This is a genomic window from Sphingomonas sp., from assembly GCF_039595165.1.
Classification (GTDB): Bacteria; Pseudomonadota; Alphaproteobacteria; order Sphingomonadales; family Sphingomonadaceae; genus Sphingomonas.
Map to the genome: position 1 here is coordinate 1 of NZ_JBCNMA010000005.1, position 57,671 is coordinate 57,671.

The following is a 57,671-nucleotide window of genomic DNA, read 5'->3' on the forward strand; positions in this document are numbered from 1 at the left end:
CTTCTTCATATCGCTCTGCAGGATCTTGACGCGGCCCACGATCTCGGGGCGCGGGACGACGACCTGGCGGTCGAAGCGGCCCGGGCGCAGCAGCGCGGGATCGAGCACGTCGGGACGGTTGGTCGCGGCGATGATGATGATGCCTTCGTTCGCCTCGAACCCGTCCATCTCGACCAGCAGCTGGTTGAGCGTCTGCTCGCGCTCGTCGTTTCCGTTGCCGAGGCCGGCGCCGCGATGGCGGCCGACCGCGTCGATCTCGTCGATGAAGACGATGCACGGCGCCGACTTCTTAGCCTGCTCGAACATGTCGCGGACGCGGCTCGCACCGACGCCGACGAACATCTCGACGAAGTCCGAGCCGGAGATGGTGAAGAACGGCACGCCGGCCTCGCCCGCGATCGCGCGGGCGAGCAGGGTCTTGCCGGTGCCGGGCGAGCCGACGAGCAGTGCGCCCTTGGGAATCTTGCCGCCGAGCCGGGCGAATTTGGTCGGGTCCTTCAGGAACTCGACGATCTCCTGCAGCTCCTCGCGCGCCTCGTCGATGCCGGCGACGTCGTCGAAGGTGACCTTGCCTTCCTTCTGCGTCAGCAGCCGTGCGCGCGACTTGCCGAAGCCCATCGCGCCCGAGCCCGAGCCCTTCTGCATCTGGCGCAGCACGAAGAAGGCGATGCCGAGGAAGAGCAGGAACGGCAGCGACTGGTAGAGCAGGTACAGCCACACTGAAGGCTGCTCCTCGGGCCGCGCGCTGATCGTCACGCCCTTGGCGCGCAGCGTCGGGATCAGCTGCGGGTCGGGCACGGCATTGGTGCGGAACTTGCCTTCGTTGGTGAAGTTGCCGGTGATCACGTTGCCGGCGACGTTGACGTCCTTCACGGTGCCCTGCTCGACCTTGTCGAGGAACTCCGAATAGGCGATCGTGTTGCCGGCCGACTGGCTCGAGCGCGTGTCGAAGAACTGCACGAACAGCGCGAGCGCGGCCAGGATGCCCACCCAGATGAGCAGGCTCTTCATCCAGGGATTGCCGTTGTTCTCGGGGCCCTGCTGCTTGTCGTTGTCGTTCATTCCGCTTCCGGTGGCTTGATTCCCCGCCAAGATAGGGTGTGGGAGGTTAATGGCAATGGAACAGCGTCGGTCAGTGCGCGCGGCGCGGCGGGGCCGGGGCGAAGCGCCAGCGGCGGTCGTGCTCGGGCGTGACCAGCACACCGGCCTGAGTGGCCGGCCGTTCCGCTGCCAGCGCATCGAGCAGCGGCTCGATATTGGCCGCGTCGGAGAAGGCGGGGGCGGCGATGCCGTGCGCCGCGCGCGTCTCCGCCACCGCCCGGCGCACCAGCCGCCGCTGCATCTCGCGCGGCAGATCGGCAGCGCGCAGCAGGCCCTTGCCCGGCGCCCAGCGTTCCGCCGCCAGCGTCTCGGCCAGCGCATCCAGCGCCGCCTCGGCCTCGCCCAGATGCGCCGCGGACTGCGCCAGCGCGGCGGGGTCGAGAAGCTGTTGCTGTGCCAGGAAATCGCGGACGCGCGTCCGGTCGTGGCGCGGATCGGCGTTGGTCGGATCGTCGATGTACGGCACTCCTGCGGCCGCGACCACCTCGTGCAGCGCCGCACGGCGCCAGCCGAGCAGTGGCCGCAGCACCAGGCAATCGCCGGCGAAGCGCCGCGGCCGGATCCCGCTCAGGCCGGCGACGCCCGACGCACGGTTGAGCCGCATCAGCAGCGTCTCGGCCTGGTCGTCGGCATGATGCGCAGTGAGCAGCGCCGCTGCGCCGATCCCTTCGGCCCAGGTTGCCAACGCCGCATAACGCGCCTCGCGGGCGCGCATCTGTATGCTGCTCCCGGCGATCGGCGCGGCGGGTGCGAGCGTCGCGTGCGGCACGCCGAGCCCGGTACAGACGGCGGCGACCATCGCCGCCTCATCCACCGCTTCGGCGCGCAGGCCGTGGTCGACCGTGGCGGCCGCCACGCGCCCGGGAAACGCCGCGGCGGCGAGCAACAGCATCGCCATGCTGTCGGCACCACCGGACACGGCGAGCGCGACCGGCGCGCCGTCAGCCGGAACCGCGCCGGCGCGTTCGTACAGCGCGGTGAAATCCTGCCGAAACCGCTCGACCCATTCGGCGCCGGGCGGCTTCAGCTCACTTGCACTTGCTGGCGGTGCGGCCGGTGGCGACATCCATTTTCATCGCATCGGAGAGGCGGTCGCCATAAACCTGGCTGAGCTCGTCATAGACCTTGCACACCTCGCCCGCCGGCTTCTTCATCTTCACCAGCGCCTGGGCGAGATAATAGAGCGAATCCGGCGCGCGCTCGCCGTTCGGCATCTTCTGGTAGCTCTCGAAAAAGGCGGTGGCGGCGAGCGCCGGCTTGCCCTGGTCGAGCAAAGCGCGGCCGAGCAGGTTCTGCGCATAGCTGGCGCGGCGGTGCTTGGGATATTTCTGGACGACCGCGCGCAGCTCGGGAATCGCCTTGTCGTACTGCTTCGCCTGCCACAGGCGATAGCCGTAGATATAGCCGTCCTCGGCGGGATCGTCGCTCTTCGGCCGGTCGACGCTCGCAGTGGGCGTCGCCGGGCCACCGACCGCGGGGCGTGCGGGGCCGGTCACCGGCTCCTCGACTTCGGCCGGCGCGGCGCCCGCTTCGAGCACCTTGAGGCGCGCATCGGTCGCGCGCTTGTAGGCGTTGAACGCTTCTTCGAGCTGGCGCACGCGATACTGGGTCTGCTCGATCTGCCCGGTCATCGACGACAATTGCGATTCCACCGCGCTGACGCGGGCGTTGAGGTCGGCAACCACGCTCGTCGCGGGCAGGCCGGGCGCGCCCTGGGGCTGCTGCGGCGCGGTGATCTGCGGCTCGATCGTCTGGCCGGCGCCGCCCGGGAAGACCTTGCGCTGCACCGCGCGCATCTCGCGCTCGAGCCGGTCGACCCGGCCCTCGATCCCGTCCCCGCGGCTGGTCTGCGCCGCCGCCGGCATCACCGCCGCGAGCGCGGCCACCGCCGCCAATGTTCCAATCAAACGCATCGAAGTCCCCGCAGGCGTAAACATCCTCAACGCCTTATACATGATATGCCGAATCTGTCGCCACGCTTAAGGCGTGGTGGCGTTTCCGGCGGACGGTTCGGGTTCGAAGGCGGGCTGGAAGGCGGGGTCGGTACCCCGCGCGGGCCCCGAGGGGGCAGCCGCGGCCGGAGCCGCCGGCTGTGGCGCAGCGCCGGCGGCACTCCGCGCGCGCAGCGCCTCGGCGCTGATCGGCACGTCCTTGATCGCGCGGCCGGGCTGGCCGAGCGGCGCGACGTCGGACCCGTTGATCGTCACGCGGATCGCCTCGGGCCGGCCGAGATTGATCATCGGGCCATTGGCGGTGGCGGGCACGTCGTAGCGTTCGCCCACTGCCATCTCCTTCTCGAACAGCCGCTGGCCGCCCGCGTCGTAGATGCGCAGCCAGACCGGCTGGGTCGCGGTCAGCGTCACCTGCCCGCCATTCGCCGGCGCCGGCGCGGGCGAGGGCTCGGCCGCCGGTCCGGCGACGGCGGGCGCCTCGGTCGGCGCCGGCTCGGGCTCGCCGCCGCTGCGGAATAGATCGGTGCCGTACCAGATCACCACCGCGATCACGACCAGCGCGGCGATCACCGCACCGCCCCAGGCCAGGCTGCTCGGCGGTTCGCGCACCGGATCCTGGGGATCGTAGCTCTCATAGACCTCGCGCGCGGCGAACAGGCTCTCGGTCTCGCTGCGCAATTCTCGCGCCAGCGCGACCTCGTCGGCGCCGACGGCGCGGGCATAGGCCTTGACGAAGCCCACCGCATAGGTCGGCGAGGGCAGGCCCGAATAGTCCGAATTCTCGATCGCCTGGAGGTGGCGCAGCGGCACGCGGGTGCGTCCGGCGATGTCGGACAGTTCGAGTCCCTGCGCCAGCCGCGCATCGCGCAGCTTCTCCCCGACCTTCTCGGGGAAGAGCGTCGGGTTCTCGCCGGGTTCGCCGTCCATTCAATCCACTCCGGTCGCGAGGCCTGGGGAGGGGAGGCAGGCCCGCGCGTGCGGTGTCCAACACCGCACCCCCCGCTGTCAACGTTGGCGGAGGGAAAAAGGGTCTGTTTCAGCGAAGCTGAAACGTCGCGGCACCGGCCCGCTCCCCCAACCCGGCCACCCATATGATGCTGCCGCTGGGTGGCCGGGTGGGGGGCGGGCAGCGATCGTTCGATAGCCAGGACGCTAGGCCGTCGGCCTGGCGCCCTACTTGCCGCCATTCGGACGGCCGCCGGAAAATCTCGAAAGCCGTCGTTTGTTCAATCATGGTTCCGGCGATAGCTATTGGGAGGTAGCTGTCGGATGACCGCTCCCCGCGAAACAGATTGGCAACCGACATTCGCACAGCCGGACGTTGTTAAGATCTGGTCACGGGCAGTTCGGATAGAATCCGAGCCATCTGTGCTCGCATCGTGCCGGTCGGCAGATTAAGCATCTCGCGCAGATATGGGCCGATCACCGCGTCGCCAAACGCGCCGATCGTCAGTAAATACACAAGCTGCGCGCTGGGACGATCAGCGCCGGTTCGACCGACCTCGCCATCAAGCGCGGCAGCGAGTGCGCGAACGGCTTCACGAAGCGGTTCAAGCTGAGCACCATCACCGGCAAGAACGGTCCATGCGGCAGCTTGGCCGGCGGCGGCCTCATCGAAAAGGTCGAAAATGTGAGCTGGCAGCGAACTCTGCGCCTCCGCGTCGCTGCGGACGCCTGAGGCTGTCCGGCCAAACCCCATTGCAAGCTCGGTAATGATCGTCCGCGTCAGCGTCGATTGCAGCGTGGCTGCGGATCCGAAATGATAAAGCAGCGCGGTGCGCGAAGCGTCAATGCGCTCCGCCACATTGGCGATCGTGACGGCCCCCGGGCCGCCTTGCACAAGAAGCCATCGAGCGGCATCGAGCGCTTCCCGGCGAAGCTGCGCGCCAGGCCGTCGTCTGCGCCGCTCCAGCCGAACCGTGCGGTCTGCCCAATGCGACATGCCTCGTGCGCTCCTGGACTGCGGTACGGTCTCTCTCGAACATTCGGGATCGACCTGAAGGCGGAAAATTGGAGGGTGACGAGACGTCACCCTCCGGAGGCGCTTCCCCAGAGCGGAGACGGGAGGTCAGAATCCCTTGCGAACCGAGAAGCCGATGATGCGTGGATCGAGCGTGAAGATATTGGTGGTCATGCCGGTCGAGTCCGAGTTGAGAAACGCATCGGTGATCGGCGTGTTGTCGAAGATATTCTTCGCGTAAACCTGAACCGCCAGGTCGTGCTTCGGCACCTCGAGCGTCAGTGACAGGTTCGCATTCTCCCAGCCGCGCAGCCGGTCCGACTCCAGATTATAGACACGCGCGAAGCTGTCCGATTGGCGGTAGTAATCGCCGCGCAGGGTAATCTCCATGTCGCCGAGCGGCAGTGTGTACTGCGCGCCGATGTTGAAGGTCAGGTGCGGCGCGTTGGGCAGCTCGTTGCCCGACAGATCGTCGTAGAAGCCCGCGCCGTTGTTGATTTCGGGAAAGTCGGCCGGATTGAAGCCGTAGAGCGGAGCCTGAATGCCATTGGGGTCGCCGGAATAGATCGTACAAGCCTGCACGATCGGCGAGAAGGCTTCGAAACCGGGTATCGGGAACAGGCCGTCGTCGAGGTACCGGGCGACAAGCCAGGTCGGCACGATGCAGTTGGACGTCTGCTGGATCCACGGCGTCACGACCATCCAGTCGGGGTTGCCGAGGTTGCGGTTGAAGATGTCGATCGACTTCTCGCCGTCACCGATACGGGTGTCCAGATAGCCGATATTGGCGTTGAGACGCAGGCGTGGCGTGACGTTCCATACCGCCTCCGCTTCCAGGCTCCAGATCTCGGCGTTGAAATTCTCGTTGACGATCGTTCGATCGACCACCTTGGAGACCTGATAGTCCTTATACTTGTAATAGGTGGCGGTGGCATTCAGCGAGAGCTTTCCGTCGAGCAGTATATTCTTCGTGCCGATCTCATAGGCATCGACATATTCAGGGTCGAACAGCGGGGGGACTTCGCTGCTGATATAGCGTTCGTCGTTATATTGCGCGCGGGGCGGGTTGGCGCCGCCGCCCTTGTAGCCGTGCGAATAGAAAGCGTAGATCATCGTGTCGTCGGTGAACCCGAGCTCCGGTTTCCAGTCGATCCCGAACCGGCCGGTGAACTCCTTCCACGACTGGTCGATCGGGGCTTCCGGCCCATATTCGTATCCGGGCCCCTCGGCCTCCTGATCAAAGGGAGACGTCCGGCCGGCCACCAGCAACTGGCTGGGAAATGGCACGAAGCGCTTGCGATCGTGGGTGAAGCGCAAGCCGCCGGTAACCTTCAGCTTCGGGGTCACGTTCCAATAAATCTCGCCGAACGCGGCGGTGGACTCCAACTCATAGGGGTTCTGGTTGCGAAAATAATTGTGCCCGTCGCCGGTCAGGCTGCCGATCGGATTCGTATCGATATGCATGCAATTCTGTGCACCCGCACCGCCAGTGCAAATTGCCTGGTCGTTCGACCGATTGTAGAAGCCTTGGGCGATGAGGGTGACGACATTGTAGAATAGATAATAATCGTTCAGCCCCTCGAACCAGAGATAATTGCCACCCAGGCTGAAGTTCACCGGACCGTCGAAGCTCGACTGCAGCCGGATCTCCTGCGAGAACTGCTTGCTCTTGCTCGAAGAAATCTCGAACCCGGCGATGGTGTCGCTGCAACCGATCTGCGGGTCACAGAATATCCCGCCCGGCGTAATGGCGGCAAGGTCGCTCGGTAACAGGCGATCTGCCGGGTTGTTGAAAATATCTCCGGTAAAACCGTTGTAAACCTCGCCGGCGGAGTCGTTGAAGATCGGACGAGTGGCGAAACGATTATAATCCTGGAGCGAGTAGACCTCGTCCTTGTTGTACAGGGTCTGCCAGCTGAAGCTCAGATCGTCGGTGAGATTCACGTCGAAATCGAGCGTGAAGATGTCGGCCTTGGCGCGATATTCGCCGTCGCGGATCGATTCGATCTCACGCAAATTCCGTGACTGCTCGACGCCGAATGGATCGAGTCCTCGCTTCAGGAAGCTGACGCGAGGCGTGAAGAACCCGAGATCAGGATCGTACGGCTGAGCATAGCCCAGAAAACCCAGATACTGGCCCGCGACCACGAAGGGGATACTGTTGCCGTTGGGCGCGCCGAACGCCGCATCGTCGTAGAGCGATCCCTGCTTGCATCCCTGGCTGAGCCGCTGAAGGAGCAATGGATCGACATTGGTGGTCGTGCCCGGTACCGAGCTAGGGCCCGGATCGCGGTGGCAAAGCTGCTTGCCGGTGCGCAAGCGGCGGTCGTCCTCCTCGAAATGCTCCCAGGTGAGGCGCAGGTTGAAGCGGTCATCGGGCCTGAAGCCTAGCGTCACGCGCGTCGACCAGAGATCGCGGTCGTCGACATCGTTGCCGGTGGTCAGGTTGACGCCATAGCCGCTGCGCTTGGTCATCGCGCCGGCCGCGCGGAGCGCCAGCGTATCGCCGATCGGCAGGTTGACGAAGCCCGATAGGCGGCGGGTGTCGTAGCTGCCGATCTCGCCCTTGATCTCGGCGTCGAAGGCGTCGAACCGGGGGCGCGCGGTGATCAGGTTGATGACGCCGGCAGTGGCGTTGCGGCCGTAGAGCGTACCTTGCGGCCCGCGCAGCACCTCGACTCGTTCGATATCGAAATATTCCTGCTCGAACAGACGGTTGCGGATGAGCGCGACATTGTTGAAGCTGACCGCCACGCCCGGGTCGCTGGTCGCCGAGACCGCCTTCGTGCCGATGCCGCGGATTGAGAAGTTATAGCCCGAATAGTTGGACTTGGAGAAAGTGACGTTGGGGATCGCCTTCATCAGGTCGAAGCCGCCCTCGACCTTCTGCTCGTCAAGCGTCTTGCGCGAGAAGGCGCTGATCGCGATCGGCACGTCCTGAATCGATTCCTCGCGCTTCTGCGCAGTGACGATGATCTCCTCGGTCTGGTAGTCGTCATTCTGACCGGTCTCCGAGATCCGGGGCGGCGCAGGGGCCTGGTTCGTCTGGACTGCTGCCGGCGCGGCAATGATCGTCACGATGCCGCCGGCTGCAGAGCCTTGTGCCGTGAGCCCAGTGCCTGCGAGGAGCAGGCGCAGGGCGTTGCCGACCGAGTGTTGCCCGCGTACGGCGTTGGTGCGCTTGCCGCGTACGGTCACCCCGCTGGCGATGATCTGCACGCCGGCCTGCTTGGCGAATGCGGGAATGCCGACTTCGGCGGCCTGGGCGGGCAGGTTGAACTGCCGCGTCTGCGCCGCGGCGTCCACCGGACAGACGATCGCCGCCGTCGCGAATGCCGCAGCGCCCGACAGCATGCGGGCACGAGTAATCGATCGGCGAAATGTCCGCATCCCCCAGTCCTCTCCTGCTTTTCGAGGCATTCTTCATGTCCTCGTTAAGAAGATAGGATGCTCAGCCGATCGATTTCCGATGACTGATCAACAAAAAAATCGAGTCTCATTTTTCAGCTGACAGAAGGCGTATCTCATCACCTTGCGATTCAACTCGGCCGCCAACGATTCCGGCGACCGCACGAGCGAATTCAGCTGGTTCGCCGGTACGGAAATATCCGACGATCGGGGTGCGTCCGATCGCGGGATCGATCACCACGATCCTGCGGCGATTGTAGCGGTTCAACTCTTCCACGGCATAAGACAGTGGCTCGCCGTTGAGCGCCAGTTCGCCGTTACGCCAAGCAAGCGCTCGCTCGATCTCGGGCTCGGCGGCGACTGCGATGAGGGGAGACGCCTCGGCCGAGACGAAGCTGCGCTGGCCGCTGCGGATGCGGATGCGCGCTTGCGGATCGCTCGCGCGCCAAGCCTCGACGGCGCCCTCGGTAACCAGCACGTCGATTCCGTTGGCATGGCGGCGGACGGAGAAGGCGGTGCCGACCGCGCGAACGAGGACATCGCCCGCTTCGACCAGGAATGGCCGCCTGGTGTCGTGCGCAACCTCGAACCAGACTTCGCCTTCCTGGACTCGAATCTCGCGGCGTTCGGGCCTCATCGCCACCGCGATACGGCTCGCGGTGTTCACCGTGGCGGTCGAGCCGTCGGCGAGCGGTACTCGCCGGACTTCGCCGACCGCTGTCGAATATCCCTCGCGCGGCGAGGCGAGAATGACCCCGAGCAATCCGGCGGCGGCCGCGGCGATGCCGACGCCGCCGGCGGCGATTATCGTGCGCCGGCTCACATGTGCGGGTTCAGCCTGTGCGTCGGTCTCCGGCTCCTCCGGCGCGCGCAGCGCCCGGCCACGATCCAGATAGACGAGCACGGCCTCCGCACGAAGCAAGGCGCCCTTGCGTCGTTCGTCGCCAGCAAGCCACGCGTCGAACGCGGCCTGGTCCTCGGGCGTCAGCGGACGAGCGTCGCGGCGGATTGCCCAGCGCGCTGCCTCGCCCTCATCGCTTTCGTCGTGCACCATTCGATCGTCCATTCGTCCTGGCCGGGACATCCTCGCCGTCCTCCTCGGCGATCGCCCGCATGATCAGCTTCAGCCCCCGCACCGCTTGCTGTTCTATGGTATGCTCCGGGAGGTTCATCCGCTTCGCGATCTCACGCTGCGGTACGCCCTGCACGCGGCGCAGCTCGAAAATCTCACGGCACCGGTCGGGAAGGCCGTCTATCAGCCGCCGCACGCGTTCGAGCTCGCGCCGCCCGCCGACATTGCGCTCGGGCCCGGGCGCGTCGTCCTCCTGGGTCAGCAAATGCAGATCGGTCAAGCTGTCGATCCGCACCAGCTTGTCGCGCCGGATGCGCTGCAGCAGCACCGATCGCGCAGCGGTGAAGAGATAGGCTCGGCCATCGCGGATATGCGTCACGCTATCGAGGCGCGCGAGACATAGATAAGTATCCTGCACGATGTCGTCGATCTGGTCGCTCGAAGCGACCATTCGCCGCAAATGGGTGCGCAGCGCTGCCTCGTGCGGAAGCACGTTGCTTGCGATCCAGACCAATATCTCTTCGCGGCTCTGCGCCAACTCGGCCAAGCCCCCCTTTTCCGATATAGTCAGATCTTTAGATGCGCGGCCAAGGCGTTTCCGACGATTAGCGAGATCATCGGGGCAGCACGACGCTTGATATCGATCACAGCACAGCACGGATCGCCGTCTCGCTCATTCGCGGCGCGGTCGAAGTCCGCCACTGGCGTCCGGCGATCCGGCGCGTTCAAAGCGCGATCCCGACCCGCTCGCCGCGATGATCGCGGCGACGAACAATTGCGACTAATTCCGAGTTCATTGGTTGGAAGCGCCGGAGGTCCCGATGCCGGAGGATCGCATCGTCGCAATAGGCTTTCTCACCAGCACAGATCTCAAGTTGCTGGGAGAAAGATTCAGTCGATATTTCCCGGTCGAACATGATGATGTGTTCGACGACCTCCTGCGCCAGCTCGACAATGTCGAGGCAGCGCCCCTGGGCAAGGGTGTGAGCCTCCAGGTCAAGCGAGAGGACTAGGCCCTATTCGCAATGGAGGTCGACAAGTCGACCAAGCTGCCATTCGCGATCCGCTCATACTGTTCGGCGATCATGAGGTGACAACGCCTGGCTGCCGGATCCTTGGCTAGATCGGCCATTGCGCGTTCCTGCTGTGCCCGCCGCGCGTAATATTGCGTTCGATCGAGGGGCATTTCTCCCTCCGTCTGCCCGTCTCGCTCGCGAGCATACTCGCCCGACTCGGGCCCGTTCAAGCGAGGCGGTGGCACCGCCAAGCTATTGCAGATGGAGCGTGGCAAGGCCGCCCAATGTTACTGCCAGCCCCGCCCATTGCCGCATCGCCAGCCGTTCGCGATGAAAGACGCATGCCAGGCAAATCGTGACGATCGTCTGCAGCGAGGCCAGAACGCTCACCAATGCCAGCTCTCCGGTAGCCAGGCCGGCGGAGAGAGCCAGGAAGCCGCACACCGCGACGCCGCCTGTCGAGGCGACGATCGCCAGGCCCGAGACCGGCAGCGCCATCGGTCGCCGACGCACGGCCGCGGCGACCGCCAGTATCGATGCGCTCGAAAGATAGTAGATCCACACCGGCCAGATGCTGCCGAGCTCGGGCACTGCAAACTTCCCCTGAATCCAGAACTGGACGCCGTAAGCGACGGCGCTGAACACGCCCCATGGCGCACCGCTGGAGCTCGACTTTGTCACAGGGTCGCCAGCTTTGAAGCTGACGAGCATGACTCCGGTGATCACTGAGGCGATGCCAAGCAGCGTTTGAAGCGGCACATGCTCGCCGCCGAGCAAGGAGAGCGCGGCGGTAACGGCTCCGAAGCTCGCCGCGATCGGCGCGACGACCGAAACCTGCCCGATCTTGAGGCCCTGATAGAGTGCGAGCGTGGCCACCACGCCGATCGGCGCGGCTATGACAGCCGCCGCCCAGCTTGAGAGGGCCGCAGCTTCAGGGAAGGAAGCACCGCCAAGCCCGATCCAGCCACCGACCAATAGGACGCCAACGCCCTGCGCGTAGAGCATAGCGCGGTGGACGCCGAAGGACCGGCCCGAGACGCTGATCAGAAAGTCGCTGATCCCCCAGAGAAATGCGGCAAGTAGACCAAGGACAAGTGCCATTCTGCCTCGCAATCAGTTTACGACCTCGGCAGGACGAGCCCTCCGGGACCACGTCGCAAGGTCAAGCATGGCTAAGAGCCCCGACCGATAGGGCATGTGATGGCGCCGAGCTGTGCCGCTAGGCCTCGCGCGGACAATCGATCCCGAGCTGACGCAAGGCATCCTGAATCTGACCGCTCGAATAGGGGCGGGACAGGATCTGTGTGCAGCGATCCCCGGCGAACTCGCGAGCAAGATCCTCCGCGCGTGATTGCGAGACGATCACAAGCGCGAGTTGCGCGTGCAGCGCGCGCAGCTCGCGCGCGAGCGCGTCTGCGGCATAGTCACTAAGGGCATCGTCAAGCACGATCGCATCATAGCGGCCCTGCGCAGCGCGAACCTTGTTCAATGCTTCGCCGCCGGTGCCCGCTTCCTCCACCCGGAAGCCGATGCCGCCCAACGCTTCCGCCGCCAGCGTGCGGACCGTGGGCTCGGCCTCGACGATCAGCACGCATTCGGTTCGCGCCGTATCGAGCATATCGCGCACCTTTTGCGCGAGCGCCTCGAAGGTGAATGGCTTGTTGATGATCTCTACCCCGGGGTCGAGCCGCCCGGCATGAACGATGGCGTTGCGGGTGTACCCCGAGGTGTACAGCACGCGCAGATCGCCCTGGATCGCGCGCGCCGCTTCAGCGAGCTCGCGGCCCGTCATGCCCGGCATCACCACATCGGTGAACAACAGGTCGACCGGTGCCTCCTGCCGTTCAAGCAGCCGCAGCGCCGAGGTTCCGTCATGCGCCTCGAGGACGCGATAACCGAGCTCGCGCAAGCATTCGACGGTATAGGCCCGGACATCATCGTCATCTTCGACAACGAGGATCGTCTCTTCGCGTTGACTGAACTCGAACCCGGACTTGACCTCGACTGCCTCTTCCAGCGCATCGGCCTCGCGCAGGAGCCGAGGCAGATAGAGCTTGATCGTCGTGCCATCGCCTTCTTCCGAATAGATCTTCACGTGACCGCCGGACTGTTTGACGAAGCCGTAGATCATCGACAGGCCAAGCCCGCTTCCCTTGCCCACCTCCTTGGTCGTGAAGAATGGCTCGAACGCGCGCTCGCGGATCTCGCGCGGCATCCCAGTGCCCGTGTCCGTCACAGCGATCATCACATATTGACCGGGCGGCACCTCGGCTTGGGTCGCCGCATAGCTCTCGTCGAGCCGGGCATTGGCGGTCTCGATGGTGAGACGTCCGCCGTCGGGCATGGCGTCACGAGCGTTGACCGCCAGATTGAGGATCGCACTTTCGAGCTGGTTGGGGTCGGCCTCGATCCGCCAGAGCCCCGGCGCGGTCACGATCTCGAGCCGGATGTCTTCCCCGAGCGCGCGCTGCAGCAGATCGGCCATACCGGTCGCGAGCTTGTCGACATCGATCGGTTTGGGCGCAAGCGGCTGGCGGCGTGAGAAGGCAAGCAGCCGTTGCGTGAGCGCCGCGGCCCGCTCGGCACCCTTCATCGCATGATCGAGCGAGCGGCGGGTGCGCGCATCCTCGACACCCGCGGCGTCCAGCGCGCGCTTGGCCATGTCGATATTGCCCGTGACCACGGTCAGCAGGTTATTGAAGTCGTGCGCGATACCGCCGGTGAGCTGGCCCACCGCCTCCATCTTCTGCGCTTGCCGCAGCGCGTCCTCCGCCTCGGCGCGCTTGGCGATTTCCGCGGCGACGCGTTCCTCGAGGCGCTCGTTGAGCGCGCGCAATTCTGCTTCCGCCGCCTTGCGATCAGTGAGATTGATCACGGTGCCGATGAACCGCACTGCCCGGCCATCCTCGAACACGGTCTTGCCCTTGGCGCCGACCCAGCGCTCGACGCCGTCGACGATGCCGACCGTGCGATACTCGACATCGTAGCTCCCGGGGCCGGCGGGATCGAGCGCAGCCTGGACCGCCTCATGCGCGCGCGCGCGGTCGTCGATATGGATGCCGCCGAGGAAACTATCCTCGTAGGAGACCTCGGCGTCGGGCGGCAGCCCGAACAACGCCTTGCAGCGCGCATCCCAGCGCAACAGCCTGGTCTCGGGATCGAAGTCCCAGGTGCCGATATCCGCAGCTTCATTTGCGAGGCGGAGCCGGTCCTCGCTGGTCGCGAGCTCGGTTTCCGCGGCGCGACGTTGCGCCAGCTCCTGCTCGGCCGCCTGAAACAGCCGCGCATTGTCGATCGCCACCGCCGCTTCCCCGGCGAGGCCCTGCAGGCCGCGTTCGGACTGATCCGTGAATATGCCGGGTTCGGCGTGGCCGAAGAATAGCCCGCCGATCACCTCTCCGGAGCGCGACACGACCGGCACCGCGAGATAGCTTCGCACCGGCAAATGCCCCTCGGGCATTCCGTGGTGAGGATCATTGTGGCCGTAACGCGGATCCTTCGTGATGTCGTCCGAACGCACGATGCCCGCCCCTTCGAAGGTGGGCGCGAACACCTGTGTGTTGCGCGGCATCGGGAATTTCGAGAAGGCTTCGAGCGGCACGCCGGAAAGCGTGTAGAGCATGTAACTCTCACCGGCCGCATTCAGGACATTGTAGAAGAATGCACCGAACTGGGCGCCGGTGAGCTCGACGCCGGCGTCGGTTACCACCTGGACCAGCTTGTGAAGGTCGCTTTCGAGCGCAAGCGCAGAGCCGGCGCGGTTGAGGATCTCCAGCCCGCGCCGCTCCTCGATCAGCTGTTCTTCTGCTTCGCGTTGGCTTGAGCGGTCGCGCACGACCTTGGTGAATCCGGTGACCTCGCCAGCCGCATCGCGGATCGGCGTGAGCTCACCCGCCGCCCAGATGCGATGCCCATCCTTGTGTACCCGCCAGCCTTCCTCGCCGCCGCCACGTCCGACACGACGGGCCTCGCGCATCTCGGTCGAGATGGCTTCCTCGCCGCTGTCGCGGGGAAATAGTCGGGCAGGAGACTGGCCAATCATCTCGGCTTCGCTCCAGCCGAAAATGTGCCGCGCTCCTTCGTTCCAACTGGTGATCCGGCCTTCGCGGTCGGTGGTGATGATCGCGGTATCCACCGCGCTGTCGACGATCTGCCGCCATTCGGCCGCGGTGATCGTCTCGCGTCCCTGCCGATTCTCCTCGGTTGCCACGCGACCCCCTTGAGCATTGTTTTGGTTCTAGCCCGGCTGAACGGTGCCGGGGGATTTTGGTTGCGCCTGTCTGGTATGTCCGATGCGCGAGCACGAACAGAACGACCGCAATCAGACAGGGCTTATGACCGGAGAGTCAAGGATCGTGTCGACGCAACGCGCTTTCAAGCTCGAGGCGAGCTGGTCCTCTCCGCTCCGACCGGTCGAGACACCGCCAACGGCAGAGGTCGCGCAGCTCCTGCGGTTGACAGCTACCCGCCCACCTCACCCTTAGGCAGTGAGCCGCCGCCTTGCCTTGAGATATTTCGGCGCCGCACAGCCGCCGCTCGCTTCGATACTCCTAAGATCCGAAAGACGACGCTCAATCGCTCCTGACCCCGGGCAGAACCGCCAGAGTCTTCTGCAACCGCAGGGCCGCCACGGCGGCGGCGAGCAGGAACGATCCCGCGATCACGAACGATGTGACCTGCGCCTGCGGATAGAGATGACGCGCGAGCGAGCCCATCAGTGTCGAGACCATGAGCTGCGGCAGCACGATGAAGATGTTGAACAAACCCATGTAAACGCCGAGCTTGCTTTGCGGCAGGCTGCCGCACAGCACGGAATAAGGGATGGTCAGAATCGATGCCCAGGCCATGCCGACGCCGATCATCGACGCCAGCAGCCAGTTCGGCTCCGCAATCACCGCGAACGACGCGAGCGCCAGTCCGCCGGCGACCAGGTTGACGGCGTGAAGACGTGCCGCGCCGATCCTCTGGGCGATCGCGGGGATGAGGAAAGCATAGAGCGCGGCGACCGCGTTATAGACACCGAACAACACGCCCACCCAATCCGCGCCGTCATTGTACGCGCGCGATGTCACGTCGGTCGCGCCGAACTGATAATGGGTCACGATCGGCGTCGCGTAGATCCACATGATGAACAGCGCGAACCAGGACAGGAACTGGATCAGCGCAAGCCGCCGCATCGTCCGCGGCATGGTCTGGAGATCGCTGAGGATATGATTGAGCGGACGATCGGCGTCGGTATGCAGGCGCATCCGGTTGAACACCTGCGCCAGCCCGAAGGCAGCGAGGCCGAAGCCCAGGATGTAGAGCGGCTTGTCCAGCCCGGCACTCGCCACCAGCGCGATGATCGCCGCCCCCGCCGCGATCCAGACCGTCCCCTGGCGCATCGTCGGCGCGTCTTCGGCACGGGGCGCGGCGGGGACGGGCGTCTCCCCGAATGCCCGGAGCTCGGCCGGGGAATATTCGCGGCTCGTCGCCACCGTCCACATCACCGTGAACAGCAGCACCGCGGCACCGCCGTAGAAGGCGTACCGCACCGTCGCCGGGATCTCGCCGGGGCCAGCGGTGTTCGACAGGCCGAAGACATTGGTGAGGATCGCGGGTGCCGACGACGCGACGACTGCGCCCGCGCCGATGAAGACGGTCTGGAAGGCGTAGCCGCGTGTGCGTTGCCGCTCGTCGAGCATGTCGCCGACGAACGCGCGAAACGGCTCCATCGAGACGTTGATCGAGGCGTCGAGTATCCAGAGCAGCCCCGCCGCCATCCACAGCACCGGCGCGTTGGGCATCGCGATCAACGCCAAGGTGCACGATACCGCCCCGACGAAGAAATAGGGGCGCCGCCGCCCGAACCGTCCCCAGGTCCGATCGCTGAGATAGCCGATGACCGGCTGGACGAGCAGCCCGGTGACTGGCCCTGCGATCCACAGGATCGGAAGATCGTCGATCGAGGCGCCCAGCGTCTGGAAAATCCGGCTGACATTGGCGCCCTGGAGGGCGAACCCGACCTGGATGCCGAAGAAGCCGAAGGAAATATTCCAGAGTTGCCAGAACCCCAGCGTCGGCTTTTTCCCGTTCATGCTCACCTTGACCGATGTCCTTCGTGCCCCGTGCGAGTTGCTCGATCGCCGGCCGGCTGGCCCAGCATGAACAGCAGTGGCTGATCGAGCCGGCTGTGCCAGGACCGTTCGTCATGCGCCGCGCCCGGAAAGAACCGGCTCTCGAAATCGCGTCCGCGTATCCAGCCTCGCGACTCGACGACCCGGTCGACCCGCTGCTGGAAGGGGGCATAGAACCGGTCGAGCGTGCGGTCGCCGTGATCGAACCACAGGCGATGCGCCCCGCGCCGCGGCAGCCGCTCGCGCAGATAGCCTTCGAAGGCGCGCGTGACCGCGTCGACATCGGCGCGCGGCATCGGCGCACCGTCACTCGGGAGGAACAGCGGCCAGTGCGACGACAGGCAGGCCGCGCCGCCGAACACCTGCGGATACTGGGTCATCGCATAGAGCGAGATCAGCCCGCCCATGCTCGACCCCATCGCCAGCGTGTCGCCGGCCTTGCGCGAAGTCCGGTAGCGCCGGTCGATGAACGGCTTCACCTCATGCACCATGAAACGCAGATAGGCGTCGGAAACCGGCGTCCCCGAATAGAGCGCGGCAAGGCGCGTGCGATAGTCACCGGGCAGTCGTTCGAAGACCCGGGCGGGCATATATTCCCGCAGGCGCCTGGGCGTGTTCCAGATGCCGACGACGATCGTGCGACGGATGCGCGATGCGCCCAACAATTGTGTCAGAACCTCATCGACGCCCCACGCGGTTCCGCCATAGGATTTTGCCGGATCGAATAGATTCTGCCCATCCTGCATGTAGATCACCGCATAGGGCGCTCCGTGCGGGTCATAGTCCGCCGGAAGCCAGACGCTGATATTGCGCGGCTCGACATGGCGCGACGGGAAGTCGCGGAACTGCTCGAGGCGCCCGTGCTCGCGTGTCTGCGCCGTAGCGGGAACGACGAGGGCCGCGAGCAGCAGGATGAAAGCGAGAACTGCCTTCGGCATCAGTGACTCCGCTCGAAAACCGGCTAAACGACGGCATATGAAAATATTTGCACTGGCCGCTGCGCGATGACCCGGCGTGTGACCCGCCTCGAGGATCTCGCCCGTCTCGCCGGCGTATCGCTGGCGACGGCGAGCCGGGCGCTCAACGACAGTGCGGTGGTCAGCACGCACACGAAGCGGCATATCTGGAAGCTGGCTCGCGAGCATAACTACCCTTTCCGGCGGCACATGCCCGCCGGGCCGATCGGTGCCGAAGCGACGATCGCGATCGTGATCTCGCGTCCCCAGGGGCGTGTCGAGCGCCTTTCCGATCCGTTCATTCTCGAACTGATCGCCGGCGTCGGGAATGCCGCGCTCGAACGCGGTTGCGACTTCCTGGTCAGCCATGTCGCGCCGTCGAATCATGAAGACCTCTCGGCGTTGATGACGACCAACCGGGCGGACGGCGTGATCTTCCTGGGACAGAGCTCGCTGTTCGCCGATTTCAATCGCCTGGCGGAGCAGGAAACGCGCTTCGTCGTGTGGGGCGCGCAATTCCCCGACCAGCGTTATTGCTCGGTCGGCAGCGACAATGTCCGCGGCGGCCGCCGCGCCACAGCCCATCTCGCACGGCTCGGCAGAACGCGGATTTCGTTTCTCGGCGACCTCGAGGCGCCCGAAGTCGTGCAACGCCATCAGGGCTATATCGAAGCGCTCGAGGAAGCCGGTCTTCCCTTCGATCCCGATCTGGTCGTTCCCGCGCATTTCGAGATCGAATCGGCCGAAGCCGCCGTGGATGCGATGATCGCGCGCGGCCTCCGTTTCGACGGGCTGGTGGCCGCCTCCGACATGATCGCGCTCGGGGCGATCCGTGCGTTGCTTCATGCGGGCCTGCGCGTGCCCGGGGACGTTTCGGTCGTCGGCTATGACGATGTGAAGATGGCGCGGTACAGCAATCCCGCGCTGACGACGATTTCGCAGGACACCGCGAAGGCGGGCCGGCTGCTCGTCTCCAAGCTGCTCAGTTCGGGTGGCGACGAACCGATCCGGTCGGAACGCGTGCCGACCGACCTGATCGTTCGCGAAAGCTGTGGCGGGTGAGGTCACGCTGGCATGACGGCGACATAGCCCGTCATCGCCGGCAATAGCGCGGGGAGAGGGGCCTCCGGCGGCGTGCCGGCATCGCTGGTCGCCACGAGCTGCCAGTGCGGCTCGGCCGGCTGCCACGCCATGTCGTCCGCGCCGAGGTTGAAGACGCATAGCATCCGTTCGCCTCCGGCCGCGCGCTCGAACGCGACGATCGGCTCAGGCGCATCGGCGAAGGAAAGGCTCCCGCCGCGCAGGGCCGGATAGGCAGCACGCAGTGCCACGGCCCGGCGCGCGAACGCCAGCGTCGATTCCGGCTTGGCGTGCTGCGCGTCGACGGCCAGCGCATCATGCACCGGATCGACCGGAAGCCAGGGTTCCACCGTCGAGAAGCCCGAATGCGGCGCACCGCCGACCCAGGGCATCGGCGTTCGCGCCCCGTCCCGGCCCAGCGTTTCGGGCCAGTTGGCGATCGCATCGGGATCCTGCAGCCGGTCGAATGGCACATGCGCCTGGGGCAGCCCGAGCTCCTCTCCCTGATACAGAAAGACGTTGCCGCGCAGGCACATCAAGAGCAGCAGTGTCATGCGCGCAAACGCGTCCCGCTCCGGCCCCTGATACCAGCGGCTGACATGCCGGGGCGCGTCATGGTTGGAGAAGGCCCAGCTCGGCCACCCCTCTCCCTCACCGCCGCGCCACGCGCCCAGCGCCTCGCGCAGCAGCGGGGGATCGAGCGTGAGCGCGTTGAGGAAGGTAAAGCCGTAGGCGGAGTTGAGCAGCCCGTCCCCGGCGGTGAACGCCTTCATCTCGCGTTGGGCATCACCCGCGCCGATCTCGGCGACCGTGAACCGCATGCCGTAGGAATCCAGCAGCGCACGCAGGCGCCCGAGGAATTTCAGGATATCCGGGTGCGACTGGTTGTGGATGTGCTGCTGGAAATCGAACGGCCGGGTATGCGGCTGGGCGGTAGCCGGCGCGACCGGATTGTCGGTCAGCGCCGGATCGTGCATCGCGAAGTTGATCGCGTCGAGGCGGAACCCGTCCACACCGCGATCCAGCCAGAAGCGCGCGACATCCAGCAATGCATCCTGCACCGCGGGATTGTGGCCGTTCAGCTGCGGCTGGCCCGGCAGGAAATTGTGCAGATAATATTGGCGACGGCGCGCGTCCCAGGTCCAGGCAGGTCCGCCGAACACCGATTGCCAGTTGTTGGGCGGGGTGCCGTCCGGGCGGGCGTCGGCCCATATGTACCAGTCGCTTTTCGCCGCCCCCCGCGCGGAGCGGCTGTCGGTGAACCAGGGATGCTCGTCCGAGGTATGCGAATAGACCTGGTCGATCACCACCTTCAGCCCAAGCGCGTGGGCGCGGGCGACCAGCGCGTCGAAATCGTCGATGGAGCCGAAGATCGGGTCGACGGCGCAGTAATCGGACACGTCGTATCCGAAGTCCTTCATCGGCGACTGGAAGAAGGGCGATAGCCAGATTCCGTCCACGCCCAGGCTGGCGACATGGTCGAGATTGGCGATGATCCCCGCCAGGTCGCCTACGCCGTCGCGGTTCGAATCGGCGAAGCTTCGCGGGTAGATCTGGTAGATCACTGCGCCGCGCCACCATTCTGCGTCAGCGCACGCATCCGCGCCGGCGGAAACTCGCCCCAGGATATTCATTCTCGCTCCTAACCTCTCCGAACGCCGGCGAGTCGTATCGGCAAAACGCAATCTTGCAAGTATTTACATTTTTCAGGCTTTCGTTCTCGACAAGCCTGCCTGCGGGATGTCGCAATATGTCATTACCATCAAACGATATTTCTAGGTGATTTGTCTGTGCAGCGAATGGTATCCCTGGCTAAGGATGCGATTCGGCTTGCATTCACGTCATTTTCTTGCATCTTCGTGACCTACGGCAGCGACACGATTGCCATGCAGCGCATCGGGGAATTGTCCCGGCGCTTCGGGGGAGGATCGAGATGAAAGAATTTGCACGTCAGCGTCGCAACGGACTCCTGCTGGGTTCGGCGGGTGCCGCATTGATGCTCTCCCTCTCCACGGGGGCGGCGGCGCAAACCGGCAACGCACCGGCCGGCCCGGCACAGGCCGAGCCGAATGAGGCGTCGGAGGTGGTCGTCACCGGCTTCAGGGCCAGCGTGGAGAATTCGATCAGCGCCAAGCGCGATGCGCCGATCATCGTCGACGTCGTTTCCGCCGAGGACATCGCCGGCCTGCCCGACGTCTCGATCGCCGAGGCGATCGCCCGCCTGCCCGGCGTCGCCGCGCAACGCACCGGCGGCCAGGCGAGCGCGATCAACATCCGCGGCCTCAGCCAGGACCTGGTCTCCGCGACGCTGAACGGCCGCGAGCAGGTTTCGACCAGCGGCCTGCGCACGATCGAATTCGACCAGTATCCCTCCGAGCTGCTCTCCCAGGCGGCGGTCTTCAAGTCGCCGATGGCGTCCCAGATCGAAGGCGGCATCGCGGGCAAGGTCGAGTTGAGGACCGCGCGGCCGCTAGACAACAAGAAGAATTTCTCGGCGTCGTTGAACCTGCGCGCCAGCTATAACGACCGGGCGAGCCAGAGCCCCGATGCCGACGAGTTCGGCTATCGCGTATCGGGCGGGATCCAGGCCAAGCTGCTGAACGACACGCTCGGCATCGCGCTCGGTTATGCCCGGCTCGTTCAGCCCAATGTCGCGACGCGTTTCGTCGGCTACGACTATACCCGCACCGGCACCAATGGCGGGGGCAACGCGCTCGACCTCAACAACAACGGCGTGCGCGATTCGATCGGCTACGGCTTCGAAGCCACTCAGTTCGGCGGCACGGAGACGCGCGACGGCGCGCTGGCGGTCATCCAGTTCGAGCCGTCACCCAGCACCCGTTTCCAGATCGACGGCTATTATTCGCGCTTCAAGTCGGATGTTCGCCGCCGCGGCGTGCGGTTCGGCGGCGAGCAGAACGGCAATACCGCCAGGGGCACGCTGATCAACCCGGTCAGCGATGGGGACGCGATCACCGGCGGGCGCTTCGTCAGCGGCAACGGGATCGATTTCGAATCGATCAACCAGGACGAAAGCGACCGCGATCGGCTGTATACGATCGCCGGGAACTTCCAGCAGGACTTTGGCGATCGCCTGACGCTCAATCTCGATGCCAGCTATTCCAGCGCGAACAGCTATTTCGTGAATTCGGGCATCAACGTGAACAGCTATGTTCAGACGGGTGCGACCTTCACCCGGGCGAACGCCGTTCCGGGGGCGCTTCAGCTCGACTACCAGCTCAACGGGCTCAAACTGCCCACGGTCAAGTTCAACTATGACTTCACCAACCCGGAGACGAACCGCTTCCAGGGCTTCTACATCGTTCCGCAGGAGGACGATGACGAACTCACCGCCTATGCCGGCGACCTGACCTACAAGTTCAACGGCTCCTTCCTGGAATCCATCCAGGTCGGCGCCCGTTACTCGACGCGAACGGCGCAACGCACCGTCACGACGTTCAATTCCTTCGGCATCGCCAGCCCGGTTGCGCTCACGTCGGACCTGTACAAGGTCGCCGGCTTCAAGGGCGATTATGCCGATGCCGGATTCCCCGATTTCCTGGCGGTGGATATCGACGCGATCCTCGACAAATATGTCGGACCCAATCGCGAGGCACGCCAGGATTATCCATTCCTTGGCTTCACCTACGACCAGAGTTTCCGGATCCGTGAAGAGGTCTGGGCGGGGTTCGGGCAGATCAACTTCAACACGATTGCCGGCGGGCTCAATTTCAAGGGCAATATCGGCCTGCGGGTGGTTCATACCGATCAGCAATCGACCTCGTCGCTGACCGATCCGACGAGCGCGACCGGCGCGCGCTACGAATCCACGATCGGCGGCAGCTATACCGAGCTGCTGCCTTCGGCGAACTTCATCCTCGACCTCAGCGACCATGACAGGCTGCGCCTCAGTTTCTCGAGGCAAATGTCACGCCCGCGCTTCTTTGAGTTGCGCAACTCCATCTCCGTCGGCATCAACCCGATCGGCAACGGCGTATACAAGCCGAGCGGCAGCGGCGGAAACCCGAGGCTCAGGCCGTTTCTCGCGAAGCAGTTCGATTTCGGTTACGAGCATTATTTCGGAACGAGCGGCATCTTCACCGTCGGCGTGTTCTACAAGGACCTCGAGAGCTTCATCCTCGGCGGCACCATCGACGAATTCGACTACCGCGCCGCCGGCCTGATCTTCCCGCCCTTGCCGTCGAACGCGCCGCCGGGATCGACCATTCTCGACACCGGTCCGCTATTCGCGCCGATCAACGGCAAGGGCGGCAATATCCGCGGTGCCGAGGTTCAGTTCAGCCGGAGCTTCCGCTCGCTTCCGGCACCGTTCGACGGACTGGGCGTCATCGTGAACTATGCGTACACGGAAAGCAGCCTGAACATCCGAAGCGGCCTTTCGGGTCAGGCGGTTACAATCCCCTTGCCGGGCCTGTCGCGGCACGTCGTCAATCCGACGATCTTCTACGACAAGGGCGGGTTCGCGACGCGCGTTGGCGTGCGCTATCGTTCGGGCTTCGTCGCACCGCAATTCGGGTTGAACGAACAGATCACCGGCAACGCGCCCGAGACCGTCGTCGATGCGCAGATGTCCTACGCGTTCCAGCCGGGAAGCCCGCTGAACGGGCTGACCCTCTACGTGCAGGGCAACAACCTCACGGACGCGCCGACCCGCTCCTTCTTTGGACGCGAAGCGCAGACGGGCACGCTCCAGCGCTTCGGCCGGGTCGTCTACGCCGGCGCGACGTTGAAGTTCTGAGATGGTCCGGCCGCCACACTTTTCCCGCGATCGAGCGCGGGGAAGGTTGGGCGAGCCGTCGGCCAACCTTGTGGGCGCTGATCGATCGATCAACATGAATCCGACAGTTTTTGACCAGCTTCACGACAGCGATGCGCACCGCACGACACCTGCCCCATGCTATTCTCCATTATTCGCAGTGATCAACGAGTGCGCATGATGACCAACGACCTGGATACCCACTACCCCGTCACGGCAGCGCAAATCGCGCAGTTCAACCGCGATGGCTTCATCCGCCTGAAGGATGTGCTCTCCGCCGAAACGCTCCGGCATTATGGCGAAGAGATCACGCGGCTGACGATCGCGCTCAACACGCAGACGCTGCCGCTCGACGAGCGGACGACCTATGACAAGGCATTCCTGCAAGTCATGAACTTGTGGGAAGAGAACGATACGGTGCGCGAATTCGTATTCGGCCGCCGCATCGCCGGGATCGCGGCCGCGCTGCTCGGGGTCGACGGGGTCCGTCTCTACCATGATCAATCGCTCTACAAGGAGCCTGGCGGCGGCATCACGCCGGCCCATGCCGACCAATATTACTGGCCACTCGACAGCGACCGCACGGTAACGGCGTGGATTCCCCTTCAGGCGGTGCCGCAGGATATGGGGCCGCTCGCCTTCTTCGAAGGCAGCCAGTCGGTCGAGTTCGGGCGCGATCTGGGCATCTCGGACGAAAGCGAGCGGATGATCACCGCCGACATGCAACGACATGGCTTCCCCGTGATCGACGGGCCGTTCGATCTGGGCGAGGTGAGCTTTCACCTCGGCTGGACGTTCCACCGCGCGGGGCCGAACCGGTCCGATCGTCCGCGTTCGGTGATGACGATGATCTACATGGATCGCGACATTCGCCTGAAGGCGCCCGAGAACGCGATGCAGGAAGCCGACTGGGCGCGCTGGTGCCCCGGCGCGAAAATCGGCGAGGTCATCGACACGCCCAAGAATCCGGTGCTCTTCGAGAAGCGGGCGGCATGACCGGTGGGCCGGTTGCGGGGTCCGTAACCGGGCCGGCGGCGATTGCCGACGGCGAGGGCGGCTTCGTGATCGACGAGATCAGCGTGGCGGCGCCAGGCCCCGGCGAGGTTCGCGTGCGGCTCCGCGCGGCGGGGGTGTGCCACACCGATCATGCCTCGCTCCGCTGGCCGGGACCGCTCGTGATCGGCCATGAAGGGGCTGGCGAAGTCGAGGCGATCGGCGAGGGGGTTACGCATCTTTCGATCGGGCAGCCGGTTCTGCTCAATTGGGCCATCCCGTGCGGCACGTGTTTCCAGTGTTCGCGCGGTCAGGAGGCGCTGTGCGAGCGAACCCATGAGATCGAGCCCGCGCGGCTGGGAACGAGCCGCGCACATGCCGGCCACACCCGTTGGAAAGGCCGAAGCGTGGAACGCGCCTTTCATCTCGGCACCTTCGCGCGGTACACGTTGGTCCGGGCTGAGGCGGTTACGCCGCTACCCCCCTCGCTGCCGGCCAGCCAGGCGTGCGTTCTCGGATGCGCGGTGATGACCGGGGTCGGGTCGGCAATAAATGTCGCGGCCGTGCAGACCGGCGACAGCGTTGCGGTGGTCGGTCTGGGCGGCGTCGGCCTGAATGTCATCCAGGGTGCCAGACTGGCCGGAGCGACGACGATCATCGCGGTCGACCGCCGGCCGGCGAGTCTCGAGCGGGCGCGCGCGCTCGGCGCCACGCATACGGTCCTGGCGTCGCCCGACGACGCGGGCCACGCCGCGTTGATCGCCGAGATCAAGTCGCTCAGCGATGGGCGAGGGGTCGATCATGCCTTCGAAGCCACCGGGGTCGCCGCGCTCGCATTTCTGCCTCTGCTGCTCGTGCGCAACGGCGGTAACGCGCTTCAGGTGAGCGGCGCGCATGGCGAAGTGGCGGTGGCGATGCCGGACTTCTTCTGGAACAAACGTTACCTGACGCCGCTCTATGGCGGCTGCATGCCGTCACGCGATTTCCCCCGGCTGTTCGACTGGATCGAACAGGGTTCGCTGGAAGTGGCTTCGCTCATCACGCACCATTATCCCCTGGCCGACCTTGGCCGCGCGTTTGAAGACATGCTTGCCGGAACCAGCGCCAAGGGCGTGGTGCGGATCGACTGACCATGTTCCGCACCACCGAGCTTTCGGATCCTGCGATCCCACTTGACGGATTGCGCTTCATGACGGTGAAGAGCGCAGCACTGGGTCAGCGCGCCGATCTCACGCTTTACGCGACCGCGGGGATCACGGCGGAGTCGCCGGTGATCCTGCTGCTGCATGGCGTCTATGGATCGCATTGGGCGTGGGCGGCCAAGGGCGCCGCACACCGGACCGCCGAAGTCTTGGTCGCCGAACGCCTGTTGCCGCCGGTGATTCTCTGCATGCCCTCGGACGGACTGTGGGGCGACGGGTCGGGCTATGTCGCGCATCGCGCGCAGGACTTCGAGACCTGGGCGCTGGAGGAAGCGCCCGCCGCCGCGCGGCTGGCCTACGGGACCGGCCCGTCGCCTCTGCTTGTCTGCGGGCTAAGCATGGGCGGGTTCGCGGCACTTCGGTTTGCCGGAAAGCATCCCGCGCGAATAACCGCTGCATCGGCGCATTCCGCGCTCACCCGGATCGAGCAGCTCGACGAGCTCATCGTCGAGTCCCGCGCGCGCTGGAGCAATGCGCCGGCCGATCGGTGCGTCCTTTCTGCGTTGCGCGACGCCCGCGGCGCATTGCCGCCGTTCCGCTTCGATTGCGGTGTCGAGGACGCCTATCTCGACGCCAATCGTGAGCTGCATGACGCGCTGAGCGCCGCAGGGATCGGACATGGCTATGCCGAACGCCCCGGCGGCCACGAGTGGAGCTACTGGCGGCGCGAACTCGCGGAGAGCCTGCGCTTCTTTGGCGCCGTACTTGCCAATCCCGACAGGAGACCTGTTACATGACGATCCTGGCTTCGCTTGCCCTTGCTGCCCTGACGCCGGCCGTCGCGTCTCCGGTCGAGGTCAGAACGTCGGACCGGCCGGCGTTGACGGCCGGGGCGATGCGTGACGAAGTGATCTATCACATCTTCGTGCGCAGCTTCCGCGACGGCAACGGTGACCGCATCGGCGATCTCAAGGGGATTACGGAGAAGCTCGGCTATCTGAAATCGTTGGGCGTTACCTCGCTGATGCTGACGCCGCTTCAGCCATCGCCTTACTATCACAATTATTTCGCGACCGACTTCGAGGGCATCGATCCCGCCTATGGGACGATGCAGGACTATTTCGCCTTTGTCCGCGCCGCCCGCGCTCACGGCCTCAAAATCTATCTCGATCAGGAAATCCAGTATGTGGCCGAAGGCCACCCCTGGTTGAGCGAATCTCGCGGGAAGCCCGGGTCCCCGTTCAGCCGCCACATCCTGTACGACCGGCCCAGGACGAACGAGGAACCACAACCGTTCCTGAAGCAGCCCGCCTGGCCGGGCTATGACGGCAAGTGGATCGGCATCTCGATGGTCGACATGCGCACGCCCGCGGTGAAACGCTATTTCGAGAAGCTGTTCCTCCACTGGATCGACCCCCGTGGGGACGGGTCTCTGCGCGATGGTGTCGATGGCTTTCGCATCGATCACATGATGGACGACCTCGACAACAAGGGTCGCCTGACCAATTTGTTCGCCGATTTCTGGACTCCCATCTTTCGCGCGGTAAAGGCCCGCAACCCTTCCGCCCGCATCATCGCGGAACAGGCCGACTGGGGCTATGGCGACGACTGGCTCAAACGCGGCAATGCCGATCTTGCCTTCGCATTCCCGCTGCGCGGCGCGCTGACCAAGCTCGACAAGCCCGCGGTCCTGAAGGCGATCCGCACGATGGACTTGGTGACTCCCGCCGCCAAGGGACAGATATTGTTCCTGGAGAACCACGATACCGATCGCTTCATGTCCGAGGTCGGCGACGATCCGCGCAAGGCGCGGGTCGGTGCGGCGCTCACGCTGCTTCTTCGCGGAACCCCCCTCGTCTATTACGGGCAGGAGCTGGGGATGCGTGGACGGGTGGACGAAACCGCTCGCTCCGATGCGGCGCACATTCCGCTCCGCGAGGCGTTCCGATGGGACAGCGATCTCTCCGCTCCGGGATCTGCCATCTGGTACAAGGGCGAACGGCCGTCCTGGATCAATCGCTACAACCGCAGCGGCGACGGAATCTCGCTTCAGGAACAGCGCGGGCAGCCCGATGCGCTGTATGACTTCTATCACAGGCTGCTCGCACTTCGAGCAACTCGGGCCGAGCTGCGCCAGGGCACGCAGCGGATCCTGTGCGACGATGCTTCGCCGGCATTGTGCTTCCTGCGTGAGCAAGGAAACGCGCGCGCGCTGGTTCTGGCCAACACGAGCGCCAACATCACGCGGGTCGCGCTGCCCGCGCTGGGTGGCGCCTGGCGCGACCTCATGGACCGGAGCAAGGCAACCGATCCGGCCGACGTTACGCTCGCGCCCTACGAGGTTCGCATTCTCGGCACCCCCTGAGCTTACATGCATGCCGACCGGTGAAGACCGAAGAGATGGGACCCGCGCACCCATGTCCATCCGTCCGATTTGCGAGCCCGTCATATTGCCGCCAGGCGCAACCTTGCGCGCCGAGCGCATTCGGCATCCCGCTCACGCGCCTGCAACCGAGCCGTTCCCGCACGTTCACGACGTCTGCGAGTTCGTGGTCTTTCATGAGGTGGCCGGAAGCTTCATCACCAGCGGTCGCCGCTATCCGCTGTCGCCCGGCTCGATCGTCTATGCGCCATCGATGGAAGTCCACGATTTCACGCTCGATGCCGGCCCGAAGGACTGGGTGCTCGTCCAGATCGACGCGATCAGCGCCGAAGCGCTGGGACGGCAGCCGGGATTCGAGCGGCTTGCACATTCCTTCTGCACGCGGCCGGACGGCATTCTGGGTGAAAGGATAGCCGGTATCGCCGACTGGCTGGCCGATCTCGGCCCCGCCGATGCGTTGGCATCGTCGTTGATCGACGTACTCGTGACGGCGATCGTGCAATCGCCGGTGATCGAAGGAGAACCGACGCCGCGGCGCGAGACAGGCGTGGACCGTCTCCGCCCGGCGCTCGATCGGCTTCGCCGCGATCCCGCCCACCCGGCCCCCCTCGAGGAAGCGGCGCAGCTATGCCATTTGTCACCCGCCTATTTCAGCCGGCAATTCAAGCAGACTCTCGGCGTGGCCTATGGCGACTATGTGCGCACGCACCGCCTTCACCTTGCGGCGCGGCGCTTGCTGGCGAGCGACATTACCGTAGCAGAACTCGCCTATGACTTGGGCTTTTCGACGCCCTCGCACTTCACCGCGTTATTCGGTCGTCGGTTCGGCGTTACGCCCCGCGCTTACCGCTTGGCGAGCCGTTAGCGACGAACGACCCGCTTCCTGTGCCGCACCGGTTGTCATTGCGATTGGGTGGATGCGGATGTGCAGCGGGGTCCGTCCATGCATCAAAGGCTGGCGAGAATTCCCGTCAGAGCATCGCTCCCTTCAGCGCAACATTTGAATCCATTCCCACATATGGCGTTTTGCCAGATCCCCTGCGGGCGGCGGTGCATACTGGCTCGCCAGCGCCCGCGCTTCCCGAGGACTGATTCCGAAGTGCGACCGGAAAGTTCGCGCGAAATTGGTACGCCAAGAGAATCCGCAGCTTTGCGCGATCTCAGCGATGCTCTTTCCCTGTTGCATGGGATCCCGCAGCATCACATGGGCAAGGTGGAGTCGGCGTTCGCGTAGGCAGGACGCAAAGCCGCCGTGTGGTTCCATGAGGTAGTAGAGCTTGCGGCGCGATATCCCGAAGCGCTCAGCGACATCTTCGGCGCTGAGTTCCAGGTTCGCCGCCTGATCGGATATTAAACGATGGATCCGCGCGGTCAGGATAGGATCCACGAGCCGGGAGCTGTTCTCGGGCGCTTCGGCATTGAGGACCGCCGCCGCCAAAGCGAGTGTCGGGAAGACGATCAAATCTGCTTCCTTGACGCTCATGGTTGGGGCGGCGGCGAACAGGGCAATCAGGTGATTGCGGAACAGCGCGACCAGAGGTGCCGAGCCGGAGATGAGTCGAAGATTCTGTTCGTCTGGAGCTCTTAGAAGCGGCGCGAGCAACCGACGCGGAACGGTCAGGTTGAGGCTGTCGAAGTCGCTTGTGGCGGTCGCATGGGGCTGGGCGAGGTCTGCGATAAGCAAGTCGCCCGGCCCGGCCTCCCCGCCTCCCATCCCCTCGCGACGGCCGTGCCTGCCGGAGAGGCAGAACTGGAGCGTGTAGTGGTCCACCCCGTCCCGCCCGATCCGGGCACGGGATCGATCGAAAGTTTGCGCAAGACAGCGATAGGCGGTGAGGACCACCTCGCCGAAGTGGAAGGCTTCGGCGCGAGCCTGAAAGGCGGTGTGGTCGACGCACAGGCGGACGTCGTAGAGCGCATCCATGCTGTCTTTCCAGATCGCCAGAGCGGACTGGTTTCCGATTTCGGCGCTGTCGAACAGGCTGTGCGGGATTGAGAGCCCCGTTGGATCAACGTCCGTCATAGCCTCGCCTCCCTTCGCTGATCCAGCCGAAGGCCGGACGGCGCGCCGAACTCTAACGCTCTGTCTCAAGACCAGCCAACGATATCGTAGCCGCATCAAGCCCTCCGGACGGTGCACACCCGCCCGGAGGGCTCGGTCGGGCTCAGGAACGAGGACCCGACCGCCGGAGTCGGGCCGTCAGAAGGCGACCCTGAAAACCCCGGTGACCGCATGGTCTACGCCGCCGTCGCCGAGGACGCCGCCATAGCCCAAGCCGAACCCGATGCGGGGCGACAGCCGCCAGCGCGTCTCGAGGCGGGCCACCGCAGCGTGCTCCGACTGTGCGGCGCCCAGGACTTCAAAGACGTCGCCGCCGTCGAACCGGTGCCGGCCGACCGGATCGATATCGCCCCAGTTCCGCTGCCAGCCCGCCATGCCGCGTACCGAGAAGGGGCCGCTCAGGCTGGTCTCGAACCGCAGACCCAAAGTCGAGATCACCGCGTCCTCGTTGATCCGTTCGCCGGACAGGGCGGCATCCCCGCCCTTCTCGACGAAGGCGTCGCTCTGGGCGCGGACCGCCGCAACGCTGGCGAAGGGTTCGACCCAGCCGCCGCTCACGGATACACGGTAACCGGCTTCGAGGAAGCCTTGCAGCACCGACCCGTCATACTTCGCCTCGACCGTGTCCTGGATCCCCGGGAAGGCGATCGAACGCTTGGTCTCCGTCACGGTCCGGGCGTAACCCAGCCCGGCTGAAATCCGCCAGGCGCCCAGATTCACGCCTCCATAGACCACGCCGTGGATGCTCTCGACTTCGCCTCTGCTGGCGCGCCGGTCGATCCGGACTTCGGACTTCAGCACGCCTATGGCAGCGCCTATGGTCGCCGTTCCGCCGACCGAGCGGTCCAGACCCACCATCATGCCGCGCCCGTCGCGGTCGCCGCGAGCGGCATTGGAGTTTCCATCGCTGACGCCACCGCCTTCGAACGCGCGAGTCCAGATCGAACCCGATCCGTCCGCGTCGGCCAACCGGTCCAGCACCGCGTCGCGCGGAAAGCGGCTGTCCTCCACCAACGCCGTGCGGACGGTCGCATGGACCTCTCCGGACAGTTGATCGAACGCGTCGCGAGCGACCTCATCCGACGGCAGCAGCAACAGGGCGTCCTTGAGGGGATTGCCGGTCGGGAGGCTGTCTGCGCCGCCGGCGGCGGCCTTCTGGTTCGGCGTCAGCCCCGCCTCAGCGAGCGCCCGCAGCTGGCCGAACTCCACATAGGCCTGGGTCGCCGTGTAGCCGTCGCGCAGGCCCGCGAAGGCGGTCAGATAGACGTCGTCGAAGTCAAAGCGGCCAGTCACGCCCTGTTCTGCCTCGGCGACCACATAGCGATGGTGAAGCGTCAACGCGCCGACTTGGTTGAGCGCCAGTTTGGAGCCGGTCTGGATCTCCAGCGTCCCTTCGGTGCGGAAGACGTCGGAAGCCACGCCGCCGAAATCGATACCAAGGGTCGAGCCCGCCCGGAACACCGAGGCCGCCGGGGTCAGCAGCGTGTCGCCGGCGCCGCCGTCGATCAACCAGAGGGAGCCCCCGTTGTCGAAACGCTCGAGCCCGGTCCAGCGTGTGGTTTCCCCCGTGAACGCGTCGCCCGCCGCGAAGATCAGGCCGCCCGCGAGATTCGTCACTTGGTCGTCGGCGCCAGAGAACAGGCTCTCGCCGTTGCTGCTGTTCCAGACGTCGGCGTTGCGCAGCAGAACGCTGTCACCCCAGAGCTCGACCGTCCCAAGCAGGACGCCGGCGTTCTCGAACGTGATCGCTCCGCCCGAAGCCCGCACCGCCCGGGCGGTCGGCAGATCCTGATCGCCGCGGATGCTGCCGAAGTTGCCGATGACGATGTCGCCGCCGGTGAGGGACGAGACGTTGATGCCCGCGTCGGCACCCTGGGCCAGCCCGTGCGTGGTGATGCTGGTCAGACCCGTGCCCTGGTTCAGGGCGGAGATTCCGTTTGCGGCACCCACGGCGTGCATGGCTTCGATGACGAGGTCGCCGGCGTCCTGGCCGTTGTTGACGGCGACACCGTCCTGCTGATTGCCGACCACCCAGCCAGTCGAACGGACGACGGTGTCGCCGCCGCCGAAGTTGTTTACCGCAATGCCGTTCTGGCCGCCGGTCACCGCTGAAGCGGTCACCGTCACGCCGGTCCCCTGAGCGCCCGCATGGACACGGACGCCATCCCCGCCGGTACCGATCACCGAGGCCGACGTGTTGACCGTGACGACGCCGGTCCCGGTATGGCTCGCCGACACGCCGTTGTCGCCGGCCATCACCGTATCGACATCGATGCGCAGGCTCTGGCCGAGCTGGCTGTTCGAGACGCTGACGCCATCGCCCTGAACCGCGGCCACAACGCCTTCGGCGATTACCTGGGTCTCGCCAGTCCCTCCATTGTCGACGCTGATGCCCGCCCCATTGGCCTGAACATTGCCGGTGAAGACCGTCAGGCCGCCCGCGGACGCGCCATTGTCCACGCTCAGGGCCGTGCCTTCGGAAACCAGATCGCCCGTCCGGATGAAGGTGTTGGAGCCGCCGTTGTTGATCGCGACGATCGCCGCATCCATGCCCGACACATCGGCGACATCGATGAGCAATTCGCCCGAGCTGGCTTCGTTCTCGGCACGAATGCCGATCTCGTTCGAAAGGATGGGACCCGCAGCGCGGATGACGGTTCCTCCAAGGCCGGCGTTATCGACCCGGATTCCGTAGTCGCCGCCAGAAACCGCCTGCAGATCCAACGTGACGTATCCGGACGCGGGGCCGGCGTTCACCCAAACGCCATCCTCCAGTTCGCCGACAATATCGCCGGCGGCAACGACAGCGACTCCGCCAGAGCCGGAATGATCGACAAGCACACCCCAATCTTCACCGAAAACGTCCTGCGCCGCCGCAACGGTCACGCTGGCAGCTTGAACGCCGGTATTGACGCGGATTCCCGTACCGCCTTGGCTGACGATCGTTCCGTCGGCGCGGACATAGGCGGAACCGCTTCCCTCCTGCGAGACGCCGATGCCGCTGCCGGTGCCCGTCTGAACGCCTTGGGTCCAAACCGAAAGGTTCTGCGCCTGGACATCGTTGAAGGCATATACGCCACCCCCGCTTTCGGTGGTCACGCTGCCTTGTACCGTCACGGAGGTGGCGCCTGTACCCTGGTTCACGGCCGAGATGCCGGTGCTGCCCGTCACGACGTCGCGGGTGATAATCGTGAGATTCCCGGCCGTCACGTCATTGCTCATCTGCAAGCCCGTGCTTTCCGAGAACACGTCGCGGGTCCGGATGAAAGTGTCGGACACGCCGTAATTGTTGCCGAAGAAGGCGGCATCGACGCCGCTGATGTCGGCGACGTCGACGAACATCTCGCCAGAGCCCACGTCGTTCGTCGCCCGAATGCCGAGGACACCCGAGATCGGGCCCGTCGCGCGGATGAAGGTGGCCCCGGAGCCGCGATTGATGACGTTGACGCCGCGGCCGGAGGCAGTGACGCTTTTCAGATCCAGCGAGATATCGCCGGTGGAAGCCAGGCCGGTGTTGACCACCACGCCCCGGGCGCTGACGCTGGTCACATCGCCCGTCGCGATCAGGCTCACGCCGCCCGGACCGTCCTGGTTGATCTCGATCCCGCCATCCTGCGCATAGACCGACGAGAGCAACAGGTTGACGTCGCCCGTGCCGGTGACGCGAACGCCCTCGCCACTCGAGTTGTTGATATGGCCATTCCAGGTGACGTTGATGTCGCCGCCATTCAAGGTCGCGAGGCCCAGGCCCTGCAATCCGAGATCGGAATCGATCTCACCGTTCGACACGATGGTGAGGTCGCCGGTGCCGGAGGTGAAATAGGCGCCGCCGCCGGCCAGACGCGACCCCTCGATGTCGATGTAGCTGACCGTATCCTGGCCGTTCACCTCGAAGCTGGGTCCGCCGCCGTTCGAGATGGTGTCGACCGTGAAGCCGGGTGTGGTCGTGATCGAAACGGTCGGTCGATTTATCGTCTGGGTCGAGTCCAGCGATCCCGAGCAGGTGAAAACATTCGCCGGGTTCTCGACGCACTGGGCCTTGGCGGGAGAAGCCAGGCCCACGAGGCTCATCGAGCCGACCATCAGCGCGAGGCCGGACACAGTGCGATGCAAAGTCGAAGCGCGCCGGCGGCGCGATACAGGGGCAAGCGAATGAGAAAGCAGCGAAGCCATAATGGTGATCTTTCGTTCCTGATGGGGGGCGCCGCCCCGGCGCGATCAGGTTCGAAATTGCCACGAACACGGCGCTACGGCGGACGCGGCTCATGTTTAGGCAATCGCCGTTCCATGTAGAGTTGCACCGACCGTCACCGAACGACGCGGTTTCCATGCAACCGTTGCACGACTTCCGGCACCATTCTCATGCGGTCTCGGGCCTGCTCGGCCATTTTGCGATGCGACAAAAGCAGGAGTCAGCTTGCTTTCGTGACGAACTGAGGATCCGGACGATGCATGCAACTCCGCATGCGCTGGTCCCTTCCTGTTGCACAGGCGATACGTTCCTTGCACGCAGTGATACATTCTTCGCGGTAATCGGCGGGATGCTTGCGTCGGGGTCGCCGAGTCGGCTCCAAGAGTTGCGGAGGCCATTGGCCGAGGTCGCAACCACCCGCCAACTCAGGCGCAAGGGACACTAGCCTTTTGCTCAAAGTCCAACTCCTGCCTTTCATGATCGTCGAGTGCGAGACAGATGTCTGACGACTTCGCACAACGGCTTACGCTGGCGCTAAAGGCTCTTTCGATGAGCCGCGGCAGATTGGCCTCGGAAATGGGTGTCGATAAGTCGCTGGTCGGACGATGGGCATCGGGCAGCGTGCGGCCGTCCGCCCATAATCTGGAGCGGCTGACTCATTTCCTGGCGAAGAAGCGGCCCGGCCTGACGCTGCTGGACTGGGATCGCAGCTTGCCCGAGTTCGCGACGCTGTTTGGCGTGGCTGCCGTTGCCGAGGCCAAGGCAAGACACGGTACGGGGCTTTCCAGAGCGCTGCGAGAGATGGTGCGCAACGCGGTGGATGCGGACTTGACCGCCTATGAGGGCTTCTGGCGCACCACGCATGCCTCCGTGTTCCAACCCGGGTGCTTCTGCCAGCAACACGGGATTATCCGCATTGAGGACGATGAGTTGCACTTCGAGCTCGGCGCAGATGGCATTCGCTACGGAGGGTCGATGTCCCCCGTGGAAGGTCAAGTGTTCGCCATCGCGAGCGACAGCGTGCGCCAAGTACCCTCATTTCTCATCTTGAACGTCGTGCCCATGCCCAAGATTGTCTTGATGGACGGGATCTTGATCGCCGCCAGCAGCTCTCTGCGCATACCCTCCGCCTATTCGATCATCTTCGAGCGCGTTGCGGACCTCTCGGGACATCGAGCCGCCGATGAGGCGCATGCTGCGAACTTAATGCAACGGCCCGAGTTCGTGCACGACGACGACGTTGCAGAGGTGGTTCGACAACACTTGCTGCGCGACTTCGGCCCCAAGGCGGCCGACGAAGGCGGGGAGATGATGCTCACCGCTGCTCTGACGCCGCGGCTGGCGCAAATCATGGCACTGTCCCGGATGGCTCAGGATTCACCTGTGAACGGCCTGTCGCTTGTTTCCTCGCAATCGGGGCTGCCTTCAGGGCAGCATCTCCAGGGCTGAGCGATTTGCGAGTTGGCTGACGGCTAGGCGCTCTAATTCCGGCCATTCAGTCTCGATGCTGGCGATCGCGAAAGCCGACATTTGTGCAGGCAGCGACCCACCGGCAAGAATGCGTGGAAGCGCCAGTTCGCTTGCCGGTCATAGCGACGCAATTTTGTGCGGCGGCCTGTTACCATCCGTTACGCGAGGTTCATAGAACAGGCGACCAAGTCCGCTACCCGCGCCCTATGGCACTCGATCCGAAGATCCTTCGTATCTCCGTCGTCGCGGCGATCCTGTCCCTTACCGCCTGCACAAATTCTGTTTACCCAGTGGGTCACAAGGGCGGAGCCGGCGCTTATGGTGCTGGATGGCCGGCCGTGCATGCCGACGCCGGCAACAGCGACTACCACTCGGGGCAGGGCGCGGCCAACCTGACGCTGGCCTGGTCGCGAACCTTCGACGGGATGATCAACCTGGGGCCTACAAGCGACGGCACCGGTCGCCTGTTCATCACGACCAGCGGTGCGGGCTGCCGCCTTCACGCGCTCGATCGGGCAACGGGCAGGTCGATCTGGTGTAGCGACGTGCTTGACAGGCTGGCAGTCGCCTCCTCGCCATTGATCGATAGCACCGGCAATCTTTACCTTGGTGACGGTACGAAGATGCGCGCCTTCGACCGCCACGGCCGCGTGAGATGGCAAAAGGCAATCATCGGCGTGCCGCTTTCGGCACAGTTCACGCCAGCAGGAGACTTGCTCTTCATCACGCATGTGGGCGTGATCTATGTGCTCGACCGCTCCACCGGGAAAGCGGTCATCGCGCCGCATTCGATGGTCAACGCGCCGTCATTCAATCCCGCGGATGGCCTGGTCGCGTGCATGCGCGGGCTTGCCGAATGTCCGAGCGCGAACACGCCTGCCATGGACATCCGGTCAGGCCGTTTCTACTTCACCTTCTGGGCGCCGAGCGCCGCCCGTTCAGGGGTTCGCGCAATGCGGATCACACGCGGTCTGCGTCCCGGCCTGATCGAGGAATGGACGAATGAAGGGCTGCCCGGTGGCAGTGCTTCGAGCCCCGATCTTTCAGCGGACGGCAAGCGTCTGTATCTAACCGACAATGAAGGGAGCCTGCACGCGCTCGACGCTGCGACCGGCAAATCCTTGTGGTCGGTGCCGATCGGATACCAGGCCGGGGGAAGCGTCTCATTGTCCCCCGAGGGCCTGATCCTGCCTGCCGGCGGGCGAGGGGCTGCGCTCATGGCCATTCGCGACCGCGGGGATCGCGGCGAGATCATCTGGCGCAAACCCGGCCTTCAGAATTTCGGGGTCGCCACGCAGGCGGCCGGATACCTTGCCTACCCTACCGTCAAGACCGGCAGAGGCACCGCCGATCTCATTGTGGTCGACACTCGAACCGGCGCCGAACTCGACCGCGAGCAGATCCCCGGAAAGCCGTATTTCACGGTCGGAACAACGATCGACCAGGACGGGACGGTGTATGTTCCGACGATCCGTGGTGCGCTTCACGCTTTCAGGCCGGCGGAATCCCGCTAGCTCCGGCCATTCAAATTCAACCACCGGGCAATCGAACCAGCACGCGGAGGCCGCCCGTCGTGCGGTTCTCGATCTCGATTGCACCCCCATGGCTTGTCGCCAAGGCCTTCACAATCGACAGACCGAGGCCGACGCCGCCGCTGTGGCGGCCGCGGGACGGCTCGATACGTTCAAACGGCGCAGTCAGCCGTGAGACGAGTTCGGAAGGCACACCCGGCCCGTTGTCGGTCACCGCGATCACCACGTCCTCACCTTCCCGACGGAGAGCGATGCGCGCTCGAGTGCCGTAGCGGATGGCGTTGTCGGTCAGATTGGCGAGAATCCGCCGAAAGGCGAGCGGTGCGCAACGGCAAAGGAGTGGTTCATCCCCCGCCGCAAGCCCGACATCGTCGCCGGCCTCGCGGCGCATCCGGACATAGTCGGCGGTCGCCGCCCTGGCATCGATGATGTCGGCGCCAGCTCCCTGCTTCGCTTCGGCGCGCGCGAACATCAGGATGTCATCGAGCAGCTGGCCCATCTCCTCGACGTCGCGGACCGCACGCTCGCGCTGGCCAGGGTCGGGAATATGATCGGCGCGGAGCCGCAGCCGCGTCAGACAGGTGCGCAGGTCGTGCGCGATCGCGGCAAGCATCTGCGTGCGCTCGCCAACGAGACCGCCGATCCGCTGCTTCATCGAATTGAACGCCGCTGCGAGCGCCTGCACTTCGAGCGCGCCGCCAAGCTCGGCGTCAGGTGCGGCGACGTCGTCCCTGAAGGCTTCGGTCGCGCTGACCAGCTGGCGCACCGGCCGCACGACTTGCCAGAGCAGAGTGGCCAAAAGCGCCATGATGATCGCCGCGGCGACGAGCGCGACGGCAAAATAGCGCGAGGCAAGCACTTGGAGAACCAACGGGGCTCGCTCAACCGCCAGCACATGGCCATCCTCGAGTCCGACGAGCAACCGCACCGGCCCACGGCCCGTCTCGTCGAGCACGATCGAGGCGAGGAACCCGCCATCGCGCACCTGCAGCCGGAGCGGCCGGTCACCCAATGCCGCGGCATAACGACGGAACCTCGCCTCCAGGCGCGGCGCTGACCGCAGGTCGCCGTCAGTCACCTCATCGGGAAAGCGGTCCAGCAGCTCGGCGGTGATCGAGCCATTGCTTGCGGCGGCAACGACAAGCGGCCGCTCTGCGGGAGAAGCGTGCTCGACCGCCTCGGCGATCTCGCGCACGTCCTGCGGGTCGATGAGGCGAAGGACCATGGGGCGCCCGTCGGGCCACATCACCGCAGCGAGAATGGCGATCTGCAATGCGACGAGGCCGAGGAAGAACAGGGCTGCGACCCGGAACAACAAACTGTTGGCGAAGCGCCGCATGGAATCAGCCGCTCACCCGGACGAGCGGCGCGAAGAGATAGCCGCCGCCGCGAACCGTCCTGATGATGGTCGGGGCTTTCGGATCGTCCTCGAGCTTGCGGCGCAACCGGCTCAACTGCACGTCGATCGTCCGGTCATAGGGCGCCGCGTCTCGTCCGCGCGTCCAATCCAGCAGCTGATCGCGCGTCAGCACACGCTGAGGATGGTCGAGTAGCGCAACGAGCAGATCGAACTCGCCTCCCGTCAGCTCGATGGCATGGCCCTGCGGATCGACGAGCTCGCGTGAACCGGCGTCGAGCTCCCATCCGGCGAATGCGTACCGACGTCCCGATACCGCTCGCGGGCGATGGGCATCGCGGGTTCGCCGAAGGACCGCGCGCACGCGCGCCACGAGTTCGCGCGGATTGAAGGGCTTGGGGAGATAGTCGTCCGCGCCGAATTCGAGGCCGAGGATGCGATCGATGTCGTCGCCCTTGGCCGTGACCATGATCACGGGGACGGGCACGGGCCCAGCCTGGAGCCGACGGCAGACCGACAGGCCGTCCTCTCCGGGCAGCATCAGGTCGAGCAGCACGAGATCGACCCGCCGTCGTGCCACGACCCGGTCAAGCTCCACCGCATCGTGGCAGAGTGCTACTTCGAAACCCTCTCGGACGAGCAGTTCGCCGACGAGCTCGGCGATTTCGACGTCATCCTCGACGACTGCGATGAAGTTTCGGACAGGCGTCGGGCTGACATCGGGCATGGGATCGTGTGACCCTAGTTGGGGCGGCGCTTCAAGGCCGAACGGGCGCTTGTTACACTTCGTTGCCGTTCGTCACCGTCGTGACACCGCGAACTTACCTGGCGCGCATAGTTTCCAGACGTCGAGCAGCGTGTCGGCGTTGCTCGAGCTGTCCCTGACGCTGGTTCAACGGAGAAAAGGTCATGGTGCACCCGTCTGCCCCGATTGCCGCAGCCCATGGATTTCGGATCGTGCCCCCGCTCATCGGCGCAGTCGCCCTGTCAGCTGCCGCCATATCCCTCGTCGGCAGCGCAAAGGCTGCGCACTGGCATCGGCCAGCGGCGCACGCCACGCCGCCTGTGATCGCGATGGCATACTGGGATCGCCGCGCTCCCGGCTGGTGGCGCGGCCACCCATGGTTTGTTGGCTATCGCGGCGTGCGCCGGGGCTATTTCTTCGTTCCGGGTCGCGGCTATGTTCCGGTACCGCCAGCCTATTATGGCCGACCTTGGCGCGTTGGGCACGTCGTGCCGCCGGCGCTTCGCCGCTACCATGTCCACGATGTGGGCTTCTATCGCCTTCGGCCAGCGCCGCGGGGACATGTCTGGATTTACGTCGACAACAATATCGTGCTGATGCGGGTCGCGACCGGTGTGATCGTCGATGTGCTGCACCGCATATGGTGAAGCACATCGAAAGGCGCGGCATGACGTTTGCGTACGATACACGCACGGGATTGTAGCGGGACTTTGGATGACGATCGGGACAGCGAAGGTGGATAGACAGGACTGCATTTAGTTCGATGAGCTTAGCGCTCACCCCTTCGCGGCACGGTCTTGGCCCCAGGCGCGAAGCCCTTTGCCAGCGGATCGCCGGCGTACCAGGCGGGCCTCGGACCGTTCGCGGCGTTCTCGATGGTCAAGGTAATGTAGCGCGCCCATCGCGCGGCGACGTCCCAGCGGATCGGCAGCGAAGCCTCGTCCGATGGCTTGTGGTAGCTGTTCTGCTCATATGCGGTCCATGCCGGGTGTTCCGCGAGGCCGGTCTTTGCGTCGCGGGGACCAGGGTTCGGAAACAGCACGGGGATACCAAGGCGTAGAAACGGGTATTGGTCGCTCAATGCCAGGTTGCCGCGTTCGGGGATCGGATCGGGCACATGCCGGGCGCCCGTGGCTGCCGCTGCGATCGCCGATGCGACCCCGAGCGTCGAGTGATCGGCACCAAGCGCGACGATATCGGTGTAGTCGTGCCAGGCCATCAGTCCGTCGACGCTGATCGCTGCCACGATGCTGCTGCGCTCCACGGTCGGAAAGGTTGCGAAGTAGTCCGCTCCGATCAGGCCTTTCTCCTCGCCGGTCGTGGCTACAAACAAGATTGAGCGCTTGGGCTTGGCCGCTCTTAGTAGTCGGGCTGCTTCGAGCAGGACCGCGACTCCGCCGGCGTTGTCGATCGCGCCATTGTAGATGCTGTCGCCATTGACGGGTTTGCCGACGCCGACATGGTCGAGATGCGCAAGAACGACGACATGCTCGTTCCGCAGCGCCGGATCGCTGCCGGCGATGCGGCCGATGACATTGGGCGAGGACGTATCCTCGTGTCGCGACCGGCGCTCGAGCGCGATCCGCGCATTGAATGCAAAGCCTCTGGGCGGGTTCGCGTCCGCCTCGTTGTAGATCCGGGCCAGATCCAGGTTCGCCGAGGCGAATAGCCGCGAAGCCATGTGCGGGGAGAGTGAAATCGTCGCTTGTACCGCAGGTATATGTTCGGCGCCGTTGGCGCGCCAGTGGACTGCGGGCAGTGGCCGGAACTGACGCGTGAGCGACCAAGGCGAAAATCGCTCACGGGCCGGGCTCTTGATGGTGACGATCGCAGCTGCGCCTGCGGCGGCCGCCATCCGCTCCTTCTGCTGAACCCAGCTGTAATGCGCGCGAAGCGCGCCCGCCATGCTCGCTGGCGCGCCTTCGATCACCACCACCGCTTTCCCGCTCACATCGAGACCGGCATAGTCGTCGAAACCGAGTTCCGGAGCGGTGATCCCCCAGCCGGCGAACACGAGCGGCAGGTCGAGTCGCTCCTCGCGCGATCGCGGGCTCGCATCGATTGCGACGGTATCGCCATTCGCCAGTGCGATCGTCTCGTCCGCAAGCTTGAGGTCGAACGCAATCGCCTCGAGGCTGCGACGGCGAAGCGGAACGGGCTGAAGCCATTGCTCGGTCCCAGCAGGTTCAAGCCCGGCCTGGAGGAAATTCGAAGCGACATATTGCGCGGCGATGTCGTAGCCGCGAGAACCTGTGTCGCGACCTTCGAGGAGATCATGCGCGAGGAACACGGTGTGCGCCTTGAGCGCGGCGGCCGACGGAGCATCTGAGAAGCGCGCCAACGCTGATGTGGCAACCGCCGCGGATGCGACCAGGGCGATCGTCAGTGCTGAACGGTTCATACCCACTCCTTTACCGGTGACGTCGCGAAACGCAGATTCCGCAGCGCGAGTCGTGCGGCGCACGGAAGTTGTTCGGCATGGAGGGGATGTCCCCTTACTGGATATGCGCGGGGAGATCGTCAGCGGCGCGTCTTGCGCTGCGCCTTGACCGCCTCGACCTCGTCGCGAGAGAGTCGGCCGTCCCCATCGCGGTCGCCGCGCTCGAATACTGGCATCGGCGCGGCTTCAAGTTCGGCCCGCGTGATGCGTCCGTCCTGGTCTGCATCGGCGGCGGACAGCAGCGACATCAGCCGGTCGACCGCATCGGGTTTGAACCGCGCAAGACGGCCGAAATCGGCACGTGTGACGCTGCCGTCCTTGTTGCGGTCCATGCGGTCGAACTGGGCGGCGCGCGCCGCGGCATATTCCTCGCGCGTGATATAGCCGTCGCGGTCAGCGTCGGCCTTGTCGAGGATGTCGCCGCCTGCGCGTGCGCGGCCGAATTGCGCGGAAGCGGGGAGCGCCAGGGAAAGGCCGAGCGCTGCCAGGGCAAATATGCGGATCATGAGGGTCTCCGAGACAAAAAGGCGCAGCCGCGACGAGGAGGCCGGGTCGCGGCTGCCAGTTTGGGGGGGCTTCAGTTGCCGGGATAAGGCACAGTGCCCGAGCGCGTGCGGGTCGTGCCGTCGATGCGCGTGCGGGTCGCGTTGTAGGTCGCGGTGCCGTCGCCATTGTTGGTGGCGGTCACGTTGCGGCTCGAGCTCTTGCCATTGTGATATTGCCGGCTGGCGCTGGCCGAGTAGGCGCCATCACCCCAGCTGCGTTGGCGCGTGTCGTCCCATCCGCGCCCGCCATTGGTGGTGAACGAGCGATCCATCTGGCTGCGGCCGGGCTCGCGATCGACCTGGCGCTGACGGCGATAGCCATAACCGCCGGCGGTCTGGACCGAGCGCCGGACGCTGACATCGCCGCCGTCGCGCCGGACATGGCGCCGGCTGATCGCGCTGCCGCCGAACGGGCCGCGAACCTTGGCGATATGGCCGTGGCGACGCTCAGCCATCGCCGGGGTCGAAAGGATCGCGCCGCCAAGCATGGCGCACAAAGCGAGGATTGCGATCGGGGGTCGTTTCATGGGCAAGTCTCCATACGCAGGCCGGCGAACCGCGCCGGACAGGGCGCTTGTGCCGAGAAGGCTTGTCGGGATCACGAACCGCGCGAAACGAAATGTAACGAAGCGTAACGGGACCTGCGCGAGGTTGGAGAACTACCGCCCCGCGGCTTTCATTGTTGCATTGGACTAATAGGATTATCGAGACGGTAGTTCGGGCGTCAGGGACAGGTCAGCGCGACCGATCGCAGTATTTGCATAACTGACAAGCGGCGCCATGCTTTCATTCCAACGACCAGAAAGTCGAGGTAAAGTCATGCCGCTCGAACACCTCCGCCACCTCTGCAGCTGATCGCTTACGCCAGGGTTTGCGGATGTAGTCGCCATACCAGTCCTGAGCGAACAGCCACATGCGTTCCAGAGGTACAATTGCGCCCTTAGGCAAGTCGTGGCGGCGGCACCATTTGTCAACATCGTCTTCGGCTCGAAAGGGCTGGAAGCTCGCGCAGGCATGAATCACGTTATCCCACCATAGGCGAGGCGGGGTTGAGAGATGGAAGAGCAAATGATCCGCAATCAGTTCACCGTCACGTATCTGCACTTCGATTGACTCACGTTCGCCGCCTATTCGTGTAAAAATATCCGCGTCACCTCCGACCGCCGAGGCAACGCCAAGAGCGCAATACAAGCAGTTGGCCCACCAGCCCTTTTCACCGATTTCTACCCAACATGAGCCGGGCGACAGAGCGAACGGATGCACCACCCAGGGACGCGTCGTACCGGGATGTAAAAGCAATGCATTTGCTCTTCCGAGCGCAGTCAACGCGGCCTCGCATTCGCCGATCGAGCAACCTGATCGAGACGCAAGCTCTGCGATGGAGGGCGCGTGCTCCAACTCCGCAATACTCTTGGTGAGCTCGCCTCTCACCCTCGCTTCAAGCTGAGTAAGCGCCATATCTGTCCCCTTCGTCGTTTGCCGAACTGACGGTGCAGGCAGCACACGCCTTAATAGCGGGCCATTCAACGGATTCGGGGCATCCTGAAAGCCGGCCGCTCAGGTGCCCAGGATCGTCGGGAAGCAGGCCGCCTGCAGCTTTACCTCAATCAATCACGCGTGCTTGCCTTTCTGCGCTCGTTCCGGTCGAGACATGCCGAAGACAGGTTAGCTGGCAAACAGGACGAACGCTGCCATCAACAGTAGCCTCCAAGGAGCCACGGGACCTGAAAGATCAGCCCCGGCCGCTCGGGTTTGATGGGATATGGCGGCTGTGATCTGTCGCAGGATCCAGCGCACTAAGTACCCCTTTATTGGTCAACCACGGCGATCACATTGTCGTCACCGTTGCGGTCCACATATTTGTTGTAGGGATCGATCCCGGCAAACGCAGGTTTGCGCTTGCTGACAATGCGGATTTCCTGGGTTCCCGACCGGACCGGCCGTCGTTCTATCAAAACGACGTCCTTGGCCGCGAACGCCCCATAGCCCGGATTCTGGTCGAACAGGCCGATATCAATCTGGTTCGCAAGGGCAGCCTTGCTTTCCTTGCCCTTGCCATCGGCGTAAAACTTGTCCGCTTCCACCGTCAGCACGGTCTCGAACGTGCCGTCGGGAAGCTTCTTGGTCGCCGCACCCCTGGCTTTCAGGTCATACAGCGTGATGCGGGCGAACAGGTCTTCGACCAGCTGCCGTTCCTCGGCATTGCGCGCGAGCGCACGGAAGCCGTCGACAAGATCGGTCGAACGCGGATAGGGCGCGCCCTTGAAGCGATACTGATTGAGCTTCGCACGCAGCATGGCGTTGACGCGATCCTCGCCGAGCCGGTCCTGCAGCAGGTACACGACCAGCGATCCCTTGCGGTAATGGATATAGCCCTGGTTCTCGACGCGCTCGAGCGGGAGTTCCTCGATCGCCTCGCTGCCGCGGTTGCGCAGATAATTGTCGAGCTCGTACTTGAGGAAGCGTCGTATCTTGTCCTCGCCATAGAGCTGCTTCATCACCATCAGCGCCGAATATTGCGCCATGGTCTCGACCCAGATCGTGCCGCCCTGCATGTCGGCCGAGATCACCTGATGCGCCCAATATTGGTGCGCGAGCTCGTGCGCGGTGACATAGGTCACATAGTCGATCTTGTCGGGATCGGTATTGTTGGCGAGGAAGCCGATCGATTCCGAATAGGGCATGGTGCCGGCGAAGGCCTGGGCGAAGCTCGCATAGCCCGGGAACTCGATCACGCGCGCATGGTCGAACTGATAGGGTCCGAAATTGGCCTGGTAATAGGCGAGCGACGCCTTGAGCGCGGCCAGCATGCGATCGACGTTGAAGGGATGCTTGCGGTCATAGAAGACCGAAAGGCGGACGCCGTTCGCGTCGATCGCCTTCTCGGCATAATCGGCCGACTGGATCGAGAAGAAGGCGAGGATCGGCGTGTCCGAGACGAACCGTGCGGTGCGGCGGCCGCCATGGGTCGAATCGGCGACCTTGCGCCCCGGCGCGATCGGGGTTTGCCCGGCATCGGTGGTGATGGTGATATCGCTCTTCACCCAGGCGACGTTGCCGACATAGTTGCGCCGCTGCGCCGAGCGGTCCTCGAGCTTGGCCGGCCGCAGCTCGGCGGGCAGGCCGTATTTGCGGCGCTTGACGCGGTCGGTGAGCAGACCCTGGCGATCCATGCCGATCGCGGGCGCGATCTCGAAATTGTTGAGGAAGGTGCCGTTGCCGACCAGGCGCGTGTCGGCATCGTTGGCGGGCAGGCCGCGGGTCGCGCGAGTCACCGTGAACTTGACCGTACCGGCGGCGCCCGGCGCCAGCGGCGTCGGGAAGCGGTAGATGCGATAGTCGAAGTCCTTGTCCTCCATCGCAAGGCTGGCACCCGGCACTTCGAGTGCGGCGAGCTTGCTTTGCCGATCGGGGAAGCGGACATGGAGGTCGCGCAGCGGCGCGCCGGTGTCGTTGACGAAGCGATATTCGCCAGTGGTCGTCATGCGGCGCTCGCCCGGATGCAGGTCGACGTTCAGGCGGATGTCGGTCAGCGAGGGCTGGGCGACCTTCTCATATTTGAGGTATTTCTTCTCATAGGCGGCGAGCTGGGCCTCGACATCGTCGCGTGTGCGATAGTCGTTGAGGACGTTCATATTATAGTAGAGCCAGCCGCCGGTCGCGACGGCGATCGCCAGCGCCGCACCGAGCACCACGCCCGGCACGCCCCTGAGCCGCTGTGCGACGCGCCTCAGCCGCGGCCGCAACCGCGTTTCGGTGCCGCGCCGCCACAGCAGGTGCGCGAGCACGGCGAGCATGATCGCCACCGCGCCCCAATAGAGTCGCAGCCACCAGCCGGTCGCGCCGCCGACCTGATCGCCGTTCATGTCCGAGAAGCGAACGGTGCCGGTCGCGCCGTAATTGTAGAGCGGATGCTCGAATCCGATCGTGTTGAGCGTGATCGTGGCCACCAGGTAGATCACCATGATGCCCCAGCCGGCATATTTGTTGGGGCTGATCGCTTGCACGAACACCGCGAGCACGGCGAGGATCGCCATGTCGATGGTCAGCGGCACCAGATACCAGGCGAGATACTGGCCCAACTCCAGATTATCGACGCCGCGGCCGAGCTGGACGAGGATCGCCGCGATCGCGCTGATCGCCAGCGTAGCGAACAGCACCAGCGTCACCGCCAGCGTCTTGGGCACCATATAGGCCCAATTGGGCAGCGCGGTCGCATCGATGATCTCGTGCATCTTGCGCTCGCGGTCGCGCCAGACGAGTTCGCCGGCATAATAGATGGCGATGATGATCGGGATGATCCCGAACATGCCGAGCAGGTCCTGGACGACCACGAAGGTCAGCGGGCGCGAGGGCGTGCCGTAGAGCTCGTTGGCGAACATCAGCCCGCCGACCGTGTTGAACAGCCCGATCATCAGCAGCACGGCGAAGGCGGGGCTCTTGAAGACGAGGCGCATCTCGAACTTGCAGCGCTGCCACAGCTGGGCGCCGGCCGCCGCCTCGGGGCGGACCGGCGGCAGCGTCTCGACCAGCGCCGGCGCCGTCGCCGCGAGCCTTGCCGCCTTCTTCGCCTGCTTCCGGAGCTTGCGCGCCGAGACGCCCTTCTCCGAGAAGCTGAAGCGCCAATAGGCGACGAGCAGCGCGACGAGCCCGACCCCGATCCAGATCAGCCGGTTGGCGAGCAGCGTGCCGGTGAAGGCCGGCATCATCGTGTTGCTCTCGGCCGCGGTCCAGTAACGCGTCACGTTGGAGAAGGCGGCGAGACCGAACGGTTCGACGAGCCCGCCGATCTCGCGCAGCTCGGGCTTCGATCGGATAATGCCGGTGAGCACGAAATAGGCGACCAGGAACAGGACGACGCCGACATAGGAATACATCATCGAGCGCGTCATCGTCGCGACCGCGAAGAAGATCGCGGCGGTCAGGAAGACGTTGGGCAGCCCCAGCAGGAAATAGGCGTAGAGATAGTCGTTGAGCCGGTTCGGCCCGACGGTCTCGGAATCGAGCCAGGGCATCAGCGAGCCCAGCCAGATCGCCAGCGGGATCGCGGCATAGGCGACCGCCGAGATCACCAGCGCGCCGGAGAAGCGGCCGAGCAGATAGTCGAATTTCGAGACGCGGGTGGAACGGACCATCGGGCCGAACCCGCTCTCGTCGTCGCGCACGATGATGTTGGCGACGAAGGCGGTGGTGACGAACATGAAGAACAGCGAGAGTATGAGCAGCTTCTGCGCGAGCGCCGCCGGGCTGTTGACATGGACGTTGCCGCCGCTGCCGATCTGGATCTGCTCGATCGTGGTCGCGCCGAAGGCGAGCAGGAAGAACAGGACCGCCACCACCCAGAAGACCGGGTTGCGGAACTGGTAGCGCAGCTCGAACGCCGCGATCTTGCCGAACATGCTGCCTCTCCCGATCAGGCCGCAGCCGCGGCGGCAGCGTCGACGGGACGGCGGCTCGCGGCGAGCGTCGAGAAATAGACGTCCTCGAGCCCGCCATCGACCGCTTCGAACCCCTGGCCGGGATCGCTCGGCGAGAGGATGTGGACCACCGTGCGCCCGGCGAACAAGCGGGTCGAAATGACCTCGTAGCGCGCGCGATATTCGTCGAGCTCGGCGCGATCGATGGTCTTGGCCCAGACGGTGCCCTTCGCGCGCTCGATCAGGTCGAGCGGGGCGCCCTCGAGCTGGATGCGGCCGCCGGCGAGCACCGCCATGCGCGGGCAGAGGTCGGCGACGTCCTCGACGATATGGGTCGAGAGGATGACGACAACATTCTCGCCGATCTCGGCGAGCAGGTTGAGGAAGCGGTTGCGCTCCTCGGGATCGAGGCCCGCGGTCGGCTCGTCGACGATGATCAGCTCGGGATTGCCGATCAGCGCCTGGGCGATGCCGAAGCGCTGGCGCATGCCGCCCGAGAAGCCGGCGATCGCCTTCTTGCGCACGTCCCACAGATTGACCTGGTTGAGCAGCGTCTCGACCGTGACTTTGCGCTCGCGCGCCGAGGCCACGCCCTTCAGCACGGCCATGTGATCGAGCATGTCATAGGCCGAGACGCGCGGATAGACGCCGAAATCCTGAGGAAGATAGCCGAGCGTGCGGCGCAGCTTCTCCGGCTCGCGGATCACGTCGATGTCGCCGAAGGTGACCCGTCCCGAGGTCGGGCTCTGCAGCGTCGCGACCGTGCGCATCAGCGTCGACTTGCCCGCGCCATTGGGGCCGAGCAGGCCGAACATCCCTTTGGGGATGCTGAGACTCACATTGTCGAGCGCGCGGGTGCCGTTGGGATAGACATGAGTGAGCTGGTCGAGTTCGAGCATGAGAATCCCCCGGGGCTGTCTCGCACCAGCCTAGCGAGTGTTTTACAAAGGTAAAGCGGTGCTGGTGCCAACGCCTGGCACAGGCCGGGCAGACCGTGCCGGGCCTTCGCGCCGTAGAACCCCGGCAGGAAAGCAACCGGAACCGCAACCGCTAGCCCGATTAGTCCGAAGCGACGCCGAACAAGGTATGTGAGCGGGAGCGGCACAAGCTGAAGGCAACCTGCGCAAATCGTCTCATGTCAGTCCATCGGAAGCGGACCTGCTCTCATCGCTCCAGTTCGTGAAGCAGTTGCCGGGCGAAGAGGTTCAGCTTGGGGATGCAATCGGCAAAGACTTCGAAGTGCCGCTATGGAATCGGCATGGCCCCACAGGCAGCAAACAACGCCTCCCGACGTCCGTGAGGCATTGCTGACGTTACGCTTCAACCGTGTTTTGCCACGTGCGCCGATTTTGCAGTGACCCTTTGTGCGTCTGCTCGCTGCCACCGGGCGCTCCGCACCTCGACATAGCCGGACTTGCCTCGCTCGAAGGCAAACTTCCTCCAAATCACCCACTCAATCGATAGGATTTTACACGGAGCCATCAAAGACGATTCAAGGGAGATTCGTCGATGCGTCGCCTTGCCTGATGCCTAGGCGGTTCGCGGTCTGACCGCGACCGCTACAGGACCAATCCTGCTCCGCTCACTACCGCCGCCGAAGCTTTCCGGCGCGCATGGTCATGCCTTCGGACCGCCTCGTTGCGGCGGCCGGGGAGGATGCCGTGCGCCCGCAGGACAGCGGCCGCGCCGAACACCAAAAAAAGGGATTCCGTCTCATGATTCCAGCCCGACGCGCGCCGTTGCTCGTTGCTGTGCCCATAGCCTCGCTTTTCGTTCTTCCGGCCTACGCCCAGACCGCGGTCGCGATCGGCGCATCCGCCGTGACGGAGGACGAGGCGGCGCCGACCGACGACGCGGCGCAGGGCGACATCGTCGTCACCGCGCGCCGCCGCGAGGAGCGCGCGCAGGACGTGCCGATCGCCTTGAGCGTCGTGTCCGGCGACCTGATCGACCGCACCGGCCGCACCAACCTGATCCAGATCGCCGAGCTCACGCCCAGCCTCACGATCCGCAGTAACAACGCCCGCAACACCTTCGCCAACATCCGCGGGCTCGGCTCCAACTCCGATCAGAATGACGGGCTCGAGGTCGGGGTCGGCTTTTATGTCGACGACGTCTATTTCGGCCGCATCGGCGCGTCGCAGTTCGACCTGATCGACCTCGACCGCGTCGAAGTGCTGCGCGGACCGCAGGGCACGCTGTTCGGCAAGAACACCACCGCTGGCGCGATCAACATCACCACACGTGCGCCGAGCTTCGAGCCCGAGCTGCGGGCCGAGGCGAGCCTGGGTGAGCGCGGCTATCACCAGGTTCGCGCCTCCATATCTGGGCCGATCATCGCGGACCGGGTGGCGGCGCGGCTCACGGTTTCGGACACCCATTCGGACGGCCTGCTGCGCAACGCGTACAATGGCCGGCTGGTCAACGACTTCGATAATTTGACCGTGCGCGGGCAGCTGCTGGTGACGCCGACCGAAGCGCTGTCGATCCGTCTCACCGGCGACTATTCGAAGCAGACCAGCTACGCGCGCGCATCGAGCATCGTGGGGGTCTTTACCCGCTTCGCCAATGGCGCAGCGATCTCGAACAATTTCAACGACCGCGTCGCGCGTACCGGCTACGTCCTGCCCTACGACCCCAACGATCCCTTCGCCCGTATCGTCGACTTCAACGCCGACGTGCAGGCCGACATGGAGGGCTATGGCGTCTCGGGCAAGCTCGATTGGGATCTGGGCGGAGCGACGCTCACCGCGATCACGGCCTATCGCTGGTGGGACTGGTATCCGCTCAACGACCAGGACAACACCTCGCTGACGATCAACATCCGCGGCGGCACCACCAACCTCCAGCGCCAGTTCAGCCAGGAGCTGCGGCTCACCTCCAACGGCGAGCGGACGATCGACTACACCGTCGGGCTCTATTACTTCTGGCAAGTCATCAAGGGGCTCGGCCGATACCAGCTCGGCCCCGACTATGCGGTGTGGAACAGCCCCAACGCCAATCGCGCGCTGGCCAACTACGCCTATACCAACTTCCAGTCGAACTCGGTCATCGAGCCGCGCACCAAGAGCTATGCCGCGTTCGGCCAGCTCACCTGGAACATCAGCGACGCGCTGAAGCTCACCGCCGGGCTGCGCTTCACGCATGAGGACAAGACCGGGCTGTTCGACCAGCGCACCGTCGCGGGCAACGACCTCTCCACCTTGTCCGACGCGGATCGCGCGACCGCGCAGGGGCTGCGCGACGCGCTCTACCCCGAGATCCGCTACGAGGTCGCGACCCAGGACGATGCGCTCACCGGCAGCGTCAACCTCGCCTGGAAGCCGGCGCAGGACGTGCTGCTCTATGCGAGCTACGCGCGCGGCAGCAAGTCGGGCGGGCTCAGCCTCGGCACGCTGCCGGCCGGCGTCTCGGCGGTGGTCAAACCCGAGACGGTGAACGCCTGGGAGCTCGGTCTCAAGAGCCAGGTCTGGGACCGCCGCGTCACCTTCAACGCCGCCGCCTTCTGGACCGAGGTCAGGAACTATCAGGCCGCGATCACCGAGAATATCGGCGGCACCACCTCGTTCCGCCGTTACATCGCCAACATCCCCGGCGTACGTTCGCGCGGCGTGGAGGCCGACCTGACGTTCGCGCCGAGCCGCTTCGTCAGCTTCACCGCCTCGGCCGCCTATGTCGACGCCACCTACAAGGGCTATGTCAACGCCCAGAACGCGGCCGAGCGGCGCAACGTCAGCGAGGTCCAGGACCTGTCGGGCGAGCAGCTCGCGAACACGCCGCGCTTCGTCTACACGCTCGCCACCGACCTGGTGCAGCCGATCGGCGACGAGGAGGGATATCTCCGCGTCGACTACACCCATCGCTCGTCCTACGACACCAGCGGCAGCAAGTCGCAATATACGCTGATCGAGCCCTATGGCGTGCTCAATGCGCGGATCGGCGCGCGCATCGACGACAGCCGCTTCGACTTCGCGATCTGGGTGCGCAACCTGCTGGACGAGCGCTACTTCACCGCGCTCGGCGCCGCCAACAACGGCCTGGTCACCGGCAATATCGGCGACCCGCGCACGATCGGCGCCACCGTCCGCCTCAACTTCTGACGACCGATCCAGGGAGATTTTCGATGTTCGACAGACGTGGTTTCCTGCGCGGTGGTGCGCTCGGCCTGGGTGGGGTGTTCGCAGGCGGCGTCGCCTGGTCGCGGCCCCGCGACCTGGTTCGCACCATCCTGCCCTCGGCGACGCACGACACGCTCGCGCTCAAGGTGCTGCTCGACCGCCCGCCGAGCGAGGCGCCCTTGCTCGCGATCGACGGACGCTTCGTGAAGGCGCAGCGCGTCGACCAGGACGGCTATAGCTGGGCCTTCGTCCAGCGCGGGCTTGCGGCCGGCAAGCGCCACCGGCTGACGCTTACAGACGCAAGCGGCGCCGCGCTGCGCGAGCCGTGGCAGCTCAGCACCCTGCCCGCGCCCGACGCGACGCCCGAACGGTTCCGCGTCCTCTTCTTCACCTGCGCCGGCGGCGACGAGGCGCTCGGCCCGAACCAGTTCCTGCCGATCGCCACGCGGCGCGCGCTGCTCGACCGCGCGCTGAGCTTCCAGCCCGATCTCGCCATCGCCAATGGAGACCATGTCTATTGGGACCAGAAGACCGTTCTCGAATATGGCCGCAATCCGGAACGGCGCGCCAAGGCGGCGGAGTTCCAGCGCGAGATCGCCTATATCGACGAGAGCAAGGCGTTCGACGACGAGGCCAATCGTCGGTCGGTCAACACCGTGGCGGGGCGCCAGATCGCGGCACTCTACGAAGACCGGTTCGCCTCGGTGCCGCTGCACTTCATCACCGACGACCACGACTATTTCGAGAACGACAATGCCGGGGAGTGGGGCTACGCCTTTCCGCCGCGCCCCTTCATCCTCGGCCTGCTGCGGCGTACGCAGCAGCTCGCCTATCCGCTGGCGCTGGGACGGCCTGATCTCCCCACATGGCAGGCGGAGACGCTGGAGACCGTGCGGATCGGCAAACTGATCGAACTGGCGCTGTTCGATTGCCGGCGCGGCTGGTCGACCGACGGCAACGGGGTGGTGCTCCCCGAGATCGAGCGGCTGCTGCTCGACCGGCTGCGCAGCTCGGACGCGGCGCATTATGTCCATGTCCCCTCCAACCCGTTCGGCTGGTCGAAGGGCGCGCTGGGCGAATGGTATGCCGACGGTCCGCCGGGCGAGACACCCCAGGTCAACGACAAACGCTATTGGCAGCAGAGCTGGTTCGACCAGCACCAGCGCCTCGTCCGCGCGCTGAGCGAGCAGCGCGACCGCGCCGCGATCACCATTTCGGGCGACCTGCATGCGGTCGGCGCGACCCGGATCACACGCAGCGGCGATCTCGATCTCAGCCGTAACCCGGTGCGCGCGCTCGTCGCCGGGCCGGTCGGCACCGCCACCAACGGCTTCCCGAGCAGCGCGCGGGGCGCGTTCCCGTTCACCCCGGCGGCGCTGCGCGCGGACCCGCTCAACAAGCTCGAGGAAAAGAACGGCTTCACCCTGTTCGACGTGACGCGCGACAAGATCGAGGTCCGCCAGTTCCGCTGGCGCCCGCCCGAGCCGGTCGAAGCGATCGCCAGGCTTGAGCCCTATTCGACCTTCACCATCGAGCGGCCGGTATGAGCGGCATCCCCCGACGCGCATTGATCACGAGTGGCGCCGGGGCGATCGCCTTGGCAACCGCGCCGGCGCTCGCCGCGCCGCCTCGCGCCGCCGCACGGCGCGTAGTCGGCGAGCTGGAGATCTTCCGCATTCCGGTGAACCATCGCGGCGACTGGATACTCGTCCGGCTCGGCGGGGGCGGCGCGCTCAAGGGGCTGGGCGACGCCTCGCATGGTGGTGACGATGCGCGTACCATCGCCTATCTCAGGCGCTTCGCGGAACTGCTGAGGGGCCGCAGCATCTTCGACGTCGAATGGTTTCGCCAGGCGACGGCCAAGGCGATCGCGACGGAGCCACGGGCCTCGGCAATCGTCGCGGCGAGTGCGCTGGAACAGTGCCTGTGGGATCTGATCGGCCACGCCCTCGAGGTGCCGGTCCACGACCTGTTCGGCGGACGGTTGCGGGACAGCATTCCGCTCTACGCCAACATCAACCGCTCGACCATCCAGCGTACGCCTGACGGCTTCGCCCGGATGGCGGAGAAGGCGGTCGCCGGCGGCTTCGATGCGATCAAGCTCGCCCCGTTCGACGCGATCCCGGCCGATCCGGCGCAGCGTGGCGACATCCGCCAGCTGACCGATCAGGGCGTCGCCTGCGCCGCCGCGGTGCGCCAGGCGATCGGCCCCGGCCGCCGCCTGCTGATCGACGCGCATAGCCGCTTCACGCGCGAACAAGGCATCGAACTGGCAGCGCGGCTCGCGCCGCTCGACCTCTACTGGCTGGAGGAAGTGACGCCAGCGGATCCGATCACCGATCTCGCCGCGATCAATCGCGCCGCCGCCATGCCTACCGCCGGGGGCGAGGCGGTGCGCGGGATCGCCGCCTTCTACGACTATATCCGCGCGGGCGCGGTCGACATCGCCATGCCCGACGTCAAGATCTGCGGCGGCATGCTCGAGCTCAGGAAGATCGCCGCACTGGCCGAGGCCGCCGGGCTTGACGTCTCGCCCCACGGCCCGGCGAGCCCGGTCGGCAACCTGGCCGCCGCGCACGTCGCAGCGACACTGCCGAATTTCCAGATTCTCGAGCACGCCTTCGGGGAGGTGTCGTGGCGCGACGAATTGCTGGCGGAGGGCGAGCCGATCCGGCGCGGGAGCCTTCTCTTGGGATTCGGGCCGGGTCTTGGCGCGTCATTGAACGAACAATTGCTGACGCGCCTTTCGCGTCGATAGATCGCTGTCGCGCAAGAACCGATTGACGTAATTCATCTGCGATAATAGCTATCATCCGTGAAATATAACGAGCCGTGATCGATGGCGGATGGAGAGGCGCGTGACCCGCATCAGCAATCTCCGCACCGAGGACATCCGTTTTCCGACGAGCGACCAGCTCGACGGATCCGATGCGATGAACCCTGATCCGGACTATTCGGCGGCCTATGTCGTGCTCGAGACCGACATGCCGGGGCTCGAAGGGCACGGGCTGACCTTCACCATCGGCCGCGGCAACGAGCTCTGCGTCGCGGCGATCGAGGCGATGCGGCATCTGGTGGTCGGCCTGGACCTCGGCTGGATCATCGCGGATCCCGGCCGATTCTGGCGGCACCTGACCTCCGACAGCCAGCTGCGCTGGATCGGACCGGACAAAGGCGCGATCCATCTCGCCACGGGTGCGGTGGTCAACGCGGTGTGGGATCTGTGGGCGAAGCACGCCGGCAAGCCGGTCTGGCGGCTCGTCGCCGAAATGACTCCGGAAGAATTCGTCCGCTGCATCGACTTCCGTTATCTCACCGACTGCATCACTCCCGACGAGGCGCTGGCGCTGCTCCGGGCGCGGGAATCAGGCAAGGCCGATCGCATCGCGACGCTCGAGGCGGAGGGATATCCCTGCTACACCACCTCCGCCGGCTGGCTCGGCTATTCCGACGACAAGTTGCGCAGGCTGGCCAAGGCCGCGGTCGATGCCGGGTTCCGTCATGTGAAGCTCAAGGTCGGGCGCGATCTCGAGGACGACATCCGCCGCCTGCGCATCGCCCGCGAGGCGGTGGGCCCGGACGTCGCGCTGATGATCGACGCCAATCAGATCTGGGACGTCGACCAGGCCATCGAATGGGTCAACGCGCTCGCCTTTGCTGAGCCGTGGTTCATCGAGGAGCCGACCAGCCCCGACGACGTGCTCGGCCATCGCGCGATCCGCGCGGGCGTCGCGCCGATCAAGGTCGCCACCGGCGAGATGTGTCAGAACCGGGTACTGTTCAAACAGTTCATGATGGCCGGCGCGATCGACGTGGTGCAGATCGACGCCTGCCGGCTGGGCGGGGTGAACGAGATCCTCGCGGTGCTCCTGATGGCCGCGAAGTACGACCTGCCGGTGTGCCCGCATGCCGGCGGCGTAGGGCTCTGCGAATATGTGCAGCATCTGTCGATGATCGACTATGTCGCGGTGGCCGGGACGCGTGCCGGGCGGGTCGTCGAATATGTCGACCATCTCCACGAGCATTTCGTCGATCCGTGCGTGATCCGCGATGCGGCCTATATGCCGCCCGAGCGCCCCGGCTTTTCGATCGAGATGAAGCCGGAGTCGATCGAACGCTACCGCTTCCATTCGCCCCTGGGGCATGCCGCGTGAAGCTGGGCCTGGAGGGCAAGCTGGTGATCGTCACCGGCGGCGGCGCCGGGATCGGCGGCGCGATCTCGCTCGCGCTGGCGGAAGAAGGCGCGGTCCCCGCGATATTGGGTCGGAGCGAGCTGGAGGGCGAGTTCGAGGAGCGGTTGCGCGCGCTCCAACCGCAGGCGATCTTCATCCGCACCGAGTTGACCGACGACGCGGCCTGCGCGGCAGCGGTGGTCCAGATCGCCGCGCGCGGGCACGGCATCCACGGGCTGGTCAACAATGCCGGCGTCAATGACGGGGTGGGGCTCGAGGCGGGCACCGCCGCCTTTCTCGGTTCGGTGACGCGCAACCTCGGCCATTATTACGGGATGGCGCACCACTGCCTGTCGCATCTGCGTGCGGCCCGGGGCGCGATCGTCAATATCTCGTCGAAGACCGCGGTGACCGGCCAGGGCGGCACGAGCGGCTATGTCGCGGCCAAGGCGGCGCAGCTCGGCCTGACGCGCGAATGGGCGGCGGCGCTGGCGCCCGACGGCATCCGCGTGAACGCGGTCGTCCCGGCGGAGGTGATGACTCCGCTCTATGCGAGCTGGCTGCAGACGTTCGACAATCCGCAGGAGCAGCTTGCCAAGATCAACGCCCGCATTCCGCTGGGCAAGCGGATGACCACCGATCGCGAGATCGCGGACACGGTGGTGTTCCTGCTGTCGGACCGGGCGAGTCATACGACCGGCCAATGGGTCTTCGTGGACGGCGGCTACACCCATCTCGACCGGGCACTCGATTGAGCAGAGCGGAGGATCATCGATGAACAAGGCTGCGTCCCCCCGATCCTACGCACCCGCCATCGCCCTGACGGTGAGCCTGTTCTTCCTGTGGGGCGTCGCCAACAACCTCAACGACATCCTCATCGCGCAGTTCAAGAAAGCCTTCGTGCTGTCGGATTTCGGCACGAGCTTCGTGCAGCAGGTCTTCTATCTCGGCTATTTCCTGCTCGCGATCCCCGCCTCGTTCCTGATGCGCGCGCAAGGGTACAAGGCGGCGATCGTGACCGGGCTGCTGCTGTACGGCGCCGGCGCGCTGCTCTTCTATCCGGCGGCCGCGACCAGCCAGTATCTGCTGTTCCTGCTGGCCCTGTTCGTCATCGCCGCCGGGCTCGCGTTCCTCGAGACCGCCGCCAACCCGCTGATGACCGAGCTCGGTGACCCGGCGGGCGCGGCGCGGCGGATCAACTGGGCACAGGCCGCCAATCCGCTGGGTGCGCTGGCCGGAATCCTCATCGGCCGCACCTTCATCCTGTCGGGCATCCACCATGACGAGGCGGCGCTGGCGGCGCTCAGCGAAGCGCAGCGGCTCGACTATTATCGTGCCGAGACGCTGGCGGTGCAGATGCCCTATCTCGTCCTCGGGCTGGTGGTGCTGTGCTTCGCCGTGGCGGCGATGGTCATCCGCTTTCCCGCCGGCGAGCAGCACGATGCGCAGGGGACCGAGGGCCGCCGCTTCCGCGAGCTGTTCGGCAAGCCGCGGCTGTTGGCGGCGGCGACCGCGCAATTCTTCTATGTCGGCGCGCAAGTCGGCGTGTGGAGCTACACGATCCGCTACGCGCAGGTGAATGTCCCCGGGATCGGCGAGAAGGCAGCGGCTGACATGCTGTTCGTCTCGCTCGTCCTGTTCGCCGCCGGGCGGTTCGCTGGCACC

40 protein-coding genes (1 of these 40 running past the window's edge) are annotated in these 57,671 nt (G+C 65.3%); 16 read left to right on the top strand and 24 right to left on the bottom strand.

The window, feature by feature from the left end; all coding sequences use genetic code 11:
- The 13 genes from ABDV68_RS01525 to ABDV68_RS01585 all read right to left on the bottom strand — a co-directional run.
- A partial coding sequence (locus ABDV68_RS01525) for an ATP-dependent metallopeptidase FtsH/Yme1/Tma family protein (protein ID WP_343517880.1) occupies positions 1-1,062 on the bottom strand: 1,062 nt, incomplete at its 3' end.
- Positions 1,063-1,132: 70 nt separating this feature from the next.
- The gene (tilS, locus tag ABDV68_RS01530; RefSeq protein ID WP_343517881.1) at positions 1,133-2,167 is read right to left on the bottom strand and encodes a tRNA lysidine(34) synthetase TilS; all 1,035 of its coding nucleotides are present in this window, start codon (positions 2,165-2,167) and stop codon (positions 1,133-1,135) included.
- The gene (locus tag ABDV68_RS01535; protein ID WP_343517882.1) at positions 2,130-3,014 is read right to left on the bottom strand and encodes a tetratricopeptide repeat protein; all 885 of its coding nucleotides are present in this window, start codon (positions 3,012-3,014) and stop codon (positions 2,130-2,132) included. Before ABDV68_RS01535 ends, tilS begins: the two co-directional genes overlap by 38 nt.
- Before the next feature lie 66 nt (positions 3,015-3,080).
- Positions 3,081-3,980, bottom strand: a complete 900-nt coding sequence (locus tag ABDV68_RS01540) for a RodZ domain-containing protein (protein WP_343517883.1) — start codon at positions 3,978-3,980, stop codon at positions 3,081-3,083.
- Between the two features lie 397 nt (positions 3,981-4,377).
- Positions 4,378-4,995 carry a helix-turn-helix domain-containing protein gene (locus ABDV68_RS01545; protein WP_343517884.1) on the bottom strand — a complete coding sequence of 206 codons (618 nt, stop codon included), beginning with the start codon at positions 4,993-4,995 and terminating at the stop codon, positions 4,378-4,380.
- Between the two features lie 126 nt (positions 4,996-5,121).
- Positions 5,122-8,367, bottom strand: a complete 3,246-nt coding sequence (locus ABDV68_RS01550) for a TonB-dependent receptor (RefSeq protein ID WP_343517885.1) — start codon at positions 8,365-8,367, stop codon at positions 5,122-5,124.
- Between the two features lie 142 nt (positions 8,368-8,509).
- Positions 8,510-9,475 carry a FecR domain-containing protein gene (locus ABDV68_RS01555; protein WP_343517886.1) on the bottom strand — a complete coding sequence of 322 codons (966 nt, stop codon included), beginning with the start codon at positions 9,473-9,475 and terminating at the stop codon, positions 8,510-8,512.
- A complete protein-coding gene (locus ABDV68_RS01560; protein ID WP_343517887.1) occupies positions 9,453-10,040 on the bottom strand; it encodes an RNA polymerase sigma factor in 588 nt (195 codons plus the stop codon). The genes ABDV68_RS01555 and ABDV68_RS01560 overlap by 23 nt, the downstream gene beginning before the upstream one ends.
- A 178-nt stretch (positions 10,041-10,218) precedes the next feature.
- Entirely contained in the window at positions 10,219-10,410 is a 192-nt protein-coding gene (locus ABDV68_RS01565) for a hypothetical protein (protein WP_343517888.1), read from the bottom strand.
- Positions 10,411-10,761: 351 nt separating this feature from the next.
- Positions 10,762-11,610: a DMT family transporter gene (locus ABDV68_RS01570; protein WP_343517889.1), complete on the bottom strand. Its 849-nt coding sequence runs from the start codon at positions 11,608-11,610 to the stop codon at positions 10,762-10,764.
- A gap of 118 nt (positions 11,611-11,728) precedes the next feature.
- A complete protein-coding gene (locus tag ABDV68_RS01575; protein WP_343517890.1) occupies positions 11,729-14,719 on the bottom strand; it encodes a PAS domain S-box protein in 2,991 nt (996 codons plus the stop codon).
- Between the two features lie 361 nt (positions 14,720-15,080).
- Positions 15,081-16,586 carry an MFS transporter gene (locus ABDV68_RS01580; protein ID WP_343517891.1) on the bottom strand — a complete coding sequence of 502 codons (1,506 nt, stop codon included), beginning with the start codon at positions 16,584-16,586 and terminating at the stop codon, positions 15,081-15,083.
- A 2-nt stretch (positions 16,587-16,588) separates the two neighbouring features.
- A complete protein-coding gene (locus tag ABDV68_RS01585; RefSeq protein WP_343517892.1) occupies positions 16,589-17,563 on the bottom strand; it encodes an alpha/beta hydrolase-fold protein in 975 nt (324 codons plus the stop codon).
- A gap of 66 nt (positions 17,564-17,629) precedes the next feature.
- On the opposite strand from ABDV68_RS01585, the gene ABDV68_RS01590 reads away from it, so the two are divergent.
- A complete protein-coding gene (locus ABDV68_RS01590; protein WP_343517893.1) occupies positions 17,630-18,643 on the top strand; it encodes a LacI family DNA-binding transcriptional regulator in 1,014 nt (337 codons plus the stop codon).
- A 2-nt stretch (positions 18,644-18,645) separates the two neighbouring features.
- Here ABDV68_RS01590 and ABDV68_RS01595 read toward each other — a convergent pair whose 3' ends face one another.
- Positions 18,646-20,295 (bottom strand): alpha-glucosidase, encoded by a 1,650-nt coding sequence (locus ABDV68_RS01595; RefSeq protein WP_343517894.1) that lies wholly within the window; start codon positions 20,293-20,295, stop codon positions 18,646-18,648.
- Positions 20,296-20,594: 299 nt separating this feature from the next.
- Between ABDV68_RS01595 and ABDV68_RS01600 the strand changes: the two genes are divergently transcribed.
- The 6 genes from ABDV68_RS01600 (at position 20,595) to ABDV68_RS01625 (ending at position 28,821) form a co-directional block, all read left to right on the top strand.
- Positions 20,595-23,420 carry a TonB-dependent receptor gene (locus ABDV68_RS01600; RefSeq protein ID WP_343517895.1) on the top strand — a complete coding sequence of 942 codons (2,826 nt, stop codon included), beginning with the start codon at positions 20,595-20,597 and terminating at the stop codon, positions 23,418-23,420.
- Positions 23,421-23,618: 198 nt separating this feature from the next.
- Positions 23,619-24,434: a phytanoyl-CoA dioxygenase family protein gene (locus tag ABDV68_RS01605; protein ID WP_343517896.1), complete on the top strand. Its 816-nt coding sequence runs from the start codon at positions 23,619-23,621 to the stop codon at positions 24,432-24,434.
- Complete coding sequence (locus ABDV68_RS01610) at positions 24,431-25,561, top strand: alcohol dehydrogenase catalytic domain-containing protein (RefSeq protein WP_343517897.1); 1,131 nt, start codon at positions 24,431-24,433, stop codon at positions 25,559-25,561. The genes ABDV68_RS01605 and ABDV68_RS01610 overlap by 4 nt, the downstream gene beginning before the upstream one ends.
- Positions 25,562-25,563: 2 nt before the next feature.
- A complete protein-coding gene (locus ABDV68_RS01615) occupies positions 25,564-26,370 on the top strand; it encodes an alpha/beta hydrolase-fold protein (RefSeq protein WP_343517898.1) in 807 nt (268 codons plus the stop codon).
- On the top strand, positions 26,367-27,938 hold the full coding sequence (locus ABDV68_RS01620) for an alpha-amylase family glycosyl hydrolase (RefSeq protein ID WP_343517899.1): 1,572 nt from the start codon (positions 26,367-26,369) through the stop codon (positions 27,936-27,938). The genes ABDV68_RS01615 and ABDV68_RS01620 overlap by 4 nt, the downstream gene beginning before the upstream one ends.
- A gap of 103 nt (positions 27,939-28,041) precedes the next feature.
- A complete protein-coding gene (locus tag ABDV68_RS01625; RefSeq protein ID WP_343517900.1) occupies positions 28,042-28,821 on the top strand; it encodes an AraC family transcriptional regulator in 780 nt (259 codons plus the stop codon).
- A 123-nt stretch (positions 28,822-28,944) separates the two neighbouring features.
- Here ABDV68_RS01625 and ABDV68_RS01630 read toward each other — a convergent pair whose 3' ends face one another.
- Together ABDV68_RS01630 and ABDV68_RS01635 are read right to left on the bottom strand one after the other, a co-directional pair.
- Positions 28,945-29,979 carry an AraC family transcriptional regulator gene (locus ABDV68_RS01630; RefSeq protein ID WP_343517901.1) on the bottom strand — a complete coding sequence of 345 codons (1,035 nt, stop codon included), beginning with the start codon at positions 29,977-29,979 and terminating at the stop codon, positions 28,945-28,947.
- 177 nt (positions 29,980-30,156) lie between these two features.
- Positions 30,157-34,119, bottom strand: a complete 3,963-nt coding sequence (locus ABDV68_RS01635; RefSeq protein ID WP_343517902.1) for an autotransporter domain-containing protein — start codon at positions 34,117-34,119, stop codon at positions 30,157-30,159.
- Between the two features lie 589 nt (positions 34,120-34,708).
- Here ABDV68_RS01635 and ABDV68_RS01640 point away from each other — a divergent pair.
- Positions 34,709-35,659, top strand: a complete 951-nt coding sequence (locus ABDV68_RS01640) for a helix-turn-helix transcriptional regulator (protein ID WP_343517903.1) — start codon at positions 34,709-34,711, stop codon at positions 35,657-35,659.
- 227 nt (positions 35,660-35,886) lie between these two features.
- Entirely contained in the window at positions 35,887-37,194 is a 1,308-nt protein-coding gene (locus tag ABDV68_RS01645) for a PQQ-binding-like beta-propeller repeat protein (RefSeq protein WP_343517904.1), read from the top strand.
- Positions 37,195-37,210: 16 nt separating this feature from the next.
- On the opposite strand, the gene ABDV68_RS01650 is transcribed toward ABDV68_RS01645, so the two are convergent.
- Entirely contained in the window at positions 37,211-38,551 is a 1,341-nt protein-coding gene (locus tag ABDV68_RS01650; protein ID WP_343517905.1) for an ATP-binding protein, read from the bottom strand.
- Between the two features lie 4 nt (positions 38,552-38,555).
- On the bottom strand, positions 38,556-39,296 hold the full coding sequence (locus tag ABDV68_RS01655) for a response regulator (RefSeq protein ID WP_343517906.1): 741 nt from the start codon (positions 39,294-39,296) through the stop codon (positions 38,556-38,558).
- Between the two features lie 182 nt (positions 39,297-39,478).
- Here ABDV68_RS01655 and ABDV68_RS01660 point away from each other — a divergent pair, with 182 nt between their 5' ends.
- Positions 39,479-39,961 (top strand): RcnB family protein, encoded by a 483-nt coding sequence (locus tag ABDV68_RS01660; RefSeq protein WP_343517907.1) that lies wholly within the window; start codon positions 39,479-39,481, stop codon positions 39,959-39,961.
- Positions 39,962-40,083: 122 nt separating this feature from the next.
- On the opposite strand, the gene ABDV68_RS01665 is transcribed toward ABDV68_RS01660, so the two are convergent.
- From ABDV68_RS01665 to ABDV68_RS01690, 6 genes are all read right to left on the bottom strand, one after another.
- Positions 40,084-41,715, bottom strand: coding sequence for a M28 family peptidase (locus ABDV68_RS01665; RefSeq protein ID WP_343517908.1), 1,632 nt, complete (start codon positions 41,713-41,715; stop codon positions 40,084-40,086).
- Between the two features lie 119 nt (positions 41,716-41,834).
- The gene (locus tag ABDV68_RS01670; RefSeq protein ID WP_343517909.1) at positions 41,835-42,260 is read right to left on the bottom strand and encodes an EF-hand domain-containing protein; all 426 of its coding nucleotides are present in this window, start codon (positions 42,258-42,260) and stop codon (positions 41,835-41,837) included.
- 71 nt (positions 42,261-42,331) lie between these two features.
- Positions 42,332-42,826, bottom strand: a complete 495-nt coding sequence (locus ABDV68_RS01675) for a hypothetical protein (RefSeq protein ID WP_343517910.1) — start codon at positions 42,824-42,826, stop codon at positions 42,332-42,334.
- A gap of 259 nt (positions 42,827-43,085) precedes the next feature.
- Positions 43,086-43,757 (bottom strand): organomercurial lyase, encoded by a 672-nt coding sequence (gene merB, locus ABDV68_RS01680; protein WP_343517911.1) that lies wholly within the window; start codon positions 43,755-43,757, stop codon positions 43,086-43,088.
- 350 nt (positions 43,758-44,107) lie between these two features.
- Positions 44,108-47,698 (bottom strand): M1 family aminopeptidase, encoded by a 3,591-nt coding sequence (locus tag ABDV68_RS01685; protein ID WP_343517912.1) that lies wholly within the window; start codon positions 47,696-47,698, stop codon positions 44,108-44,110.
- Positions 47,699-47,712: 14 nt separating this feature from the next.
- A complete protein-coding gene (locus ABDV68_RS01690) occupies positions 47,713-48,615 on the bottom strand; it encodes an ABC transporter ATP-binding protein (RefSeq protein WP_343517913.1) in 903 nt (300 codons plus the stop codon).
- A gap of 921 nt (positions 48,616-49,536) precedes the next feature.
- Between ABDV68_RS01690 and ABDV68_RS01695 the strand changes: the two genes are divergently transcribed.
- From ABDV68_RS01695 to fucP, 6 genes are all read left to right on the top strand, one after another.
- Positions 49,537-51,816 (top strand): TonB-dependent receptor, encoded by a 2,280-nt coding sequence (locus ABDV68_RS01695; RefSeq protein WP_343517914.1) that lies wholly within the window; start codon positions 49,537-49,539, stop codon positions 51,814-51,816.
- A gap of 23 nt (positions 51,817-51,839) precedes the next feature.
- Complete coding sequence (locus ABDV68_RS01700) at positions 51,840-53,381, top strand: hypothetical protein (RefSeq protein ID WP_343517915.1); 1,542 nt, start codon at positions 51,840-51,842, stop codon at positions 53,379-53,381.
- Positions 53,382-53,431: 50 nt separating this feature from the next.
- On the top strand, positions 53,432-54,592 hold the full coding sequence (locus tag ABDV68_RS01705; RefSeq protein WP_343517916.1) for a mandelate racemase/muconate lactonizing enzyme family protein: 1,161 nt from the start codon (positions 53,432-53,434) through the stop codon (positions 54,590-54,592).
- A gap of 100 nt (positions 54,593-54,692) precedes the next feature.
- A complete protein-coding gene (locus tag ABDV68_RS01710; protein ID WP_343517917.1) occupies positions 54,693-55,988 on the top strand; it encodes an L-fuconate dehydratase in 1,296 nt (431 codons plus the stop codon).
- Entirely contained in the window at positions 55,985-56,761 is a 777-nt protein-coding gene (locus tag ABDV68_RS01715) for an SDR family oxidoreductase (RefSeq protein WP_343517918.1), read from the top strand. The genes ABDV68_RS01710 and ABDV68_RS01715 overlap by 4 nt, the downstream gene beginning before the upstream one ends.
- Before the next feature lie 19 nt (positions 56,762-56,780).
- On the top strand, positions 56,781-57,671 hold the 5' portion of the coding sequence (fucP, locus tag ABDV68_RS01720; RefSeq protein ID WP_343517919.1) for an L-fucose:H+ symporter permease. Its footprint extends 384 nt past the window's final position; only the first 891 of its 1,275 coding nucleotides appear in the window; it begins with the start codon at positions 56,781-56,783; its stop codon lies beyond the right edge, outside the window.

Coding starts and splice junctions, on each gene's coding strand:
- ABDV68_RS01550 (WP_343517885.1), bottom strand. CDS start 8,367: ATGCTGTCGGGCGCTGCGGCATTCGCGACGGCGGCGATCGTCTGTCCG.
- ABDV68_RS01650 (WP_343517905.1), bottom strand. CDS start 38,551: ATGCGGCGCTTCGCCAACAGTTTGTTGTTCCGGGTCGCAGCCCTGTTC.
- ABDV68_RS01700 (WP_343517915.1), top strand. CDS start 51,840: ATGTTCGACAGACGTGGTTTCCTGCGCGGTGGTGCGCTCGGCCTGGGT.
- ABDV68_RS01615 (WP_343517898.1), top strand. CDS start 25,564: ATGTTCCGCACCACCGAGCTTTCGGATCCTGCGATCCCACTTGACGGA.
- ABDV68_RS01595 (WP_343517894.1), bottom strand. CDS start 20,295: ATGAATATCCTGGGGCGAGTTTCCGCCGGCGCGGATGCGTGCGCTGAC.
- tilS (WP_343517881.1), bottom strand. CDS start 2,167: ATGTCGCCACCGGCCGCACCGCCAGCAAGTGCAAGTGAGCTGAAGCCG.
- ABDV68_RS01570 (WP_343517889.1), bottom strand. CDS start 11,610: ATGGCACTTGTCCTTGGTCTACTTGCCGCATTTCTCTGGGGGATCAGC.
- ABDV68_RS01630 (WP_343517901.1), bottom strand. CDS start 29,979: ATGACGGACGTTGATCCAACGGGGCTCTCAATCCCGCACAGCCTGTTC.
- ABDV68_RS01645 (WP_343517904.1), top strand. CDS start 35,887: ATGGCACTCGATCCGAAGATCCTTCGTATCTCCGTCGTCGCGGCGATC.
- ABDV68_RS01675 (WP_343517910.1), bottom strand. CDS start 42,826: ATGAAACGACCCCCGATCGCAATCCTCGCTTTGTGCGCCATGCTTGGC.
- ABDV68_RS01670 (WP_343517909.1), bottom strand. CDS start 42,260: ATGATCCGCATATTTGCCCTGGCAGCGCTCGGCCTTTCCCTGGCGCTC.
- ABDV68_RS01655 (WP_343517906.1), bottom strand. CDS start 39,296: ATGCCCGATGTCAGCCCGACGCCTGTCCGAAACTTCATCGCAGTCGTC.
- ABDV68_RS01665 (WP_343517908.1), bottom strand. CDS start 41,715: ATGAACCGTTCAGCACTGACGATCGCCCTGGTCGCATCCGCGGCGGTT.
- ABDV68_RS01660 (WP_343517907.1), top strand. CDS start 39,479: ATGGTGCACCCGTCTGCCCCGATTGCCGCAGCCCATGGATTTCGGATC.
- ABDV68_RS01610 (WP_343517897.1), top strand. CDS start 24,431: ATGACCGGTGGGCCGGTTGCGGGGTCCGTAACCGGGCCGGCGGCGATT.
- ABDV68_RS01555 (WP_343517886.1), bottom strand. CDS start 9,475: ATGGTGCACGACGAAAGCGATGAGGGCGAGGCAGCGCGCTGGGCAATC.
- ABDV68_RS01540 (WP_343517883.1), bottom strand. CDS start 3,980: ATGGACGGCGAACCCGGCGAGAACCCGACGCTCTTCCCCGAGAAGGTC.
- ABDV68_RS01565 (WP_343517888.1), bottom strand. CDS start 10,410: ATGTTCGACCGGGAAATATCGACTGAATCTTTCTCCCAGCAACTTGAG.
- ABDV68_RS01590 (WP_343517893.1), top strand. CDS start 17,630: ATGACCCGGCGTGTGACCCGCCTCGAGGATCTCGCCCGTCTCGCCGGC.
- ABDV68_RS01685 (WP_343517912.1), bottom strand. CDS start 47,698: ATGTTCGGCAAGATCGCGGCGTTCGAGCTGCGCTACCAGTTCCGCAAC.
- ABDV68_RS01535 (WP_343517882.1), bottom strand. CDS start 3,014: ATGCGTTTGATTGGAACATTGGCGGCGGTGGCCGCGCTCGCGGCGGTG.
- ABDV68_RS01580 (WP_343517891.1), bottom strand. CDS start 16,586: ATGAACGGGAAAAAGCCGACGCTGGGGTTCTGGCAACTCTGGAATATT.
- ABDV68_RS01545 (WP_343517884.1), bottom strand. CDS start 4,995: ATGTCGCATTGGGCAGACCGCACGGTTCGGCTGGAGCGGCGCAGACGA.
- merB (WP_343517911.1), bottom strand. CDS start 43,757: ATGGCGCTTACTCAGCTTGAAGCGAGGGTGAGAGGCGAGCTCACCAAG.
- ABDV68_RS01585 (WP_343517892.1), bottom strand. CDS start 17,563: ATGCCGAAGGCAGTTCTCGCTTTCATCCTGCTGCTCGCGGCCCTCGTC.
- ABDV68_RS01620 (WP_343517899.1), top strand. CDS start 26,367: ATGACGATCCTGGCTTCGCTTGCCCTTGCTGCCCTGACGCCGGCCGTC.
- ABDV68_RS01600 (WP_343517895.1), top strand. CDS start 20,595: ATGAAAGAATTTGCACGTCAGCGTCGCAACGGACTCCTGCTGGGTTCG.
- ABDV68_RS01605 (WP_343517896.1), top strand. CDS start 23,619: ATGACCAACGACCTGGATACCCACTACCCCGTCACGGCAGCGCAAATC.
- ABDV68_RS01690 (WP_343517913.1), bottom strand. CDS start 48,615: ATGCTCGAACTCGACCAGCTCACTCATGTCTATCCCAACGGCACCCGC.
- ABDV68_RS01640 (WP_343517903.1), top strand. CDS start 34,709: ATGTCTGACGACTTCGCACAACGGCTTACGCTGGCGCTAAAGGCTCTT.